The sequence below is a fragment of the Nocardia sp. NPDC004168 genome, assembly GCF_040610355.1.
Taxonomy (GTDB): Bacteria; Actinomycetota; Actinomycetes; order Mycobacteriales; family Mycobacteriaceae; genus Nocardia; species Nocardia sichangensis.
Map to the genome: position 1 here is coordinate 1 of NZ_JBEXME010000020.1, position 55,838 is coordinate 55,838.

Annotated in this window: 53 protein-coding genes and 1 tRNA gene (1 of these 54 running past the window's edge); 24 read left to right on the top strand and 30 right to left on the bottom strand. The window is 68.8% G+C overall.

The genetic code is table 11. The features are described 5' to 3' along the window. The 4 genes from ABZW96_RS27690 to ABZW96_RS27705 all read left to right on the top strand — a co-directional run. The coding region (locus tag ABZW96_RS27690) for an amino acid permease C-terminal domain-containing protein (RefSeq protein ID WP_355078555.1) at positions 1–303 on the top strand (303 nt) is incomplete at its 5' end. A gap of 48 nt (positions 304–351) precedes the next feature. Then, positions 352–1,269 carry a ribonuclease Z gene (locus ABZW96_RS27695; RefSeq protein ID WP_355078556.1) on the top strand — a complete coding sequence of 306 codons (918 nt, stop codon included), beginning with the start codon at positions 352–354 and terminating at the stop codon, positions 1,267–1,269. Positions 1,270–1,500: 231 nt separating this feature from the next. Continuing rightward, positions 1,501–1,574 (top strand) — tRNA-Leu (locus tag ABZW96_RS27700). A gap of 348 nt (positions 1,575–1,922) precedes the next feature. Beyond that, positions 1,923–2,948, top strand: coding sequence for a hypothetical protein (locus ABZW96_RS27705; RefSeq protein ID WP_355078557.1), 1,026 nt, complete (start codon positions 1,923–1,925; stop codon positions 2,946–2,948). A gap of 243 nt (positions 2,949–3,191) precedes the next feature. Here the strand turns inward: ABZW96_RS27705 and ABZW96_RS27710 are convergent, their stop codons facing one another. Beyond that, entirely contained in the window at positions 3,192–3,971 is a 780-nt protein-coding gene (locus ABZW96_RS27710) for a hypothetical protein (RefSeq protein ID WP_355078558.1), read from the bottom strand. Between the two features lie 104 nt (positions 3,972–4,075). Continuing rightward, positions 4,076–4,756 (bottom strand): hypothetical protein, encoded by a 681-nt coding sequence (locus tag ABZW96_RS27715; RefSeq protein WP_355078559.1) that lies wholly within the window; start codon positions 4,754–4,756, stop codon positions 4,076–4,078. 32 nt (positions 4,757–4,788) lie between these two features. On the opposite strand from ABZW96_RS27715, the gene ABZW96_RS27720 reads away from it, so the two are divergent. After that, positions 4,789–5,130, top strand: a complete 342-nt coding sequence (locus ABZW96_RS27720) for a hypothetical protein (RefSeq protein WP_355078560.1) — start codon at positions 4,789–4,791, stop codon at positions 5,128–5,130. A 159-nt stretch (positions 5,131–5,289) separates the two neighbouring features. Here ABZW96_RS27720 and ABZW96_RS27725 read toward each other — a convergent pair whose 3' ends face one another. Continuing rightward, complete coding sequence (locus tag ABZW96_RS27725) at positions 5,290–6,093, bottom strand: SDR family oxidoreductase (RefSeq protein WP_355078561.1); 804 nt, start codon at positions 6,091–6,093, stop codon at positions 5,290–5,292. A gap of 449 nt (positions 6,094–6,542) precedes the next feature. Here ABZW96_RS27725 and ABZW96_RS27730 point away from each other — a divergent pair, with 449 nt between their 5' ends. Together ABZW96_RS27730 and ABZW96_RS27735 are read left to right on the top strand one after the other, a co-directional pair. Further along, positions 6,543–7,946, top strand: a complete 1,404-nt coding sequence (locus tag ABZW96_RS27730; protein ID WP_355078562.1) for a three-helix bundle dimerization domain-containing protein — start codon at positions 6,543–6,545, stop codon at positions 7,944–7,946. Between the two features lie 104 nt (positions 7,947–8,050). Continuing rightward, positions 8,051–8,374, top strand: a complete 324-nt coding sequence (locus ABZW96_RS27735) for a hypothetical protein (RefSeq protein WP_355078563.1) — start codon at positions 8,051–8,053, stop codon at positions 8,372–8,374. Between the two features lie 6 nt (positions 8,375–8,380). Here ABZW96_RS27735 and ABZW96_RS27740 read toward each other — a convergent pair whose 3' ends face one another. The 5 genes from ABZW96_RS27740 to ABZW96_RS27760 form a co-directional block, all read right to left on the bottom strand. Next, complete coding sequence (locus ABZW96_RS27740; RefSeq protein ID WP_355078564.1) at positions 8,381–14,548, bottom strand: amino acid adenylation domain-containing protein; 6,168 nt, start codon at positions 14,546–14,548, stop codon at positions 8,381–8,383. A 223-nt stretch (positions 14,549–14,771) separates the two neighbouring features. After that, a complete protein-coding gene (locus tag ABZW96_RS27745; RefSeq protein WP_355078565.1) occupies positions 14,772–15,248 on the bottom strand; it encodes a hypothetical protein in 477 nt (158 codons plus the stop codon). A 140-nt stretch (positions 15,249–15,388) separates the two neighbouring features. Continuing rightward, complete coding sequence (locus ABZW96_RS27750; RefSeq protein ID WP_355078566.1) at positions 15,389–16,000, bottom strand: DUF305 domain-containing protein; 612 nt, start codon at positions 15,998–16,000, stop codon at positions 15,389–15,391. 87 nt (positions 16,001–16,087) lie between these two features. Further along, positions 16,088–16,318: a hypothetical protein gene (locus ABZW96_RS27755; RefSeq protein WP_355078567.1), complete on the bottom strand. Its 231-nt coding sequence runs from the start codon at positions 16,316–16,318 to the stop codon at positions 16,088–16,090. A 724-nt stretch (positions 16,319–17,042) separates the two neighbouring features. Then, positions 17,043–17,618, bottom strand: coding sequence for a hypothetical protein (locus tag ABZW96_RS27760; RefSeq protein WP_355078568.1), 576 nt, complete (start codon positions 17,616–17,618; stop codon positions 17,043–17,045). 398 nt (positions 17,619–18,016) lie between these two features. Between ABZW96_RS27760 and ABZW96_RS27765 the strand changes: the two genes are divergently transcribed. Both ABZW96_RS27765 and ABZW96_RS27770 read left to right on the top strand, forming a co-directional pair. Continuing rightward, entirely contained in the window at positions 18,017–19,168 is a 1,152-nt protein-coding gene (locus ABZW96_RS27765; RefSeq protein ID WP_355078569.1) for a methyltransferase, read from the top strand. Between the two features lie 134 nt (positions 19,169–19,302). Next, positions 19,303–20,154: a Bax inhibitor-1/YccA family protein gene (locus ABZW96_RS27770; RefSeq protein ID WP_355078570.1), complete on the top strand. Its 852-nt coding sequence runs from the start codon at positions 19,303–19,305 to the stop codon at positions 20,152–20,154. Positions 20,155–20,211: 57 nt separating this feature from the next. Here ABZW96_RS27770 and ABZW96_RS27775 read toward each other — a convergent pair whose 3' ends face one another. The 3 genes from ABZW96_RS27775 to ABZW96_RS27785 form a co-directional block, all read right to left on the bottom strand. Further along, positions 20,212–21,432 (bottom strand): acetyl-CoA C-acetyltransferase, encoded by a 1,221-nt coding sequence (locus ABZW96_RS27775; protein WP_355078571.1) that lies wholly within the window; start codon positions 21,430–21,432, stop codon positions 20,212–20,214. 41 nt (positions 21,433–21,473) lie between these two features. Then, positions 21,474–22,361, bottom strand: coding sequence for an SGNH/GDSL hydrolase family protein (locus tag ABZW96_RS27780; protein WP_355078572.1), 888 nt, complete (start codon positions 22,359–22,361; stop codon positions 21,474–21,476). Positions 22,362–22,765: 404 nt separating this feature from the next. Beyond that, the gene (locus tag ABZW96_RS27785; RefSeq protein ID WP_355078573.1) at positions 22,766–23,227 is read right to left on the bottom strand and encodes a hypothetical protein; all 462 of its coding nucleotides are present in this window, start codon (positions 23,225–23,227) and stop codon (positions 22,766–22,768) included. A gap of 103 nt (positions 23,228–23,330) precedes the next feature. On the opposite strand from ABZW96_RS27785, the gene ABZW96_RS27790 reads away from it, so the two are divergent. Continuing rightward, the gene (locus ABZW96_RS27790; protein WP_195082524.1) at positions 23,331–24,719 is read left to right on the top strand and encodes a cystathionine beta-synthase; all 1,389 of its coding nucleotides are present in this window, start codon (positions 23,331–23,333) and stop codon (positions 24,717–24,719) included. 60 nt (positions 24,720–24,779) lie between these two features. On the opposite strand, the gene ABZW96_RS27795 is transcribed toward ABZW96_RS27790, so the two are convergent. The 3 genes from ABZW96_RS27795 to ABZW96_RS27805 form a co-directional block, all read right to left on the bottom strand. Further along, positions 24,780–25,259 carry a DUF4254 domain-containing protein gene (locus ABZW96_RS27795; RefSeq protein ID WP_355078574.1) on the bottom strand — a complete coding sequence of 160 codons (480 nt, stop codon included), beginning with the start codon at positions 25,257–25,259 and terminating at the stop codon, positions 24,780–24,782. Positions 25,260–25,552: 293 nt separating this feature from the next. Beyond that, the gene (locus ABZW96_RS27800; protein WP_355078575.1) at positions 25,553–27,163 is read right to left on the bottom strand and encodes an HD domain-containing phosphohydrolase; all 1,611 of its coding nucleotides are present in this window, start codon (positions 27,161–27,163) and stop codon (positions 25,553–25,555) included. Between the two features lie 277 nt (positions 27,164–27,440). Beyond that, a complete protein-coding gene (locus tag ABZW96_RS27805; protein ID WP_355078576.1) occupies positions 27,441–28,616 on the bottom strand; it encodes an acyl-CoA dehydrogenase family protein in 1,176 nt (391 codons plus the stop codon). A gap of 229 nt (positions 28,617–28,845) precedes the next feature. Here ABZW96_RS27805 and ABZW96_RS27810 point away from each other — a divergent pair, with 229 nt between their 5' ends. Continuing rightward, positions 28,846–29,988: a cystathionine gamma-synthase gene (locus ABZW96_RS27810; RefSeq protein ID WP_355078577.1), complete on the top strand. Its 1,143-nt coding sequence runs from the start codon at positions 28,846–28,848 to the stop codon at positions 29,986–29,988. Between the two features lie 97 nt (positions 29,989–30,085). On the opposite strand, the gene greA is transcribed toward ABZW96_RS27810, so the two are convergent. Both greA and ABZW96_RS27820 read right to left on the bottom strand, forming a co-directional pair. Next, positions 30,086–30,580, bottom strand: coding sequence for a transcription elongation factor GreA (greA, locus tag ABZW96_RS27815; RefSeq protein WP_028477722.1), 495 nt, complete (start codon positions 30,578–30,580; stop codon positions 30,086–30,088). A 297-nt stretch (positions 30,581–30,877) separates the two neighbouring features. Next, entirely contained in the window at positions 30,878–31,342 is a 465-nt protein-coding gene (locus ABZW96_RS27820; RefSeq protein ID WP_355078578.1) for a DUF4307 domain-containing protein, read from the bottom strand. A 120-nt stretch (positions 31,343–31,462) separates the two neighbouring features. Between ABZW96_RS27820 and mca the strand changes: the two genes are divergently transcribed. From mca to ABZW96_RS27835, 3 genes are all read left to right on the top strand, one after another. Next, on the top strand, positions 31,463–32,329 hold the full coding sequence (mca, locus tag ABZW96_RS27825) for a mycothiol conjugate amidase Mca (RefSeq protein ID WP_355078660.1): 867 nt from the start codon (positions 31,463–31,465) through the stop codon (positions 32,327–32,329). Then, a complete protein-coding gene (locus tag ABZW96_RS27830; RefSeq protein WP_355078579.1) occupies positions 32,326–32,604 on the top strand; it encodes a hypothetical protein in 279 nt (92 codons plus the stop codon). The genes mca and ABZW96_RS27830 overlap by 4 nt, the downstream gene beginning before the upstream one ends. 154 nt (positions 32,605–32,758) lie before the next feature. Further along, on the top strand, positions 32,759–34,069 hold the full coding sequence (locus tag ABZW96_RS27835) for an FAD-binding oxidoreductase (RefSeq protein ID WP_355078580.1): 1,311 nt from the start codon (positions 32,759–32,761) through the stop codon (positions 34,067–34,069). Here the strand turns inward: ABZW96_RS27835 and ABZW96_RS27840 are convergent. After that, entirely contained in the window at positions 34,051–34,182 is a 132-nt protein-coding gene (locus ABZW96_RS27840; protein WP_355078581.1) for a hypothetical protein, read from the bottom strand. The two genes, ABZW96_RS27835 and ABZW96_RS27840, sit on opposite strands and share 19 nt — an antisense overlap. A gap of 38 nt (positions 34,183–34,220) precedes the next feature. Continuing rightward, entirely contained in the window at positions 34,221–34,397 is a 177-nt protein-coding gene (locus tag ABZW96_RS27845; RefSeq protein ID WP_355078582.1) for a hypothetical protein, read from the bottom strand. Positions 34,398–34,871: 474 nt separating this feature from the next. On the opposite strand from ABZW96_RS27845, the gene ABZW96_RS27850 reads away from it, so the two are divergent. Together ABZW96_RS27850 and ABZW96_RS27855 are read left to right on the top strand one after the other, a co-directional pair. Next, positions 34,872–35,447, top strand: coding sequence for a TIGR03086 family metal-binding protein (locus ABZW96_RS27850; protein WP_355078583.1), 576 nt, complete (start codon positions 34,872–34,874; stop codon positions 35,445–35,447). A 504-nt stretch (positions 35,448–35,951) separates the two neighbouring features. After that, positions 35,952–36,698, top strand: a complete 747-nt coding sequence (locus ABZW96_RS27855; RefSeq protein ID WP_355078584.1) for a hypothetical protein — start codon at positions 35,952–35,954, stop codon at positions 36,696–36,698. Here ABZW96_RS27855 and ABZW96_RS27860 read toward each other — a convergent pair. Continuing rightward, entirely contained in the window at positions 36,692–37,258 is a 567-nt protein-coding gene (locus ABZW96_RS27860; RefSeq protein ID WP_355078585.1) for a GyrI-like domain-containing protein, read from the bottom strand. The genes ABZW96_RS27855 and ABZW96_RS27860 overlap by 7 nt on opposite strands. Before the next feature lie 83 nt (positions 37,259–37,341). Here ABZW96_RS27860 and ABZW96_RS27865 point away from each other — a divergent pair, with 83 nt between their 5' ends. Beyond that, positions 37,342–39,393, top strand: a complete 2,052-nt coding sequence (locus ABZW96_RS27865) for a thioredoxin domain-containing protein (RefSeq protein ID WP_355078586.1) — start codon at positions 37,342–37,344, stop codon at positions 39,391–39,393. 360 nt (positions 39,394–39,753) lie between these two features. Here the strand turns inward: ABZW96_RS27865 and ABZW96_RS27870 are convergent, their stop codons facing one another. Beyond that, on the bottom strand, positions 39,754–41,391 hold the full coding sequence (locus tag ABZW96_RS27870; protein WP_355078587.1) for an adenylate/guanylate cyclase domain-containing protein: 1,638 nt from the start codon (positions 41,389–41,391) through the stop codon (positions 39,754–39,756). 75 nt (positions 41,392–41,466) lie between these two features. Further along, positions 41,467–42,105: a hemolysin III family protein gene (locus tag ABZW96_RS27875; RefSeq protein WP_355078661.1), complete on the bottom strand. Its 639-nt coding sequence runs from the start codon at positions 42,103–42,105 to the stop codon at positions 41,467–41,469. Positions 42,106–42,367: 262 nt separating this feature from the next. Here ABZW96_RS27875 and ABZW96_RS27880 point away from each other — a divergent pair, with 262 nt between their 5' ends. After that, positions 42,368–43,147 carry an isoprenyl transferase gene (locus tag ABZW96_RS27880; RefSeq protein ID WP_355078588.1) on the top strand — a complete coding sequence of 260 codons (780 nt, stop codon included), beginning with the start codon at positions 42,368–42,370 and terminating at the stop codon, positions 43,145–43,147. A 61-nt stretch (positions 43,148–43,208) separates the two neighbouring features. Continuing rightward, positions 43,209–43,799: a hypothetical protein gene (locus ABZW96_RS27885; RefSeq protein ID WP_355078589.1), complete on the top strand. Its 591-nt coding sequence runs from the start codon at positions 43,209–43,211 to the stop codon at positions 43,797–43,799. Positions 43,800–43,805: 6 nt separating this feature from the next. Here ABZW96_RS27885 and coaA read toward each other — a convergent pair whose 3' ends face one another. Next, complete coding sequence (gene coaA, locus ABZW96_RS27890; protein WP_355078590.1) at positions 43,806–44,738, bottom strand: type I pantothenate kinase; 933 nt, start codon at positions 44,736–44,738, stop codon at positions 43,806–43,808. Between the two features lie 181 nt (positions 44,739–44,919). On the opposite strand from coaA, the gene ABZW96_RS27895 reads away from it, so the two are divergent. Next, the gene (locus ABZW96_RS27895) at positions 44,920–46,119 is read left to right on the top strand and encodes a DUF885 domain-containing protein (protein WP_355078591.1); all 1,200 of its coding nucleotides are present in this window, start codon (positions 44,920–44,922) and stop codon (positions 46,117–46,119) included. A 161-nt stretch (positions 46,120–46,280) separates the two neighbouring features. On the opposite strand, the gene ABZW96_RS27900 is transcribed toward ABZW96_RS27895, so the two are convergent. Then, positions 46,281–46,730 carry a nitroreductase/quinone reductase family protein gene (locus tag ABZW96_RS27900; RefSeq protein ID WP_355078592.1) on the bottom strand — a complete coding sequence of 150 codons (450 nt, stop codon included), beginning with the start codon at positions 46,728–46,730 and terminating at the stop codon, positions 46,281–46,283. Between the two features lie 11 nt (positions 46,731–46,741). Next, on the bottom strand, positions 46,742–47,203 hold the full coding sequence (locus ABZW96_RS27905) for a PaaI family thioesterase (protein WP_355078593.1): 462 nt from the start codon (positions 47,201–47,203) through the stop codon (positions 46,742–46,744). Between the two features lie 93 nt (positions 47,204–47,296). Here ABZW96_RS27905 and ABZW96_RS27910 point away from each other — a divergent pair, with 93 nt between their 5' ends. Then, positions 47,297–47,875: a TetR/AcrR family transcriptional regulator gene (locus ABZW96_RS27910; protein WP_355078594.1), complete on the top strand. Its 579-nt coding sequence runs from the start codon at positions 47,297–47,299 to the stop codon at positions 47,873–47,875. A 115-nt stretch (positions 47,876–47,990) separates the two neighbouring features. Further along, on the top strand, positions 47,991–49,286 hold the full coding sequence (gene glyA, locus ABZW96_RS27915; protein ID WP_355078595.1) for a serine hydroxymethyltransferase: 1,296 nt from the start codon (positions 47,991–47,993) through the stop codon (positions 49,284–49,286). A gap of 12 nt (positions 49,287–49,298) precedes the next feature. On the opposite strand, the gene ABZW96_RS27920 is transcribed toward glyA, so the two are convergent. Next, positions 49,299–50,051, bottom strand: coding sequence for an MBL fold metallo-hydrolase (locus ABZW96_RS27920; RefSeq protein WP_355078596.1), 753 nt, complete (start codon positions 50,049–50,051; stop codon positions 49,299–49,301). 69 nt (positions 50,052–50,120) lie between these two features. Between ABZW96_RS27920 and ABZW96_RS27925 the strand changes: the two genes are divergently transcribed. Further along, complete coding sequence (locus tag ABZW96_RS27925; protein ID WP_355078597.1) at positions 50,121–50,705, top strand: TetR/AcrR family transcriptional regulator; 585 nt, start codon at positions 50,121–50,123, stop codon at positions 50,703–50,705. 7 nt (positions 50,706–50,712) lie between these two features. Here the strand turns inward: ABZW96_RS27925 and ABZW96_RS27930 are convergent, their stop codons facing one another. The 5 genes from ABZW96_RS27930 to ABZW96_RS27950 all read right to left on the bottom strand — a co-directional run bounded on the left by ABZW96_RS27930 (position 50,713) and on the right by ABZW96_RS27950 (position 55,025). After that, positions 50,713–51,453: an ESX secretion-associated protein EspG gene (locus tag ABZW96_RS27930; protein ID WP_355078598.1), complete on the bottom strand. Its 741-nt coding sequence runs from the start codon at positions 51,451–51,453 to the stop codon at positions 50,713–50,715. Continuing rightward, positions 51,450–52,649, bottom strand: a complete 1,200-nt coding sequence (locus ABZW96_RS27935) for a hypothetical protein (RefSeq protein WP_355078599.1) — start codon at positions 52,647–52,649, stop codon at positions 51,450–51,452. Before ABZW96_RS27935 ends, ABZW96_RS27930 begins: the two co-directional genes overlap by 4 nt. Before the next feature lie 18 nt (positions 52,650–52,667). Beyond that, positions 52,668–53,246: a DUF3558 domain-containing protein gene (locus tag ABZW96_RS27940; protein WP_355078600.1), complete on the bottom strand. Its 579-nt coding sequence runs from the start codon at positions 53,244–53,246 to the stop codon at positions 52,668–52,670. Next, positions 53,243–53,548 carry a hypothetical protein gene (locus ABZW96_RS27945; RefSeq protein WP_355078601.1) on the bottom strand — a complete coding sequence of 102 codons (306 nt, stop codon included), beginning with the start codon at positions 53,546–53,548 and terminating at the stop codon, positions 53,243–53,245. The genes ABZW96_RS27940 and ABZW96_RS27945 overlap by 4 nt, the downstream gene beginning before the upstream one ends. A gap of 280 nt (positions 53,549–53,828) precedes the next feature. Further along, positions 53,829–55,025 carry an FAD-dependent monooxygenase gene (locus ABZW96_RS27950; protein ID WP_355078602.1) on the bottom strand — a complete coding sequence of 399 codons (1,197 nt, stop codon included), beginning with the start codon at positions 55,023–55,025 and terminating at the stop codon, positions 53,829–53,831. 113 nt (positions 55,026–55,138) lie between these two features. On the opposite strand from ABZW96_RS27950, the gene ABZW96_RS27955 reads away from it, so the two are divergent. Next, positions 55,139–55,838, top strand: partial view of a TetR/AcrR family transcriptional regulator gene (locus ABZW96_RS27955; RefSeq protein WP_355078603.1) — the 5' portion only. It continues 17 nt past the right edge of the window; only the first 700 of its 717 coding nucleotides appear in the window; its start codon is at positions 55,139–55,141; its stop codon lies beyond the right edge, outside the window.

Consider the following 55,838-nt stretch of genomic DNA (forward strand, 5'->3'; position numbering starts at 1 on the left):
GCCGGGTTCGTGGATTTCGGCACGCTGGAGGAGATGGTCAACATCGGGACGCTGTTCGCGTTCGTGCTGGTGTCGGTCGGCGTGCTCATCCTGCGACGCACGCGTCCGGACCTGCCGCGTGGATTCCGGGTTCCGCTGGTACCGCTGATCCCCATCCTGGCGGTGCTGGCGTGCGTGTGGCTGATGCTGAATCTCTCGGTGGAGACCTGGCTGCGGTTCCTGGTGTGGATGGTGATCGGGTTCGTCGTCTACTTCGCCTACTCGCGGCACAACTCCGTGCTCCGGAAGGCTTCCGTCACCTAGTACGCGGCCGGAGTTCGGGTGTGGGGTGGCGGCGGATAGCCTGACGCCGTGTCGCAGCGTGAGTTGGTTGTTCTCGGGACCGCTAGTCAGGTGCCGACGAAACAGCGAAACCACAACGGGTACCTGCTCCGGTGGGACGACGAGGCGATCCTGTTCGATCCCGGTGAGGGCACGCAACGGCAGATGACCTATGCCGGTGTGAGCGTCACCGGGCTCACCCGGATCGCCATCACCCATTTCCACGGCGACCACAGTCTCGGGCTGGCCGGAGTGGTGCAGCGGATCAACCTCGACCGCGTGCCGCATCCGGTCGACGTCTGCTTCCCGGCGTCCGGCGCGGCGTACTACGAGCGCCTGGTCAACGCGACGTCGTACTATCACCGCGCCGAGCTGCGGCCTCGCCCGATCCTCGCCCCAGGTCCCGTCGACCTGCCCGAGGCGGCGTTCACGGTGACGGCGGTGCGGCTCTCCCATCCGGTGGACACCTTCGGCTATCGGCTCAGCGAGCCGCCCGGCCGGCGGATTCTGCCGGACCGCTTGCGCGCCCTGGGATTGCGCGGCCCGATCATCTCCGAACTGCAACAGCGCGGCAGTGTCGAATTCGAGGGGCGCACGATCACTTTGGCGGAGATCAGCGAACCGCGCTCCGGTCAGAGCTTCGCCTTCGTGATGGACACCCGGCTGTGCCCCGGAGTCCGGGAGCTGGCCGCCGACGTCGACATGCTCGTCATCGAAGCCACGTTCCTGGACGCCGACGAACACCTGGCCCTCGAATACGGCCATCTCACGGCGGGCCAAGCCGCCCGGGTGGCCGCCGACGCGGGCGTTCGCACCCTGGTGCTCACCCACTTCTCCCAGCGCTACCGCGACCTCGACGAGCACTTGGCCGAAGCGGCGAAGTACTTCTCCGGCGAGATCCACATAGCCACCGACCTCGCCAGGATCCCGCTGCCACCCCGGCGCTGACACTCCGCCGCGAACATCCGACACGCCGAGATGACGCGCGGACGCTAACACCAGCCCGCCGCCACCGATCTAGTTCTCTGGGACGCCTGCCAACCCGGGCTGCGAACAACCGCCACCGGCACCGGTCACCCGACCGCGCCGTCCGGCACCCGGCCACGGCCGACGCCCCGCCACCCCGACAAATTGTCGGAATTCCGGTACAGCCGTACGACTCGGTACGCTGTCCCGGACGCCCCTATAGCCCAATTGGCAGAGGCAGCGGACTTAAAATCCGCCAAGTGTCGGTTCGAGTCCGACTGGGGGCACTCACGACCGCAGGTAGATTCCCTCTCCCGCCATTCGCTTCGACCGCGTCCACGCCCTCGGTCCGCAGTGAGTCCGCAGTAGCTGCCGGAGCTCCCCGGTTCATCGCGTCCGCGACCGGGTGCCGACCCATGCCGTATGGCTCGAGGTGCCGTCAGGCGAACTCGTCCAGTAGGTCCATCAGCGCTTCCTCGCGGCCGATGGTGAAGTACTGATGATCTCGGAGGTTTCATATCCACGAGACCGCTACGACTCGTTCGTCTTCCGGATGGCGCTCGACACGCAGCCCTGGCTCAACGCAATGCGCTTCGTTCCAACCCAGGTGTGTTGATCGGACAGAATGAGACGTTATGCGCCGAACCACCCCGACCGTCATATTGATGATGGCGGCAGTCCTGTTGACAGGATGTTCTATACCGACACAAGGACCCGACCAGGCCGAGCGTGACAGCTGGTCACGCGTGATCGAAACTGCCATCCGGGCTCTTCCCGGGGTCGTCGATGCGTCACATCGGTTCGATTACGAGGGCAAGTCGCGCACGTACCATTCCCGGCTCGAAGTGCAGCTCGAAGATGGCGCCACACCGGACGAGGCCGCGTCCGTGGTGGGTGCCATGGGCACCCAGCAGCTTCCGCCGCACTACCAAGGCGACCAGACCGAGGTCTACATCGACCGGAGGACGGACTCTTATTATGCGAATTGGCGGTTCGGTCGGGACGTGAGCGGGGAAGCCAACTCGGCACACACCTGGGTGAGAGTCTCGGCCCCCGGCACACAGGTGGGCTGGAGGTCAAGCGGCATCGACGTAGACAAGATGAGGAACGATATTGGCGTTGCAGCGGGCTCCGAGGCCGAACCCCACCGTGCCACCGCGGCGATGCGCCGAATCATCGAGGACTTCCCCGAACTGGCATCCAGCTACTGGACGGTGTCCACCGTTCATGAGGAGAGCGGGTTCAAGAATCACTCGAGCCTGGAACCCGGGTGGCTCAACACGGACCGACCACTCCGCTTCCCGCACAACCGGCCCCGCTTCCCGTCCAATGGTGAACTCGAGATGTGGGAGTGGTTCCTGACCGATCAACCCACCCCGTTCCTCGTCGAGATTTCCGTATACGACCCGCCCGGCAAAGCAGGCCGCACCCTGGATGTCGCGATATACCCTCCTGTTGGAAAGCAATTCACCGCTGCGCAGGCAACACAACTCGCCGAACGGCATCTTCCCTACTTGGCCCAGCCCGGTGCCGTGGTCGACTACACGATCGGCGACACCTACCACCCCGTTTTCGCGGTCTTCGTCGGCGGTTGCCAGCCATCCTCGCGCGACGTTCCACCGGAGTCGCAACCCTATGCGCGTCAGTATGAACGCTGCTAGGCCGTGCCACGTCAGCGAGTTTCTGCCAGGTCGCACTACTGTGTCGGCAATTGCCGACGCTACCGTGACCTGCAACGATCTGGGAAAGCAACCTCGAAATCGGCCAAGTGCCGGTTCGAGTTCGTGAGCCGAAGGTAGATCGCTTTCCTCGCTGCCTTTCACACCCGTGCAGACGCCCTCGGTCCGCAGTCCTCGGGTCGCGCTGTTGTGCCGACCTGTACCAGGAAGCCGGCAGTGCGAGCGCTAGGACGTCGGCCCATTCCACGAGAATTCGGTCGACCAAATGAGTCCTGCCGTGTGGTCGGTAAGGGTCAGCTCGAAGTCCCAGGGCGTGTCTGCGATGTCGTCCGGGATCGGGGCCTGGAAGGTTCTGATCGTTCGCGTCGCCGAGGTCGATTCGCCGGCCACCACCTCCGAGGTTCCGAAGTTGGCGCGCAGGACGGCATCGACCTCGTAGTCCCAGATGGATGGTGCGCGTTCGTCGAGCGCGGTCGCGGTGTAGAGGAACTCGATTCCGTTGGGATCGAGCGTGATCGGTCCGATCCAGGCCTCGGTCGGACCATCCTCGTCGGTGACGAAAGCTGGATTCGTCAGCATGGCCAATCGGCCCCGTGGATCGCCCAGCGGCGCTGAGTAGACGATGTCGTTCGGCCGAGACAGTCGCCTCGCCCAGGGACCGTCGGTGGTGACGTCGTCGATGGTCAGCTCGATATCGACCGGTGTCGTATCCGGGCCGAGGTCGGGCAATGTGAAGGTCGTGCCGGCGTGGGTGTCGGACGAGCCGCTTCCCCAGCCCACGTCGGTGGCCACACCGTTGGCCAGTGCCGACACCCCGACCTGGTAACTCCGCAACGACGGCGCGGCATCGCCGACCACTTCCGCCGCGAGGGACAGCCGCAACCCGGTGGGCGTACGCAACGCTGGTCCGACCCAACTCAGAATTCCGTTGCTGCCGTCGGACACGAATTCCGGGGGCACCCACACGGCCAGTACACGATCGGTAGTGCGCTCGCTCGGTGACATCGTCGGCTGTGCTCCTTGATCGCGGACGCGGGAACAGCCGGTTCAGGCCCGGCGATCGGCCCGCTATCAACGTTTCATCGAATCCTTACCGAGCCAGGTCGTTATCAACCAACTGGGTCTTCCATTCGGACAGGTTCGCTGTATCCGCGTGTTTCGTCAAGGTCAGGTGTGATCGACCAATTCGGGGCGGCCCTGCGTATGCGGCGCAGCAGCTTCGACCCTCGTTCCGAACTGATGGAGGTCAGCGTGGGGAGCGCGGTGCGCCAGAGTTTGGCCGCGTCCTCGTGGTTGCCCATGCGCCAGCGGATGAGTCCGGTCTCGGCCAGGCTGATCGCGTGAATCCGGGTGTGCGTTCTGGGATGCCAGATCGTCGCGCTCATGTGCTGATAGCGCTCGGCTTCGGCCAAGTCGCCGATCGCGAGGAATGTTTTCGCGGTCTGCCGGGTCGCGCTTGCTTTGTTCGGACAGAACAGCGCGGCCCATCGAGGAATCTCCGTCGTTGCCTCGGGCATGATCCATGGCTCGGCTCGGCGAAGCGCCTTCACGGCCTGGACTTTGTCGCCCGTTTCGGCGTAGCACCGTGCCAAGGCAACTTCGAACAAAGCCATCGTGTCGGGGCTGACCGTGGACGCGATTCGCCAGCGCATCGAGGAAGAAGACGGGCCGCCTTCTGCACTGTAGGTGCAGTGAACGCAGGGTATTGCCGGACACTGCAACTCGACCTGTCGATCCCACGCATGGACCGTCATGCGGCTCGAGAAGACGTGAGTCACCGAATTCTGCACGGGGACAGCACTATTGCGGGGAAAGTGGGAGCATGGCGTCGAAACCACGGCCTAGTGGCTATCGGAACTACACCGCGGATGGCACTTACTGGACGGTTCGCAAACAAGGTCGAACGTACTGGGTGGTACGCATCGACCCGACGGACGGTGAATATCGCGTGGTCGAGTGGTGGGGCGGATATCACCGGGCGGGAGCCGCCGGTGGCGCGGCCGCGCAGCTCGCATATCAGCAGGCGCTTTCTGCCGCGAAGGATGTTCTGCGCGACCATCTGCACGAAGCGCTGGAAACCATCGGGCTAGGCGCGCCCGTCTCCGCTGCGCCGGTCTCGCCGAAGGACGCACCGTCGCGTTTGGGGTCCGACGAGGAAGAGTGAGGGTCGACAACCTCCAACGATCGGGGCATCGAACAATAGGGCTGCTCTTGCATGCCGGATGACGATCCCACACGTGCGTGATCGGCTGGGTCAGCTCGTTCGGCTGACGGGCACAGGAAGACGGTATGCGAGCCGTCGTATCCGGCGACCGTCGCCTCTTCAGCGGGAAAGTCCGTGGGCGCGGGCGATTATGCGCTCCATGGCGGTGCGGGGGAGGAGGCGGCGGAGGGTGAAGAGGGCGGGGGCGTTGCTGCCTACGGCGTAGAGGGGTTGGGGGCGCGGGGCTTCGATCGCTTTGACGATCGTGGTGGCGACCTTTTCGGGGGTGATGCCCTTGGACTGGTTTTCGTCGAGTTTCGCCATGAAGGTCGTGAAATCGGCGGTGTGGGGGGAGTCGTCGGTGAGGTACTTGGTGCGGCGTTCGCGCAGGCCGGTGTCGATCTGGCCGGGCTCGACGGCGGTGATCCAGACGCCGAAGGGGGATTCCTCGAAGCGGGCGGCGACCGCGAAGCCGCGCAACGCCGCCTTGGTGGCGACATAGGAGGAGCGGTAGGGCATGGGGAAGCTGGCGAGCATCGACCCGACCATGACGACGCGCCCGTAGCGGCGATCCCGCATGCCGGGCAGCACCGCCTTGGTCAGGGCGATCGGGCCGAGCACATTCAGCTGGAACAGTCGCTCGACGGCGTCGGTGGGCAACTCGGCCAGCGGTCCCGCCTGGCTCTCGCCCGCGTTGTTCACGAGCACGTCGACGTGGTCCAGACCGGCGGCGAAGGCCTCGATCGAAGCCGGATCGGTGAGGTCGAGCGCGCGGTACTCGACCTCGGGCAGCACGGCGTCCGAACCGATGGCGTCGGGATTGCGGCTGGTGCCGATCACCCGATACCCCCGCCCGGCCAGCGCGGCGGCCGTAGCCTTCCCGATTCCGGACGACGCACCGGTGACCACAGCGACGCGAGACATAACGCTCCTTTTCGACGGCAACATGCTGACGATATCGTCAGCTCTCGCCCTGTGCTACCAGAAAGTAACTTCGGTGCCGTCGATGTGCTGCGGAGCCGACCGCACGACGAACGCGGCGTCGATGCCCGCCCGGCCCAATGGCGGTGGGAAACGGGAGTACAACACGTGGTGGCGGCTCGGATATTGCCCATTGAATTCTGCATGGCGGGTTCGAGCCCGGACGTGGCGTCGGCGGGCTGTCGTGTGTGCCGCGCTCGCGTGGTTCGCGGGCCTGTGAGCTGGGCGGACGGGTGTGCATGGCGACGTGGGATGCGCACCGGCGCAGTCGAAATCGTTCACCGGAGGGAAGCCGTTCCGGATGTCGGCGGTGGAGGGATGGGGCTAGTGTTGGCCGGCGCGGTGCAGGCCGGAGACGCTGCCGCGTTACCCCCGACGCCGAGGAGATTGTGGTGGTTGTCGATACCGTCCGCGAGGAACAGGCGATCCGTCAGATGACGGAGCGGCTGGTCGAAAACTACACCGAGACTTATTCTCCGGACCATATCGAGAGCGCCGTCGGTGCGGCGCGGCGGAAATTCGAGGGCCGCCCGGTGCGGCAGTTCGTTCCGATTCTGATCGAGCGGTTGGTGCGGCGGGAATTGGAGAAGTCTCCCGAGGCGGAAGTGCAACCCACCACGGTCCCGATGGACAAGTCGCCGCAGGCCCCCGCCGCCGCTCCCGGGAAACTGTCGGAGATCCGTGAGCTTTTGTCGTCCAAGAAGCGTTTCGCACCGTACGCCGTGGGCGCCGTCGTCGTTCTGACGGTGATCGCCGTGGTTCTCGCCGTGCGGCAACCCGCTCCGGAGGCGCCCGCCGCCGCTCCCGCGCCCGCCGCGGCGCTCACGGTCGTCCACGGTGTGGTCGGCTCGGAGAAGATGCCGTTCTTCTCCGACCCCAAGGTGATCGACGCGCTGGCGCGCAACGGCGTGCGCGTCGAGGTCGAGCCCGCCGGTTCGCGGCAGATCGCCACGTCCATCGATCTCACGAAATTCGATTTCGCCTTCCCGTCCAGCGAACCGGCCGCCGAGCGAATCCAGCGGCAGCGCAACGTGACCGCGAAATACACGCCGTTCTCCTCGCCGATGGCCGTCGCGACGTTCGCGCCGATCACCGAGCTGCTCACCCGGGCGGGAGCGGTGCGCCCCGGCCAGGTGCCGACGCTCGACCTGCGCCGCTACCTCGAGCTGGTGCGCAACGGCACCCGCTGGGACGAACTGCCCGACAACACCACCTACCCGGTGCGCAAGAACATCCTGATCTCCACCACCGACCCGCGCAGCTCCAACTCCGCGGCCATGTATCTGGCCGCGGCGAGCTATGTCGCGAACAACAACACGATCGTGCAGGGGCAGAACGCCGAGCAGGCCGTCCTCCCCGCGGTGTCGCGGCTTTTCGTGGGCCAGGGTTACACCGAGAACACCACCGAGGGCCCGTTCAACAACTACCTCGCCACGGGTATGGGCCCGACGCCGATGGCCTGGATCTACGAGGCGCAGTACGTCGAGGCGACCGTGCGCGGCCAGATCAAACCCGAGATGACGCTGCTGTACCCGTCACCGACGGTGTTGTCCCGGCACACGCTGGTGCCGTTCGGCGCGACGGGTGACCGGCTCGGGCGCCTGCTGTCCACCGACCCGGAATTGCAGCGCCTGGCCGCCGAGCACGGCTTCCGCACCAACGACGGCGCCCAGTTCGCGAAGGTCGTCGCCGAACGCAACGTCCCGGTGGCCCCGGACCTGTTGGACGTCGTCGCCACCCCGACCTACGACACCCTGGAGCACCTGCTCGACGGAGTAACCAAGTCCTACAACTGAACCCGGGGCGGATCGCCGCTAGCGTTTCGGTGGAGAGGATCCGGGCACCCTCTTCGCATCAGATACCGGAACAACGGCCGGTATCGCGGCGGGAGGAACGACCAGTGACAGCGGACGACGGCCCATGGGAGATCCCTCCGATCGATGACGCCCCGGATATCGCGCGCGACTCCGCGCCGCCGCCGGGAGCGACGATGGCCGACACCAGGAACTGGCCGGGGTACGGGTTGCTGCTGGTCGCCGCGGCGGGTGCGATAACCGCGGCGGTGCTCGCCGGCTGGGGGTTCGGCAGGCTCTCGGTCGTGGCCGCGATCATCACGGTCGTCTTCCTGCTGATCGGGGTGGGCCTGATCGTGCTGGAGCAGGTGCGGGCCCGCAGGCACGCCGCACCGCCCGCCGAACGGGCCACCGTGCCGCCGGGGTACTGAGGAGCGTCAATCCCGGGGCAGGAAACCCGACTCGATGAACTCCCGGACGAAGGTGTCCACCACCGCACGGTCGATCTCCGGGCAGGCCATGCCGGTGTCCGCGAGCGCGGCGCGGGTGTGTTCGTCGGCCCAGTCGAGGTGACCGGCGAGTCCGGCGAAGTCGTGGCTCAGCAGGGCCGCGCGCACCAGCGAATCGTCGCCGAGCGCGTCGCGCCGCCGCGCTTCCCTGGCCAGGCCCGCGCGCACCGTGTCCTCCGGCATCGTCGCCACCGGCAAACCGTGCGCGCGCAGACTGGCGAGGATCTCCCCGACCGCTACCGGGGCCCGATTGACCAGGTGATAGACGGTTTCCGAGCGCGGACGAGCCGAGATCTCCACGATCGCGCCCGCCACATAGCTCACCGGAACCAAGGAAACGGTCGCCTCGCCCACGTCGGGCGCCATGCCGAGCATCGCGGCGGCTCGCACCATGTTCCACAGCGAATCCTGCGGGCTGTTCACGCCGATGTCCGGGCAACCGCAGATGGTGCTCGGACGGTAGATGGCGATGGGCACACCACGTTCGCCTGCTTGGCGGACCAGTTCCTCGGCGGCCCATTTGGAGGCGAGGTAGCCGTTGCCGGACACCTGCCCCGCGGGTAGGCGGATGTCCTCGGTGACCACCGGCGAATCCGGCGTCGCGGCGACGGCCGCGCCCATGGTGGAGACCAGGTGGAACGGCTTGACCCGCCGCGCCGTCGCCAGCCGCAACAACTCGCGGGTGCCCTCGACGTTGGCCTGCCGTAGCCGGGCATAAGGATCGACGTGATTGACGCGCGCGCCGTTGTGATAGATCACGTCGATGCTGTCGGCCAATCGGTCGTAATCGGCCGGGTCGAGGCCGAGGCGCGGTGCGGTGAGGTCGCCCGCGACGACGACGATCCGCTCCGCGGCGGTGGTTCCGGAGAGCCGGTAGTGGCTCAGCGCACCGAGGATTCGGTCGATGCCTTCCTCGGCGTCGGCGGCGCGCACCACGCACCACACCCTCGCCTCGGTGCGATCCAGCAGGGCTTGCAGCAGGTGTACGCCGAGAAAGCCGGTCGCGCCGGTCAGCAGGATCTCCTGTGGCGGACCGGTGTGCGCGGGCTCGCATCCGCCGATGCCGATCTCCGGCTCCAGCACGGCGTCGCGTTCCGGCGTCGCCGCGGTGGGGGCGGACCCGCCCGCTAGTCGCGCCGCGAGGCCGCCGACGGTCGGGGTCGCGAGGATCGCCGACATCGGCACGTCGCGGCGGAGCCGCTCCGACAGCCGCTGGTGCAATGTGAACGCGAGTAGTGACGACCCGCCGAGTTCGAAGAAGTCGTCGGCCACCCCGATCGGGGACACGCCGAGCACGTCGGCGAAGACGTCCGCGACCGCGCGCTCCAGTGCGGTGCCGGGCTGCGCACCGGTGCGTGCGGCGAATACCGGCTGGGGTAGCGCGGCGCGGTCGAGCTTCCCGCTGGTGTTCACCGGGAACGCGTCGAGCGCCAGCACCGCCGACGGCACCATGTAACCGGGCAGCACGCGAGCGACCGACTGACGCACGACATCCGGGTCGACCGTGGCCCCCGGCGCCGCGACGACGTAGCCGACCAGCCGGTCCCCGGCATCGGAGCCCTTGACCGCCACCGCGGCCCGGCCCACCGCAGGGTCGGCCAGCAAAGCCGCTTCGATCTCACCGAGTTCGATGCGGTGGCCGCGGACCTTGACCTGGAAATCCGTGCGGCCCAGATAGTCCAGGGTACCGATGCGGTTCCAGCGCACCAGGTCACCGGTCCGGTACATCCGTTCGCCCGGGTGCAGCGGATCGGCGACGAACCGGGCCGCGGTCAGACCCGGCGCGCCATGGTAACCGCGGGCCAGCTGAATGCCACCGAGGTAGAGCTCGCCCGCCACTCCCACCGGAACCGGCCGCAACCGGTCGTCCAGCACGTGGCAGCGCGAATTCCATTCCGGCACACCGATGGGAACGCCGGCCGCGGTGCGATCGGCGGCCGAGACCGCGTGTCGCGTGATACTCACCGCGGCCTCGGTAGGTCCGTACAGGTTGTGCAACTCGGCCGTGGTCACGTTCGCGAAGGCACGCGCGGTTTCCGGCGGCAGCGCCTCTCCGATGACGAAAACAGCTCGTAGCGAGGACAGTTCGTCCGCCGTTGCCTGCTGGGCGAATACCGTGAGCATCGCGGGAACGAAATCGGTGAGCGTCACCCGGTGCTCGGCGATCAGCCGGGACAGCGCCGCCGGGTCGCGATGCTCGTCCGGTCCGGCCAGCACCATCCGCGCGCCCGCGCGCAGCGGCAGGAAGTAGCCCCACAGGGACACGTCGAAGGTCGCGGGAGTTTTGTGCAGATAGACGTCGGTGGCGTCGACAACGTATTCCGCCTGCATCCAAGCGAGCTGGTGCACGATCGCCCGATGGCTGATCGCCACGCCCTTGGGGCGGCCGGTCGACCCGGAGGTGTAGATGAGATAGGCGGGGTGGTCGGCGTGCCACGGTGTCCGGCGCTCGGCGTCGAGCACGGGTTCCGCGCCGAAGCGGTCGAGGTCCAGGGTGTCGACGTCGTAAGCCTCGGCCGCGGTGAAACCGTCCGCCGCGGTGGTCAGCACGCACCGGGGCGCCGCCGATTCGAGCACGTACCGGATGCGCTCGGCCGGGTGTCCCGGGTCGATCGGCACCCAGGCCGCGCCCGCCGCCACGATCGCGTGCAGCGCGACGACCTGCTGGATCGACCGCCGCATCGCCACCGCGACGACGGTCTCCGCACCCACGCCTCGTTCGATCAGCCAGCGAGCCAGCCGCGCGGATCGTTCGAGCAGTCGCGCGTAAGTGAGCGTCTCGGATCCGCAGACCACCGCGATCGCGTCCGGCGTCGCCGCGGCCTGCCGCGCCGTCGCGGCGGTGAGCGGCTCGGCCCGCACGTCGTGCTCGGCTCCGGCGCCCCAGGAGCGGATGCGTTTGTGCTCGACCGGGTCCATGATGTCGATGTCGCCGACCACGGCGTCGGGCTCGGCCGCGACCCGCAGCAGGGTGCGGATGTAGCCGTCGAGGAAGCGCTGCACCGTGTGCTCGTCGAACAGGTCTGTGCTGTAACCGAATCGGATGATGATCTCGCCGGGCTCGCCGTCGTCGTCGCGGATGTCGACCACGCCGATGTGCAGATCGGTTTTCGCCGTGTCGGCGTCCACGTCGAGGAACGACACGCTGGGCCCGGACAGGTCCAAGGTGGCCTGCGTGAAATTCTGGAAGGCGAAGCCGACCTGGTAGAGCGGGTGGCGTCCGGGTGATCGGGTCGGATCGACGGCGTCGACCACGTGCTCGAACGGCACCTCGGAGTGCGCGAAGTTGACCAGATCCCGTTCCCTGGTGCGGTGCAGCAGAGCGGTGAAACTCTCCGCGGGCTCGATCCTGGTCCGGGAGACGGTGGTGTTGACGAACATGCCGACGACATCCGCGAGCGCGGGCTCGGCCCGGTTGGTCATCGGCACGCCGATCGCGATGTCGTAGCTTCCGGACAGGCGGGCCAGCAGCACGGCGAGCGCCGAGCGCATCACCATGAACAGCGTCGATCGGTGGGCGCGCGCGACGGTGAGCAGGTCGCGGTGCAAGGTCGCCGGCACCGTCCGCTGAGTGGCCGAGCCGCGCAGTGTGGCCACCGGCGGGCGCGGCCGGTCGGCGGGCAGATCGAGTTCGTCGGGCAGACCGGCCAGCTCGCCGGTCCAGTACGCCAGTTGCCGCGACAGCGGGGAATCGGGGTCGTCGCGGGAACCGAGCAGATCCTGCTGCCACAGGGCGTAGTCGGCGTACTGCACATCCGGTGGCAGCCAGGCCGGGGCGGCTCCCGCGCTGCGGGCGGCGTAGGCCAAAGCGACGTCGCGGGCCAGCGGCGCCAGCGAGGATCCGTCGGCGCAGATGTGGTGAAGGGCGCAGACCAGGACGTACTCGGTGGGGGTGCGCAGCAGCCGGACGCGCAGCGGCACCTCGGCCGACACGTCGAACCCGTGCCGCAGGATGGCGCGGACGCGGTCGGGTACCGCGTCGTCGGACAGTTCCTCCACCGCGAAATCGTCTACCACCTGCTCGGTGCCGAGGATGAGTTGCCGCGGTCCGTTCGCGTCGGCGGGATAACTCGTACGCAGCGACTCGTGCCGCTCGACCGTGTCGGCGAATGCCGCGCGCAAGGCGGGAATATCCAGCTCCGACAGCCGCAGCGCGAAGCCGATGTTGTCCACCGAGGACGTCGTGTCGAACTGGTTGCGCAGCCAGAACCGCAGCTGGGCCGGCGACAGCGGGATGCGCTCCGGCCTGGTCCGTGCGCGCAACACCGGGCGTGCGGTGTCGAATTGCTGCGAGCGGATCGCCTTGGACAAGGTGGTGACTGTCGGATGGTCGAACACCAGCCGGGGTGGGATGCGCAGCCGCCATGTTTCGCTCAGGCGCGCGGCGACCTGCGTCGCCAGCAGCGAGTTGCCGCCCGCCGCGAAGAAATCGGCGTCCGCGCTGAACCGCTCTCGGCGCAGCACGCGTGCGAAGACCTCGGCGACCGTTTCCTCGCCGAGGTCGACGGCGGGCCGGTAGTCCGGCTCGTCCAGGGCGCGCACGCGCAGCGCGGGCCGATCGGCCTTGCCCGTCGGGGTGCGTGGGATCCGATCCACGACCGTGATCGTGTTGGGCACCATGTACTTCGGCAGCAGCGCGGCCAGCGCGTCGGCCAGCGTGGCGGGGTCAGGGGCATGGCCCGGTTCCGGTTGGACGAAGGCGGCCAGCGTGGTCTCGCCCGCGGCGGTCTTGCGGTCGACGGTCACGGCCAGCCGGACGCCGGGCTGTGTCGACAGGATGGCGTCGATCTCGCCGAGTTCGATCCGGAAACCCCTGACCTTGACCTGGTCGTCGGCCCGGCCGAAATAGTCCAGATGGCCCGAGGTGGTGCGCCGGACGAGGTCGCCGGTGCGGTACATCCGCGAGCCGGGCGGTCCGAACGGATCGGCGAGGAACCGCTGTCCGGTCAGATCCGGGCGTCCGTGGTACCCCCGCGCCACCCCGGGCCCGGACACGTACAGCTCGCCGACGACGCCGACGCCGACCGGGCGCAACCGGTGATCGAGTACCTGGCAGCGCATACCCGGCACAGCCGACCCGATGGTGACCGGTGCGTCCGGTGACAACGGCGGGCTCAGCGTCGCCATGATGGTGGATTCCGTGGGGCCGTAGGCATTCTGGAACAGACGGCCGTCGGCCGCCCAGTGCCGGGGCAACATCGGCGGGCACGGCTCGCCGCCGACCATGACCGAACGCAGGGCGGGCAGTCCGGTCGGCTCGATGGTGGCCAGCGCGGACGGAGTGAGGAAAGCGTGGGTGATCGCCTGCCGTGCGAGCAGTTCCACCAGTGCGGTGCCGCCGTACAGGGTCGGTGGGGCGATCACCAGCGTGGCGGCGGAGCAGATCGCGAGCAGCAACTCCAGCACCGAGGCGTCGAAGCTCGGTGACGCGAAGTGCAGCACCCGCGCGTCTTTGTCCAGCGCCTGCCGCGCGGCCAGTTCGGCGCACAGCGGGGCGAGCCCGGCATGGGTCACGGCGACGCCTTTCGGGCGTCCGGTCGATCCCGATGTGTAGATCACGTAGGCCGCGTGGGTGGCGCGAAGTCGAACGGGGCGTTCGAAATACGCGATCGGGCTCGCGGGATTCGCCGCCACCTGTGCGATCACTTCGGCATCGTCCAGCGCGAGCCAGCGCACCTCGGTGGGTAGTGTCGCCGCGTGGGCGGCCTGGGTCAGGCCCAGCGCGGCACCGCTGTCGATGACCTGGAACTTGATGCGGGACAGGGGAAGTGCCGGATCCACAGGGACGAACGCCGCACCGGACTTCGCGATCGCCCACACCGCGAGCACCGAATCGAGCGAACGCGGCAGCGCCACCGCCACCGCTGTTTCGGGGCCCGCGCCCGCGGCGATCAGCGTGCGGGCCAGCCGCGAGGAGCGCGCGTCGAGGTCGCGGTAGGTGATCTCGCTGTCGTCGCAGACCACGGCGACGCCGTCGGGATTGTGCTCCGCGGCGGCGGCCAGCAGCGCGGCGAACGTCGGCGTGGCCGATTCGGCGGATCTGCGGCGGCGGCCTTTCCGGGCGGGTGGACGAGTATCCCGGATACCGCTGGTCATGTAATCGTCCCGTTCCGCGTGGCAGTAAACGGCCAGATGCTACAGCCGCACGGCGGGATTCCTCAACGATGAGAAGGCGATACCGCTCCGGTCGAACGGCGGCGCGTGCCGCGAGCCGTTGGCACGCGCGTGAGCCCGACCGGCACGGTTCAGCGGGTGCCGTGCCCCTGACAGGCGGTCAGCGCGGTGTTCTTCGTGGCGTTGAACCGGTCGATCGCGGCGTTCAAGTGTCGGTGTCGGCGCGGCGGGCCAGCGTGTCGGCCAAGGCGTTGGTGTCGTCGCGGTAGGCGCGCAGCGGGGTGGCGATCCCGGACGGCACTTCTCTGGTCACGCTCTGGTCCACCGAGCGCCCGTTGTTCCGCAGCGTCGTGACAGCCGCGTCGGCTTTGCCGTTCGTATCGGGATCGCCGCGGCCTTTCGTGTTGCTTGCATCGATGTAGTCGTTGAACGCGCGTACCGAGCTGCCGTTCGCGGCCAGGAAGGCGTCACAGGCCGACTTGGTGGCGCGTTCGGCGGCGGCGGCCCGTGCCGACGAGGCGGCGGCCGAGGAGGAGGTGACCTCGGAGGCGTACGCGGCCAGGTCGGTCCGGTTGACCTCCGCCGTGCCGGAGATCTGCTGTGCGCAGGCGCCGATGGTCAGCGCGCCCGCCGCGGTGGCCGTGGCGGCCACCAGCAGGCCCGCGCGTTCGAGTCGTCGCATGGTCGGTCCCTCGCTCCCCTCGGAAGTCCGGCCGGGACGGATGAACGGAGCCGGACAATCCGAAGGTACGTCGCGGGGACCCGCCACGCCGAGCCCGCGCCGATAACGATGGCCAACCGATATCGGCGCCGGGGAGCGGTTCAGCTCTGGCCGAGCATGGCTCGCATCTGCGCTATTTCGGCCTGCTGGGCGGCGATGATCCGCTGAGCGAGCGCCTTCGCGTCGGCGTTCTCGCCCTCGGCCAGCTCGGTCTGGGCCATGGCGATCGCGCCCGCGTGATGCTCGATCATCATGGTCAGCCATTGACGGTCGAAGTCCGGACCCGATGCCGCGTCCAGCGCCGCCATCTGTTCGGCGGACATCATGCCGGGCATCTCGTGGCCGCCGTGCCCCTCGCTCGGGGTGGGCGCCGGTTTGCCGAAGCTCTGCAAGAGGGTGGTGATCTGCTGCATCTCCGGCGCCTGTGCTTGCTCCACCTGCGTGGCGAGCGCACGCAGCTGCTGGTTGTCGGTGTGCGTCGGCACCAGCCGCGCCATTTCGACGGCTTGGGCGTGATGCGGATACATCATCTGGAGGAACATCACGTCCGCGTCGTTGTGCGCCGCACGGGCGGGTGCGGTCGTGACGGCCGCGGTGGTGGTCGAGGTGCCGTGCTCGGTGGTGTGCCCGGTGTCGGCGTCGCCGCATCCGGCGAGGCTCACCGCGGCCGCCGCGGCGAGAACGAGGGCCGATCGGGTGCGAGTGATGAACATGGGGTCGCTCCTTGCGAAGTGCGAAGTCTGAGGATGGAGTGGACTGCGCCGCCACCGTGGTTCGGACACACGGCGGCGACGGAGTTGTCAGATCCGCAGAATCGCCAGTTCGGCCAAGGTGAGCACGGTCCACGGCGGCGGTCGCGCACGCCGCGCCCGCCAGTGCCGCGGTCGTGCCGCACCGCCGCCGGGGCGATCGAACGCCAATCGGCGGAGCAGCACCAACGCGGCCAACGCGATGGAGGCGGCCAAGATGAACACACAGCCGTGCAGTGCGCTGTGCTCGCCGTCGCACCCGCCGCCCGCGCAGTGGGACATCTTCGCCGCGACGGTCGCGTGCCATGACGCGCCTGAGCTCGCCTCGACGGCTCGAGGCGCAGACGAGTCGCGGGAAGCGACGGCCGGTGCGGATGCGCCCGGGGTTGCCCGGACGGCTGGCGGGGTAGTCGAGTCGCGGGAAGCGGCCACCGGTGCGGATGCGCCCGGGGTTGCCCGGACAGCTGGCGGGGTAGTCGAGTCGCGGGAAGCGACGGCCGGTGCGGATGCGCCCGGGGTTGCCCGGACGGCTGGCGGGGTAGTCGAGTCGCGGGAAGCGACGGCCGGTGCGGATGCGCCCGGGGTTGCCCGGACAGCTGGCGGGGTAGTCGAGTCGCGGGAAGCGGCCACCGGTGCGGATACGCCCGGTGTGCCCGATAACTCCTGGCCGCGTTGCCGGTCGTCGCGGTGCGCCCTGTCCTGAGGTCGATCGTGGCCGGTCGGAGCGCCGCCCGAGGATTGCGGTGTCGCGTGTCGATGAGGAAACCCGGGCGCGGCGGCAGCTCGTTCGAGTCCGTCGGCTACCGCGTCGGAGGCGGCCGCGAGGGTGTGCACGCCGGCCGCGTGGGCGTGGCCGAAGACCGCCGAATGCATCGCGACGACCCCGGCGACCAACGCCAGCACCCCTAGGAGCTGGGCGAGCCCGGCGGCGGGAAGTGCGCGGCGGTCGACCACGAGTACCGAGTCTAGCCCCCGCTCTCGATATACCCGTTGGCGGTACCGGTATCTAGGAGCTCGCGACGTCGACGACCAATCGGGTCGGGTTGGACAGCGTGGTGACGGTGAAGGAGGGCCGGTCGGCCCGTACGCCGATGAACGACTGCGTCACGCCCTCGAACACCGTCGTCCGGTAGACGCCCGCGATGCCGGAGACCGCCGCGTCGACGGCCGGGTCCGGGCCCTCGTACGGTGTCACGCCGCTGTCGAACGGGTAAGCCGAGCCCAGGATTCGTACTTCCAGAATCGACCGGCCCGCCACGTCCACCGGATTGCCACTGGCGTCCTGCACCGCCCGGTCGGTGTACCGGACGATCCAACCGGGCGTGCCCGCCCCGCCGAGTTCGTAGACCACGCGATCGAAACCGGGCTGACTTCCCAGCCGCACATCGGTCACCGTGAGCGCGGCGTCGCCGGAAGGCTTGCCCTGCTTCGGTGCGGTGTCCCCGGGGGCTGGGGCCTGCGCTACCTCGACCGACGTGGCGGTGTTCGACGCGGCCGGTGGGCCCGGTGCCGACTCGCCGTCCCCGCAGCCCGCGAGCAGTGCCGTCGCGACCGCGACCATGAGCACCATCCTGTTGCGCATGGCCCGATGCTACTCAGCGAAAGGCCTCGGACGGCGTAACCGGAGAGCGTTGCGGCGCATTCGCGATCGGTCCGCCGCAAGCTACGCGGAGGTGCGAACACTCGTGCACCTCGAATGGTCGGCCTGCCGAGCCCGATTAATTGCTATTTGATTGCCATGGTTCATGTCCTGTGTGCGAGAGTCCTGCCGTCGCCGGCGGAGTGAGCGCCGGCGCCGGATCGCCCCTCCGTCGAGCCCGAGAGGATCGGCGGTTGATCGAATGCCGTATTCGCCGATGCGTCCGCGAAACCGCTTGTCCTGACCGGATTCAGCGTGCGGAGCGCCGTGCCGGGAATCCGGCGGGATCGATAGGGCGGGGTGGGCGCGACCATGCGGCAACGATCTAGCACACTTGAGGCGTGGGAAATGTCGAGGACGTACTTGGCCGGTTGCGGCGGTATCCGGACGTGGAGGCGCTGAACCTCTACGCCGTCGACGCCGCCGATCGGCTGATCCTCGACGTCGCGGCCGACGCCCTCGCGACTGTGGATAGCGGGAAAGTAGCCATCATCGGTGACGCCTATGGTGCACTGACCCTCGGCGCTATCGCGGGACACGATCTGCGCGACGTCCGGGTACATCAGGACTTGCTCACCGGCGAACTCGCCCTCGCGAACAACGCCCGCGCGGTGGGCTTGTCGGATCGCTACACCGCGCACCCGCTCGGCCCCGAGTTGCTGCGTGATGCCCAGGTGGTCCTGCTTCGCCTGCCCCGGATGCTGGCCGGTCTGGCCGAGGTCGCCGACACGATCGCGCGCTACGCGGATCCGGCGGTCGAGGTGTTCGCGGGCGGGCGGGACAAATATCTGACCAAGTCGATGAACGACGTTCTGGCGCAGTCGTTCTCCGAGGTGCGCGCAAGCCGCGGCAGGCAGAAGTCGCGGACCCTGCTGGTGGCCGGACCCAAACCCGTAGCCGGTCGACCGTTCCCGGTGCGCGACCGGCTGGACGAACTCGGTCTCGACGTGGTCGCGCACGGCGCGGCGTTCTCCGGGGCCCGCCTGGACATCGGCACCAGGTTCCTGCTCGAGCACCTGAGACTGATGAAGCCGGACGCGCGCGACGCCATCGATCTCGGCTGCGGCACCGGCATCCTTGCCGTCGCGCTGGCCAAGGCGCGGCCGGGTATCAAGGTGATCGCCACCGACCAATCCGCCGCCGCGGTCGCCTCGGCGCGGGCCACCACCGAGGCGAACGGGGTCGCCGACCGAGTGTGCGTCGTGCGCGACGACGCCATGTCCTCGGCGGCGGACAACAGCGCCGACCTGGTGCTGTGCAATCCGCCGTTCCATATCGGCGCGGCCGTGCACACCGGATCGGCCATCAAAATGTTCGCCGAGACCGGGCGGGTGTTGCGCCCGGGCGGAGAGCTGTGGACGGTGTACAACTCGCATTTGAACTATCGGGCCGTAGTCGAACGGATGGTGGGCCGGACCGAAGTGATGGGCCGCAACCGGAAATTCACCGTGACTCGGTCGGTGCGTGGTCTGCACGACCCACGACAAAGGTAGAGTCCGAATTGTCCGGCTCTGTGCGACTCCCCGGGAACTCGCGACGGATGACAAACGTTGGACAGGGCAGTTGGATATCGAGCGAACCAACTCGATGAACAGCGGCAACGACTCCAGAAAGGGACGCCGTTCACATGCGTACCACGAGCAATCCGGTTTTCAGGAACCTGCCAAGGCAGGAGGGCGGTGGATACGCCAGCTTCGGTTCCGGCGTGACCTCCGCCGGCCAGTTCGGCAACCAGTACGGCCAATACCCGCAGCAGTACGGCCAGTACCAGCAGGCTCCCCCCACCACGCGCTCGATGACCATCGACGACGTGGTGACGAAGACGGGCATCACCCTCGCGGTGCTCGCGCTGTCCGCGATCGTCTCCTACGGCCTCACCAACGCCAACACCTCGCTCGCGCCGCTGTTCGTGATCGGCGGCGGCCTGGTCGGCCTGGTGCTCGTGCTGATCGCGACCTTCGCGAACAAGATGGACAACCCGGCGATCGTGTTGTCCTACGCCGTCGCGGAGGGCCTTTTCCTCGGCGCCCTGTCGTTCATGTTCACCAATATCGAGTTCGGCGGGGTCGGCGGTAGCGCGCTGATCGGTCAGGCGGTGCTGGGCACCTTCGGTGTCTTCGCGGGCATGCTCGTGGTCTACAAGACCGGCGCCATCCGCGTGACGCCGCGATTCACCAGGATCATCGTCGGCGCCATGATCGGCATCCTGGTCCTGATGCTGGGTAACCTCGTCGCCAGCTTCTTCATCGACGGCGGCCTCGGCCTGCGCGATGGCGGTCCGCTCGCGATCGTGTTCAGCCTGGTGGTCATCGCCATCGCCGCGTTCAGCTTCCTGCTCGACTTCGACGCCGCCGATCAGCTGATCCGCGCGCAGGCTCCGGAGCGGGCGGCCTGGGGCGTCGCACTCGGCCTCACCGTCACCCTGGTGTGGCTGTACGTGGAGATCCTGCGGCTGCTGAGCTACTTCCAGAACGACTAGCCGATACGACGAAAGGGCGGTCGCCGGATATCCGGCGACCGCCCTTTCGTCCGCGGGTCAGCTCAAACGCTCGATGACCATCGCCATGCCCTGGCCGCCGCCGACGCACATGGTCTCCAGACCGAACTGCTTGTCGTAGGTCTGCAGGTTGTTGAGCAGCGTGGTGGTGATCCTGGCGCCGGTCATGCCGAACGGGTGGCCCAGCGCGATCGCGCCGCCGGAGACGTTCAGCTTGTCCTCATCGATCTTCAGCTCCCGCGCCGAGCCGAGCACCTGCACCGCGAACGCCTCGTTGATCTCGACGAGGTCGATGTCGTCGATGGTCTTGCCCGCCAGCGCCAGCGCGCGCTTGCACGCCTCGATCGGGCCGAGACCCATGATCTCCGGCGACAGACCGGACACGCCGGTGGAAACGATCCGCGCCAGCGGCGTCAGGCCCAGCTCCTTGGCCTTGGTGTCGCTCATGATGACCAGCGCCGCGGCGCCGTCGTTGAGCGGACAGCAGTTGCCCGCGGTGACGGTGCCGTCCGGGCGGAACACCGGCTTCAGCGCGGACACCGCCTCGTAGGTGACCCCGGCGCGGGGGCCGTCGTCCTTGCTGACCACGGTGCCGTCGGGCAGCGTCACCGGGGTGATCTCGCGCTCGAAGAAACCGTTCTTGATCGCCTCCTCGGCGCGGTTCTGCGACCGTACGCCCCAGCGGTCCTGGTCCTCGCGGGTGATGCCGGTGGAGGTCGCCACGTTCTCGGCGGTCTGGCCCATCGCGATGTAGACGTCCGGGATCAGGCCGTCCTCGCGCGGGTCGTGCCAGATGCCCGCACCGCCCTCGGCGGTCTTCGCGGTGCGCTGCTGCGCTTCGGCGAACAGCGGGTTCTGCGTGTTGGGCCAGCTGTCGGCGGAACCGTTCACATAGCGCGACACGGTCTCCACACCCGCGGAGATGAACACATCGCCTTCGCCCGCCTTGATCGCGTGGAAGGCCATGCGGGTGGTCTGCAGCGACGACGCGCAGTAGCGGTGCACCGTGGTGCCCGGCACGAAGTCGTAGCCCAGCTGGACGGCGACGACACGGGCGATGTTGAAGCCCTGCTCACCGCCAGGCGAGCCGCAGCCCAGGATCAGGTCGTCGATCTGGGCGGGGTCCAGGGCAGGCACCTTGTCGAGCGCTGCCCGCACAATCTGCGTGGTCAGATCGTCGGGCCGCAGGTCGACCAGCGAACCCTTGCGGGCCCGGCCGATCGGGGAGCGTGCGGTCGAAACGATGACGGCCTCAGGCATGAGGACTCCTTGGGTCGGACGGTTCTGGCGAACCGGAGTTGTTACTCACGGGTTCGTACCGAATCTACGTCCCGTCGCCGAGGACCGAAAGCGCCTGTCCCGCCCAGTGCCTCCAGCAGCGCCGGGAGCAATTGCGCTGCGGCCAGTTCGTAGCCGGCCGCCGACGGGTGGAAGCCGTCGGCGGCGAACAGCAGCTCCGGCGCGGCGCGGAACTCGGGGGCGAGCAGGTAACCCATGCGGACGGGTTGCCCGCCCGCGACCGTCGTCGCCACGTGCTGCGCCTTGGCCAACCGCACGCTCCAGTTCTGCACGACGGTGCGCAGCGGCTGGGGAATGGCCGCAACCGTGCCGAGATTCGGGCAGGTGCCGACCACCACCACGGCGTCGGCGCGGCGCAACCGGGCGACCGCGGCGGCGAGCCTGCGCGCGGAGGCGCGGATCGAGTGCTTCTTGGTGACATCGTTGGCGCCGACGAGGATGACCGCGGCATCCGGCGGCGGGCCCGCGACGAACATCGCGTCCACCTGCCCGGCCAGACCCTTGGATGTGGCGCCGGAGATCGCCTTGGTGCTCAGGCGGATCCGCTGCCCGGTCGCCTCGGCGAGTCCTCGGGCCAGGCGCACGCCCGGCACCTCGTCGGCCACCGCGCAGCCGAGGCCCGCCGCGGTGGAGTCGCCGAAGATCATCAGATGGAGGTCGGCGTGCTTGCCCGCACGCCACGGCTCGGGCTCCGCGCAGCCCGCGGTGTAGATGCCGTCGGCTTCCGGCGGCTTCGAGGTGTCCCGGCCGATCATTCCGCGCGCGACGCCCGCCTGCGCCATGAGCAGACGGTAGGTCGCCCACCACGCGGTCCCCGCGCCGGAACCGGCGAGCACGGCCGCGGCACCGCCCAGCGCGGCCGCGCGCCAGCGAAACTGAGGTGCGCTCACGCCAGGAATTTTACGAAAATCCGCCCAGTCGACCAGCGGCGAACATAGGCGCACCGGCAGCCGCTGCGGGCTTCCAGGCGTCGCGGGTGCGTCGACGGATGGTCGGGCGATAGGCCACCGACGATCAGCAGCCGGACGGTCGCCGAGTCGGCCATCGAGAATCCGGTGCGCGTGGAGCGTTCTGTGATCGCGGACCGTCGCGTGTGCGCAGCGCGTCGCAGCAGGATCGAGGACCTGGCTTCGGCTGCTGCTGAGTAGGGGGCGCAGCTGCCCTGCGATCCTCTGACCCCGCACTGTCGTCGGCAAACGTGTGTGGATAACACCCGCTCGGGTCAGCTCGGGACCCGCGACGGCGGGGTCGCCGCAAGGCAGGCCCGAAATGTGCGCGTCGCGATCCGCCGAGGTCAGCCCGGTACGACGAAGCTGCCGCGGGCCGGGATGCTCGCCGCGTCGGTGGAGATGGTGACCTCGACCAGGCCGGGGCCCGTGTCCTGGAACAGCGCGTATTGGATGCTGCCGTAGATGCCGGTGACCACGATGTTGTCGTAGCTGCCCGTCGCGCCGGTGGTGACGTTGCGCCACGCCACGGTGGTGCGGACCTCGCACAGCGGCGCCAGCGGGTAGGAGCCCGGCCCGATGCCGTTCACGGGCAGCGCGCGCACGTTGAGGATGGCGCGCCCGGGCCATTCCGGGCCGGTGTCGGCCCAGGTGCGGATGCTTGTCCAGCACAGGCCGCCGCGCGCGAGCGTCGGCACCTGCGGGAATTCGACGGTGGACGCCTCCGCTGGAGCGCCGGATCCGACCACTAGGGCCACTGCCGATCCGGCCAGAAGCATTGCGGCGCGGGCGATGTTCGGCTGCCTCATGGCAGCGATCCTAAGGCCGCGGGCCCCGGTTCGCCGGTAGTCCGCGGCCGCTGCACACGGCGTGCGCGAACTCACAGTTAGTGCGTCTGCAACTATGGGGGCCATGCGCATCGCGGATCATGTCGTGGATCTCATCGGCAACACGCCGCTGGTCCGGTTGAACTCGGTCGTGGGACCGAACGCGGGGCTGGTCGCTGCCAAGATCGAATACTTGAACCCGGGCGGCAGCTCCAAGGACCGGATCGCGGTGAAGATGATCGACGCCGCCGAGCGGTCCGGGAAGCTGCGGCCCGGCGGCACCATCGTCGAGCCCACGTCCGGCAACACCGGTGTCGGCCTCGCCCTGGTCGCGCAGCAGCGCGGCTACAAGTGCGTGTTCGTCTGCCCGGACAAGGTCAGCGAGGACAAGCGCAACGTGCTGCGGGCTTACGGCGCCGATGTCGTGGTCTGCCCGACCGCCGTGCCGCCGGACCACCCGAACAGCTACTACAGCGTCTCCGACCGCCTGGTTCGTGAGATCGACGGCGCGTGGAAGCCCGACCAGTACTCCAACCCGGGCGGCCCGGAAAGCCACTACGAGACGACCGGCCCGGAGATCTGGCGCGACACCGACGGCAAGGTCACCCACTTCGTGGCGGGTGTCGGCACCGGCGGCACCATCACCGGCACCGGCCGTTACCTCAAGGAGGTCTCCGGCGGGAAGGTGCGGATCATCGGCGCCGACCCGGAGGGTTCGGTGTACTCGGGCGGCACCGGGCGGCCGTACCTGGTCGAGGGCGTCGGCGAGGACTTCTGGCCGTCGGCCTACGACCCCGCCGTGCCGGACGAGATCATCGCGGTCTCCGACGCGGATTCCTTCGAGATGACCCGTAGGCTCGCCCGCGAGGAAGGCTTGCTGGTCGGCGGTTCCTGCGGCATGGCGGTCGTCGCGGCCGTCGAGGTGGCGCGGCGCGACCCGGACGCGGTGGTCGTGGTGCTGCTGCCCGACGGTGGACGCGGCTACCTGTCGAAGATCTTCAACGACGAGTGGATGAGTTCCTACGGGTTCCTGCGTGAACGGCTGGACGGCACGGCCGAACCGCTCGTGGGCGACGTCTTGCGCGGCAAGTCCGGCGAGCTGCCGGACCTGGTGCACACCCACCCGTCGGAGACGCTGCGCGACGCGATCGAGATCCTGCGCGAGTACGGCGTCTCCCAGATGCCCGTGGTCGGCGCCGAGCCGCCGGTCATGGCGGGCGAGGTCGCGGGCAGCGTGTCCGAGCGCGACCTGCTGTCGGCGGTCTTCGAGGGCCGGGCCAACCTGACCGATTCGGTGGCCCAGCACATGAGCCCCTCGTTCCCGCTGATCGGTTCGGGCGAGCCCATCTCCGCCGCGACGAAGGCGCTCTCCGACACCGACGCGCTGATGGTCGTCGAGGACGGCAAGCCCGTCGGCGTGATCACCCGCCACGACCTGCTCGGTTTCCTCAGCACGGGCAACATCGGGAAGTAGACGAGACCACGGCGAGCGGCGAACCCGGAAGCCGAGTCACGGCGGCTTCCGGCCGAACGCCTATGCCGGTCTCCTGCCGCGGACCGTTTCGCGGACGCCGCCGGTGATCAGGTCGGTCCATTCGTCGGCCAGCAGCGCCAGTCGGTACCAGGCTGCGTGCACCCGGGTGTCGGACACTTTCTCGGCGGTGTGCAGCAGATGGCTGGCGTGGACGTGGGCGGCGGCCATGCGGTCGACCGTGGCGCCGATGGATTCGCTGCGCAAATGGTCGGTCGCACGCCTTCGGGGCAGTCGGTCGACCACCCACGCATCGATCGTGGCCACCAGTTCGGCGCGGCGGCAATCTATTCCAGCGGCGGCCAGCGGATCGGAGTGGCGCTGCCGGTGCAGCGCTGCCAGCGTCCTGGCCCAGCCGACCAGGGGGTGGTCTTCGCCCGACTCGCTCGGGTGCCCGCCGAAGGCGGCGACCAGTTCGCGCTGATCCGGCAGCGGCCGTACGACGCCGTGCGAGCGTCGTGGCAGATGGTCACGCACGAACATGGCAGGCTCCCAGTGCATTCGGAACGGACCGCCGTACGCCGCGGTCGATCGACAAGCTGTGCATCGTGCACCTCCGATGGTGTGGTGGTGGAGGCATCGCCCCAATGCCGGGTCCCTCTAAAGGATGCGCGCTTTCGCTGGCCTACCGGTGACACCCACATGGCACTTGAATGACAAGACGTAACAATGCGCTAGCTTCCGCCCGCACACGCCTGTGAGGTGCGGTTTCGCGGGCCCGGCGCAGCTCAGCACAGGTCGTCGCGGGTGCGCGGACGTATCCGTGCGCGAGCGATTCAGCCGGGGAGGATCTGGTGGGTCATCGCGAAGACGGCCGCGCCCGCCCGGGTGTGGCGGCCGGTCTTGGAGCGGATTTCGGCCAGATGGTGGGTGACGGCGCGCTCGGGCAACAGCAGTTCCGCGGCGATCTCCCGGCCGCAGCGGCCGCGGGCCCTCAGCCGGAGGATGTCGGTCTCGGCCTCGGACAGGCCGTGGACAGCGGGGATGGTGGAGTCGTCCGCGGCGGCACGGACGACGGCGGCACAGGCATCGCCGTCCAGTCGGCCCGCCGCGACCTCGGCCGCCAGTTGGGCAGCGGCTTCCTCGGGCCGGGCGGCGGGGCGATAGGGCCGCGCTTCGGTGCAGGCCGCGAAAACATCGGCGGCCGCGAGCAATCGAGCACCGGGTGGAAGGTCGCGCTTGCCCCGCGGGTAGCCGCTGCCGTCGAGTCGTTCGTGGTGACCCGCCGCGAGATCGGCCAGCGCCGCCAGCCCGGGGCAGCGGCGCAGGATGCGCTCGGTCCGAAGACTCTGCAGCCGAACGCGTTTCCAGTCCCAGGGTCCCAGCGGGCCGCGACGGTCCCAGACCGCGCTCGACACCGCGACCCGGCCGAGATCGTGCAGCAGGGCGGCGGCGCGTAGTGCCGCTCTTTCGTCGGCGGGCACGCCCATCCGGACGGCCGCGGCATCGGCGAGCCCGGCCACGTGCGCCGAATGCCCCAGCAGATAACGGCCTTTCAAGTCGACGATCATGGCCAGCGCCAGACCGGGCCGGTCGAGTTCGGCGGACGGAATCGAAGACCGCGTCCCCGGTTCCGCGGCGAGGACGGCGGCCAGCAGGTCGGGAACGTCGAGCACCGCGCGGATGGCATCGGCATCGCAGACGGCCACCAGGTCGGGGTCGAGATGGCCGCCGGCCCGGCGCCGCAACTCGTCGAGAACGACGCCCTGCCGTCTCGCCACAGTGCCCAGAGCGGAGCGTGTTCTGTCGTGCGGGGCGGCCGGATGCGCGTTACCGTGGCCCGAGACGGTCGCGAGTTCATCGCCGACCGCGTCGAGCGCGAGCACCGCCTGTTCGGCCACGTGCAGAACGCGGCCCGCGATCGAAATGGATTCCCCGCGCAGCCGGTTCGGCGCACCCAGTCCGTCCCAGCGTTCCTCCACCTCGGTCAGGGCGCGGACCGAGGCATCCGGCAGACCCAGGTGCGATCCGAGCGCCTCGACGACCTCGCTCGACGAGCGCAGCGCCTGCGTGGCGCCGGACCGCAACCGGGCGACGAACCGATTGCGCAGCGCCGATTGGGCGGCGGGCGCCCAGCCGCCGAATCGGCGCAGTTGCTCGGTGAAGACGGCGGAATCGCCCGGATCCAGCACGTGGCAGGCGCGCTGGAAGGCGATGTCGTCGGCATACGCCTGCGCGTTCTCCGAGGCGCGGCCGGTACATCCGAGATCGACGAGCAGGGCGGCATGGAAGACCGCGCGGCAATCGGCTTCCGGCAGCCCGATCCGCGCGGCCAGGTCGGTGGCGACCAGGCAGGTGGCCAGCCCCTTCTCGAACGGCATACCGGCGGCGAGATCGGTGGTCAGCGACAGTGCCGCGAAAATCTCGGCGGCGCGGATCGACGACATGCACCGACAGTAGTGTCCATACGCGGCTCGCGCAGACCCGAATCCGTTCTCGGAGATCGTGATCCGCGTCGTGACCGAGTCGGCGTCCGATCGGCTACAGAACGGTGGTCCGGCGCGGAAAGGGCGGATTCGCCCGGATGCCGTCGGCGAACGGCATCCGGCAATCCATCCGCACCCTTTTCGCCGCGTTCCGCACCACGCCCGGCGGCATCACGCCGGGACGGGGCGGATCAGCGGAGCGCGCGGTCGCTACGCGGCTCCGCCGCCGAACGGCTCGTCAGCGGAAAGCGTTCGCGTCGGTCAACGCCCGGCCCAGCACGAGCTGGTGTACCTCCGCGGTGCCCTCGTAGGTGAGCACCGACTCCAGATTGTTCGCATGGCGCAAGACCGGGTAGTCGAGCGTGATGCCGTTGGCGCCCAAGATGGTTCGGCACTCGCGGGCGATCGCGATGGCCTCGCGCGTGCTGTTCAGCTTGCCCGCGCTCACCTGCTCCGGCGTGACCGCGCCGCGGTCCTTCAGCCGTCCGATGTGCAGCGCGAGCAGCTGGCCCTTGCCGAACTCCAGCGCCATGTCGGCCAGCTTGGCCTGGGTGAGCTGGTAGGCGGCCAGCGGCTTGTCGAACACCTCGCGGGTCCTGGCGTACTCGATGGTGGCCGCCAGGCACTCGCGCGCCGCGCCGAGCGCGCCGAAGACGATGCCGAAGCGCGCCTCGCTCAGGCAGGCCAGCGGCGCGGCCAGTCCCCTCGACCCCGGCAGCACCGCGTCCGCGGGCAGGCGAACCTCGTCCAGGTCCAGTTCCGCGGTGACCGACGCGCGCAGCGACAGCTTGCGGTGCATCTCCCGCGTCGTGAACCCGGGCGTCCCGGCCGGGACCAGGAATCCGCGGATCACCTGCCTGCCTTCGTCCTCGGTCTGCGCCCAGACCACCGCGACATCGCTCACCGAGCCGTTGGTGATCCACATCTTCGAGCCGCTCAGCACCCAATCGGAGCCGTCGCGCTTCGCCCGGGTGCGCATGCCGCCCGGATTCGAACCGAAGTCCGGCTCGGTCAACCCGAAACAGCCGAGCGCGCGGCCGGCGGCCAGCTCCGGCAGCCACTGCTGTTTCTGTTCCTCGGAGCCGAATTCGTGGATGGCGGTCATCGCCAGCGACCCCTGGACCGAGACCATGCTGCGGATGCCGGAGTCCACCGCCTCCAGCTCCTGGCAGGCCAGACCGTAGGTGGTGGCCGACATGCCCGCGCAGCCGTACCCCTCCAGATGCATGCCGAGCAGTCCCAGCGCGCCCAGCTCAGGGGCGAGCTCGCGGGCCGGGAAGGTGCCCGCCTCGAACCACTCCGCGACGTGCGGGCGCAGTCGCTGCGTCGCGAAGCTCGCGACGGTGTCCCGGATCTCGCGCTCGTCGTCGGACAGCAGCGTGTCGGTGGCGAACAGTTCTTCCACAGTGACCATGGACTCAGCCTAAAGGGGCGGCGAAATAGTGAGACCGAACTCACGCCCCTTGCTTCGGTGCAAGATTTCCGTGCTGGTGGTGACGTCGGTGTAATTCGATCGGATCGAGGGGCGCTGTCCCGCTATGCCAACGCCGTTGTGCGGATTCGTCCGTTTCGCCTGCGTACGCAGCGGCGATATGCCTACACCGGGAAGTTGCCCGGGAATCGCCCCGATTAGGCTGAGCCCCATGAGCGAGCTGGGATTCTCCACACGGGCCGTGCACGCCGGGTATGAACCCGATCCGCAGACCGGCGCGGTGAATGTGCCCATCTACGCGAGTTCGACGTTCGCCCAGGACGGCGTGGGCGGGTTGCGCGGCGGTTTCGAATACGCCCGCACCGGCAACCCGACGCGGTCGGTACTGGAAGCGAACCTCGCCGCGCTGGAATCGGGCCGCTACGGCCGGGCGTTCGCGTCCGGCATGGCCGCGACCGACTGTGCGCTGCGGGCCACGTTGCGTCCGGGTGATCACATCGTGATCCCCGACGACGCCTACGGCGGCACCTTCCGGCTGATCGACAAGGTCTTCAGCCAGTGGGGGATCGAGCACTCGCCCGCGCACGTGTTCAACGTGGACGAGATGCGCGCCGCGATCCGGCCGAACACCAAGCTGGTGTGGATCGAAACCCCGACCAACCCCCTGCTGAGCATCGGCGACATCCCCGCGCTGGCCGACGTCGCGCACGCGGCGGGCGCGAAACTGGTCGTCGACAACACCTTCGCGACGCCCTACCTGCAGCAGCCGCTGCTGCTCGGCGCCGACATCGTGGTGCACTCCACCACCAAGTACCTCGGCGGCCACTCCGACGTCATCGGCGGCGCGCTGATCACCGACGATCCGGAACTCGACGCGGCGTTCGCGTTCCTGCAGAACGGCGCGGGCGCGGTGCCCGGCCCGTTCGACGCGTTCCTCACGCTGCGCGGCACCAAGACCCTCGCCCTGCGGATGGATCGGCACTGCGACAACGCCGAGACCATCGCGGAGTTCCTGTCCGGGCACCCGTCGATCTCGCATGTGATCTACCCCGGCCTGCCGGAGCACCCGGGCCATGCCGTCGCGGCGAAGCAGATGCGGCGCTTCGGCGGGATGATCTCGGTGCGCCTCAATGGTGACGTCGAAGCCGCGCGGAAATTCTGCGCGCGGACCGAGGTCTTCACCCTCGCCGAGTCCCTGGGCGGTGTCGAGTCGCTGATCGAGCATCCGGCCGCGATGACGCACGCCTCCACCGAAGGTTCCGAGCTGGAGGTGCCCGCGGACTTGGTGCGGCTTTCGGTCGGCATCGAGGATGTCAGCGACCTGCTTGCGGACATCGAGCAGGCATTGAGCTAGGTTCACGGACATGAGGAAGCGGCCGCACCCGATGATCGGGCGCGGCCGCTCGTGTCCGCGGGGGTATCGGCCTGCCGTGGCGGCGCGACCGAGAGCGTCAGCTGTGGTAGGGCTCGGCGCTGAGCAGGGTGACCTTCATCGTGTTCCCATTGGGCAGCGTGTATTCCCTGGTCTCGCCCACCTTGGCGTCGATGAGCGCGCCGCCGAGGGGCGAGTTCGGCGAGTACGTCTCCAGCTTGGAATCGCGGAGACCCTCCTCGCGGGTGGCGATCAGGAAGGTTTCGGTGTCCGTCTCGTCGCCGTCGTAGTAGACCTTGACGACCGACCCGGGAAGCGCCACGCCGGACTTGGTCGGTGCGACGCCGACCTTGGCGTTGTTCAGCAGCTCTTGCAGCTGGCGAATGCGCGCCTCCTGCTGACCCTGCTCCTCGCGCGCGGCGTGGTACCCGCCGTTCTCCTTGAGGTCGCCCTCTTCCCGGCGTTCGTTGATCTCGGCGGCGATGACCGGACGATTGGCGATGAGCGCGTCGAGTTCGCTCTTGAGCCTGTCGTGCGACTCCGGGGTCAGCCAGGTCACTTGCGTCTCAGTCATCTCGATCACTCCCTAGTAGTTGTTCCCGGCAGGCCGGGATTCCCTGAGCACCGGCGTGTGCCCACCCGGAAGCGGGCACGCGCCAGTCGACGGCTAGAGCGATCCTGGGAAGTTCATCGAACCCCGACAGGCCCCGGTCACGGGCGAAATCGCAAACCCGAACCCTCAGCGCTGGCCGCCAATGCAGCAAACACGGCTCCGAGCTCCGGAACCGTGTATCACGCCATTTTAGCATGATTCACAAATGTGCAGGTCGGAGTTAATTTCGCGGGCAAATCGCCGGTTTATGCGCGGAAATCAGCCAACTCGCAGATAGCTGGGTACCCGATCGCTGCACGCGTACACGCTGCCCGACACGGGACGCGCGGACGAGCGCACGACGGTGGTCAACTCGACCGTCCCGCTGCTCGACGGCTCGATCAGCACTTCCCTGCGGCCGAGTTCGGAGCCGTCGCGAGCCATCGCGCGGACGAAACACACCACCGGCTGCTGCGGGTCGGCCCGGGTGACCTTGAGGTGGATGGTCATGGTCGAGTCGTCGACGACGACGTAGCCGAGCTGCTCGGCCTCGATGTCCTCCGGCCCGTACTTCTGATAGCCCAGGTAGGCCACGCCGAGTCCCGCGAGCACCACCAGCACGCCGAGCACCGGCACGATCCAGCGGCGCGGCTTGCGTGGCCCGGTGCCGTAGCGGTCGGGCGGGGGTCCGCCAGGAGACGCCGCCTTCGCGTCGCCGCCGCTCTCCGGCGCGGGCTGGCTCATCGTGGTCGCTCCCGGGGGGTACGTCGGAACAAATGTGGGTCGAATGGAACTATAGGTAACGAAGCCCCGACACCCGCGACCGAGAGCGACGGAGAACGAGACGTGAGTGGCCTTCGCCTCATGGCGGTGCACGCCCACCCAGACGACGAATCCAGCAAGGGTGCCGCGACGACCGCCCGTTACGCCGACGAAGGACACGACGTCCTCGTCGTGACGCTGACCGGCGGAGAGCGTGGAAGCATCCTGAACCCGGCCATGGACACGCCCGGCGTCCTGGAGCGGATCCACGAGATCCGCCGTGAGGAGATGGCCGCCGCGGCCCGTGCGCTCGGCGTGCGCCAGCACTGGCTCGGTTTCGTCGACTCGGGCCTGCCCGAGGGCGACCCCCTGCCGCCGCTGCCCGAGGGCAGCTTCGCGCTGGTTCCGCTGGAGGAGGCCACCGAGGCCTTGGTGCGCGTGGTGCGCGAGTTCAAGCCGCACGTGATGACCACCTACGACGAGACCGGCGGCTACCCGCACCCCGACCACATCCGCTGCCACGAGGTGTCGATGGCGGCGTTCGAGGCGGCGGGCGACCCCGAGCGCTTTCCCGGCGCGGGCGAGCCGTGGACGCCGCTCAAGCTGTACTACGACCACGGCTTCAGCATGAAGCGGATGGAGATCTTCGCCGCGGAGTACGAGCGCCTCGGCGAACCGTTCCCGCTGCAGGAGTGGCTGGAACGGATGCGCAAGTACGCCGCCGAGCGCGGTGACATGTTCGCCAGGATCACCACCCAGATCGACTGCGCCAAGTACTTCCCGCAGCGCGACGACGCCTTGCGCGCGCACGCGACGCAGATCGATCCGAACGGCGCGTTCTTCGCCATTCCGATGGAGATGCAGCAGCGGTTGTGGCCCACCGAGGAGTTCGAGCTGGCCAAGACTCGCGTGCGCACCGAGCTGCCGGAGACCGACCTGTTCGCGGGCATCGAGGACGAGCGGTCGTGACGTTCGTCCTGCTCGCCCAGACACCCGGAACGCCGACCGGCCCCGAGTTCGGCAAGGCGTCGCCGCTCGGCCTGGTCATCATCCTGATTCTGCTCGCGGGCACCTTCCTGCTGGTCCGGTCGATGAACCGGCACATCAAGGGCCTGCCTGCGACCTTCGAGCCCGAGCACCCGGAACCGGACCAGGAGGCCGACGAGGGCACCGAGCACGGCATCACCCGCCGTGCCGAGGAATCGAAGGGCGCCGACCCCGAAGGACGAGCCGGATCCGGCTGAGCGGCGAAACCCTCGCTGACCTGCTCGTTGTTACCTTTCCGCGCTCTCTTTCGTCAATGAGGTAGTCGCGGCGCGAACCACGGCCTTTCGTCGAAAGCCGACACCCCGGTTCCCGCGCGCGTCTGCTTCCGAACGCTGAGAGTCAGGACGAGCAATGACATTCGACGAACTGCGGGCCACGCTGCCCGGCCGCGTGCTGGTGGCCGGTGACGAGGGCTTCGAAACCGCGGCGCGGCCCTGGACGACGACCGTCGACCAACCGGTGGCCGCCGTGGTGCGGGCCGGAGACGCCGGTGACGTCGCGGCCGTGGTCCGGTACGCGGGCCGCGCGGGCGTGCCGGTGGTCACCCAACCGACCGGACACGGCGCGTCCGGTGGCGTGCCCGAGGCGATCCTGCTGCGCACCGGGTATTTGGACGGCATCGAGATCGATCCCCGGCGTCGGGTGGCGCGCGTGGGCGCCGGAGTGTCGTGGGGTCGGGTGCAGGCGGCCGCGGCCAGGCACGGGCTGACCGGGCTCGCGGGCAGCAATCCGGTCGTGGGCGTGACCGGCTACACCCTCGGCGGCGGCATGAGCTGGTTCGGCCGCAAGCACGGCTGGGCCGCCGACGCGGTGCGCGCGTTCGAGATCGTCGACGCGGAGGGCGCTGCGCGCCGGGTCACGGCCGAGGACGATCCGGACCTGTTCTGGGCGTTGCGCGGCGGTGGTGGCGACTTCGCCGTCGTGACGGCGCTCGAGTTCGATCTGTTTCCCGCGCCGGAGCTGTTCGGCGGCCGCATGCTGTGGCCGCAAACGCGGATTCGCGAGGTGTTCGACGCATTCCAGGAGATCACCGCGGCGGCTCCGCACGAACTGTCGGTGTGGTTCCAGCGTTTGCAGATCCCGGACGCACCGCCGATGGTCGGCGTGGACGCGGTGTATCTGGGTGATCCTGATCGTGGACGGACGCTGCTGACCGCGCTGGACGCCATCGGAGATCTCATTCTCGACAAGCGCGGCGTGTTCGGGGCCGCCGACATCGGCGCGGTCACCGCCGAACCCACGGACCCGAGCCCGTCGCTGTCCCGTGCGGAGCAGCTCACCGATCTCGGCGACGCCGTGGTCAAGACCCTGATCGAGGAACCGGTCGCCCCGCTGGCCAATGTGCAGATCCGGCACCTGGGCGGCGCCCTGGCCGAAGCCCGGCCCGATGGTGGCGCGCGCGGCCCGATCGCGGAGCCGTACCTGCTCTACTGCCTTGGTCTCGGGCTGCCGCACCTGCGCGATGCGGTCGAGGCGCGGCGCACCGCCATCGTCGGCGCGGTGAGCGGGCAGATCAGCGGCCACAAGCCGTATACCTTCCTCACGCCCGGCGAGACGACCGACGCCGCTTTCGACGCCGCGACGCTGAACCGGCTGCGCGAGATCAAGCGCGCCCGCGACCCGCACGGCGTCATCCGGGCCAACTATCCGGTGTTCGGGTAGGCCGCGGAGCAGAACGGCCAGTCGGGGTCGCGTCCCGCTGCCAGCAGCGCGATGGTCCGGAGCTCCGCGTCGGTCAGGCCGCCGAAGGCGTGCCGGTGGTCCGGTGGACCCACGGGCCGAGGTCGGGAGGCGATCTCGGCCCCGCCGCCGTTCAGAACGGCCAGTCGGCGTCGCGTCCCGCCTCCAACAGCCGGATCATCCGGAACGCCACGTCGGTCAGGCCGCCGAAGGCGTGCCGGTGCGGGGTGCCGCTGAGGGCGTGCCCGTAGCGGTATCCGGCCAGGTTCCACGTGTAGAGCGGTACCCGAGACGAAAGGAATTGCCGCACCCCATTTTTTCGGAGCGGAATGGCCGAGGAAAAGCGGCGACGGGCTGCTCGCCGTATCGAGCGACCGAAATGGTTTCGGCAGGAATTGAACCCGAAGTAACCGTTGCCTGCGCACCGGAGACGCGCCGAATCTTCGCCCGAGCGAGACGGTCCGCTTCGCGGGTGCGCGAATTCGGTGGTAGTGCGCCCGAGATGAAATTCGGCCACGGAACGTACCGCTCTGCCATTGAGCTACCGGACCATGGGGTCCGGGCGGGACTCGAACCCGCAACCTGTCCATTAGCATTGGAAGTGCCTGCGCACCGGGCGCACCACCGAGGGGAGCGGGGCCGTCCGGCCCGCGCATTTTCCTTCGCGGTCACGAGAAGCACACTGTCGGCAACTATCTCGACGCAAGGTGGAGTTCGCATTGCCGCGCGCTTGTCGGTGTCCTGTGTTACCAATTCAGCCAAACCGCTCGACCGAAGGAAGCTCATGGACAACGTGATCGGACAGATCGACCGTGCACTGGATGCGACCGGAGCGATCGTCGCCGCCGTGGGAGGAGCGGATCTGACGACGCCGACGCCGTGCCGGGACTGGGATGTCCGCACTGTTCTCAACCACACGGTCGGCGGTATGCACATCTTCGCGGCGGCCCTGAGCGGCATGGATACCGGCGCCGACCACGAATCCGACTGGCTCGGCGGTGATCCGCAGGGCGCGTACGCCGCGGCGGCCGAGGTGGACCGCGCGGCCTGGCACCGGCCCGATGCGCTGGACGGCACGGTGGGCATCTCGCTCGGTGAACTGCCCGGCCCCGCGGCCGCGCTGGTGCATCTCACCGAGATTCTCGTGCACGGGGTGGATATCGCGGTGGCCATCGATCGGCCGGATCTGGCCGACGACGGGTTGTGTGGCGAATTGCTCGCCACCATGCATGCCGCGGGTGGCATCGATTCCTTCCGCGCACCCGGCATTTTCGGTCCCGAGGTGCTGGTCGCCGACGACGAACCGGCACACCGAAGACTGTTGGCGTACGTCGGACGCGAGGTACTGGCGCGCACGTAGTCCGTCGTTTTCGGCGGGTGTGTCGAAACCTTCAACTGTGCCGAAGATTTTCGGCGAGTTATTCCGGCAGGCAGTTCCGCGGAAAGCAGACGATATGCCCAGCCGCTTCCCGCGCGAAGTTCGGGCGCCCGAGTTCTGGGCGGCGACGGGTATACCGGCTCGAGCGAACCGAGCCCTGTGGATCCGGAAACCCTGCCGTGGACTGCTCTACCAATTGAGCCACCGGATCGAAACGATCCGGACGTGACTCGAACCCGCAACCGATCGCGTGTATCGGAAGTATCCGTTGCCTGCGCACCCGGTTCGGGTAGAACCGCAATCGGTCCTATGCAACCGGCGCAGCTCAATTTGCTATGGAACCGGAAAGCCGGGCGGCGTATGGCCGATGGTGGCGGTGACCTTCTGGGCCGATGACGGCGGACGCAGATGTATGGACGCCGAAGAGCACCGGCTCGGCCGGTAGCTGTTCCGGGCGGCGTCTCTGTTGCCGATAGCATCGTCGGCATGACGAACGTGGGGGCGGCGGTCTCGCCTGGGGATGTTATGGAAACGACGATGCTCGGGCCGATGATCGGCGAGCACATGCCGTTGTGGCGGGACGGCGAAGGGGTTTCGTACTGGCGCGTGCACCAGCCGGAGATCGTGCGCGGGTGTGCCGGTATCGGCCGGATAGCGCGAACACCGGTGGGAGAGAGACGTTTCCGGGAGGCGGGTATGTTGCACCTGCATCCGACCGGCAGGTTCGGCACCTTGTTCTTGGCGGCCCGCTTCAGCGATCCGCAAGGTGGCGTATCCGGTGACGCGGTCGAGCTGACCCGAGTGGACGAGTCCACCGCGAAAGCAGCGGTGAGCGAGGACGCGCGAAGCGCCTTCGCCCGCTGGTTCGGGGAGATGGCGCTCGCGGCAGCCGAGCGCGGCGAAGTCATGGTGCTAGAGACCGGCGGCTGGCAGGTGCCTTTCGCGCCGTACGCGCTCACGGCGGTGACGCGCGCGCCCGACGGGACGTGGATGTCGTTGCTGGAGACGAGTCCGGTCCCGTTCGGCGTACCCGTCTGGAGCGAGCAGCCCCAGCACGGCGACAACCAGACGCTTGCCGCGCCGGCCAGGCGCGACACCATCACGGTTTCCGGCGTTCTGGCCGACCTCGCGGTCCGCTCGTGGGACCGGCATCTGCTCGACCTGGCTCTGACGTTCGGCCCCGGCCCGTCGGGGCCGTGGCGTGCCGAGCCGAGCGCGCCGGCTCCTTACTGAGACGCGAGCGTGCGGCGAACCGGTTGACGCAGAATGGTTTTCGTCCTCTCGTTCGGTGTCCGGCGCGGGTCGGACAAGTAGATCTCGTGGTGGCGGCCGTGGTGCGCCCATCCCTCGGCCGCCATGAGGGCGTCCATGCGAGCCAGGGTCTCGGGCTCGGTCGCGTACGGGCCCAGGTGCAGGACCTGGATCGCCTCGCCCTCGGTGAGTCGTTCGAAGGACGCGCCGGTCACCATGTCGGCGGTCACCACTTCCGGCATGCGAATCAGCAGTTTCCAGTGCCATCGGTCGCGTGGCACCGTCAGTGGCGGAGCGTCGGAATCGACCCACCACAGGCCCTCGAGTTTGGGCACGACGAAGTCCTGCCCTGCGGCTTTCGCCGCCTTCTTCGCGCCGTACGCGGCCCGGTAGAGCGTTTGCACCGCCGCCGCGTAGACCGGGCCGTCAGGGTCCCCGATTCCTTCGACCGTCACGTAGTCGTATGCGCTGAATGTCCGGACCACAGGTCGCGTGCTCGCTCCGTAGTAGTGGCCATCGGTTCGGGCCAGATCGATTTTCATTCCTCGACCGTGTCGTCTCCCGCCGCGGGAGAGTCAAGGACGACGTACCCACACGGCGGCGGGAAGGGTCGTACGGTGGAGCCATGAACCGGCTCGGAGAGGCGACGTCCCCGTACCTGCGGCAGCATGCGGACAACCCGGTGCACTGGCGGGAGTGGGATGCGGAGGCACTGGCCGAAGCGCGGGAGCGGGACGTGCCCGTTCTGCTGTCGGTGGGGTACGCGTCCTGTCACTGGTGCCACGTGATGGCGCACGAGTCGTTCGAGGACCAGGCCACCGCCGATCAGATGAACGAGAACTTCGTCTGCGTGAAGGTGGACCGGGAGGAGCGACCAGACCTGGACGCGGTCTACATGAATGCGACGGTCGCGATGACGGGGCAAGGCGGCTGGCCGATGACCTGTTTCCTGACGCCGGACGGCGAACCGTTCTACTGCGGCACTTACTACCCGAAGCTCCCGCGCGGCGGCATGCCGTCCTTCACCCAGCTGCTCACGGCGGTGACGGAGACCTGGCGCACCAGGCGCGACGAAGTGAATCAGGCCTCCGCGCAGGTGGCTGCTGCGCTGCGCGACCAAGCGGCGGGACTGCCCGACGCGGACCTGACGATCACCCCGGAGCTGCTCGCCCATGCCGTCGCCGCCGTGCTGCGCGACGAGGACGCCGAGCACGGCGGATTCGGCGGCGCTCCCAAATTCCCGCCCTCGGCGCTGCTCGAGGGACTGTTGCGGCACTGGGAGCGGACCGGTGACCCGGCGGTGTTCCAGGTGGTCGCCCGCACCGCCGAGGCCATGGCGCGCGGCGGCATCTACGACCAGCTGCGTGGCGGGTTCGCGCGGTATTCGGTCGACGCGGCATGGGTGGTGCCGCACTTCGAGAAAATGCTCTACGACAACGCGCAGCTGTTACGCGCCTACGCGCACCTCGCCCGCCGCAGCGGGTCCGAGCTTCCGGAATCGTTGTCGCACCGGGTCACCCGGGAAATCGTGCGGTTTCTCCTCGATGACCTCGGGACCCCGCAGGGCGGTTTCGCCTCGGCGCTGGACGCCGACACGCACTTGGAGCCCGGTAAGCCCGGTGTCGAAGGCGCGACGTACGTGTGGACGCCCGCCGAGCTGGCCGGCGTGCTCGGTCCGATCGACGGGGCTTGGGCGGCCGAGTTCTTCGGCGTCACCACCGCCGGAAACTTCGAACAGTGCACCTCGGTGCCGACCAGGTACGCCGAACCCGCCACGGCGGAGGACCACGCGCGGCTGGAACACGTCCGTGCCGCGTTGATCGCCGCCCGCGATCGACGCCCACAACCCGAACGCGACGACAAAGTGGTCACCGCATGGAACGGTATGGCGATCACCGCGCTCGCCGAGGCCGCGGGCGCGCTGGACGAACCGGAGTGGACCGCCGCCGCCGTCCGATGCGCGCGATTCCTGCTGGCCGAGCACGTGGTGGACGGTCGGCTGCGACGTGCATCGCTCGGCGGCGTCGTCGGCGCGGCGCCCGCCATCCTGGAGGACCACGCCTGGCTGGTCACCGGCCTGCTAGCGCTGCACCAGGCCACCGGCGACCTCGGCTGGCTGGACGACGCCCAACGCCTGCTGGATACCGCGATCGAACACTTCGCCGACCCCGATCAGCCGGGCGGCTGGTTCGACACCGCCGACGACGCCGAAACCCTCGTCGCCCGCCCCCGCGACCCGATCGACGGAGCCACCCCCGCAGGCGCCTCCGCGCTGGCCGAAGCGCTGCTCACCGCCGCGGCCGCGAGCGACCCGGAAGGCGCCGCCCGCTACCGGGAACTGGCCGACCGCACCCTCGAGCGCGGCGCGATTGTGCTGGCACGCGCGCCGCGCTCGGCGGGCCAGTGGCTCACCGTCGCCGAGGCGGCCTTGCGCGGCCCGCTGCAGGTCGCCATCGCCGCCGAATCGGCGGCCCAGCCCACCGAGTTGCTCGCCGCGGCCCGTGCGGCCGCACCCGGCGGCTCCGTCGTCCTGGCCGGGGCCCCGAACGCCGTCCCGCTGCTGGCCGATCGGCCCTTGGTCCGCAACGCCGCGGCCGCGTACGTCTGCCGCGGCTCCGTCTGCGACCTCCCGGTCTCCACGCCCGACGAGCTCCTGATGGCGCTTCGGCGAAACTGACGACAGCACCTCCGGCCACCATCGGCCGGTTGGCGATAGACGGTTCGAGTCGGACGCCCCGTCGACGGAGGGCGTAGCCGGAAATGTGGTCGGCCCCTGGCGGCCCGGGCGGTGCACCGGCGGCCCGGTGGGTGCGGGAAGGAGACAACGATCGGAGCTGAGGCGCTCGATCACGCGGCTGTGAGACGGCCGAGACCATCGCGACACGATGTCAGGTGGGCGCACGACGACGTTCGTGCCGCCGAACGCAACCGAGCGGGCCCGATGCGGTCGGTGCACGCGCGTTCGGTCATGTCGCCATCGAGACGGCCGCTGAACCGCCGTGCCGAGGGTGCTTCGCTGTTCACCCAGCTGAGTGGACTAGCGCCGAGGCGGGGCGTCGAACTCGGCGTCCGGCAACTCGGTGCCACGGGGCGGCTCTGCGGCGGTGTGGATTTCGATGACAGGGTTGGTGTCGGCGGGCAGGTCGTGGCCGTCCAGCTGATCGGTGCGGGTTTCGATGTGTTCGGGCCGGGCGCCGGAGGTGTCGATGTCGGTCCAGCAGAACGTGGGGTTCTTCATGCCGCGTAGCACGATGGTGTCGTAGAACGTCCACTTGGCGCGCTCGTGTTCCGTAGCGGCTTCGATCACCGCTTGGCTCACCAGGATTCGCCGCGGCACCTCCTTGGCCGCCGTGGTGAGGCGGGCGGCCTCGTTGACGGCGTCGCCGATCACCGTGAATTCCAGGCGGGTGTCGGAGCCGACGTCGCCCGCGAAGACCCCGCCGCGCGCGACGCCGATCCCGATGTCGAGTTCTCCGGTGGCGAGCACCTCGTCCCGGATGCGGCGCGCCGCCCGCAGTGCCGGAGTCGCGTTGTCGCCCAACGCGATCGGCGCTCCGAAGACGCACAGCGCCGCGTCGCCCTCGAACTTGTTGACCAGTCCGTTGTTCTCCTCGGTCGCCGCGACGACGATCGCGAGCAACCGATTGAGCTTGGCCACGAACTCCTGCGGCGGCAACCCGGTGGACAGCTCCACCGACCCGGTCACGTCGACGAACAGCGCCGACACCTCACGCACGTCGCCGGTGAGATCCGCCCCGCGAGCCAGCGCGCGCTCGGCCACCTCGGCCCCGACGTGCCTGCCGAACACCTCACGCATCCGCTCGCGCTCGCGCAGGTTCGCCGCCAGTTCGTTGACCGAATGCTCCAACCGGCCGATCTCACTGGTGCTGCCGATCGGCACCCGGACGCCGAGATCGCCTTGCGCGATGCGGTCCAGCGCGCGACGCAGGACGCGCATCGGCGCGGCGACCGCGCGGGCGAGGAACGCCGTGGCCAGCGCACCCACTCCGATGCCGACCGCGGACAGGTAGATGGCGGTGCGGACCCGGTCGGGCGCGGCCGCTACCGGGTCGGCCAGCACGACGATCAGCATGAGCAGCGGAAGCGCGGCCGCCACCGCCCAGGTCAGCACGACCCGCACCAGCACAGAGGAACTCCAGTGCATGGTCCAGCCGAGCACCCGGGCGACCACCGGGATCGTCGGCCGGATCAACCGGTCCACGATCAGGAAGGTGACCGCCGCCGACTCGAAGGCGCCGATCGTGAACAGCGACGCCGTCACGCCGGGGTCGTTGTCCGGGCTCAGCCGCGCGAAGACCGCGGTCGCCACGATCACCCCCGGAATCCACAGCGCGATCGCGCGCATGCTGATCGCGACGGGTAGGTGCAGCAAGCGCCGCGCCTCCACCTCCGTGGGCTTGCGCCCGGCGTCGAGCCAGCCGAAGTACACCTTGCGGTCGCGCACCGCCAGGACGATGCCCGCCAGGAATCCCGCCGCCGGATAGATGCCGACGAAGGCCAGTGCCCGTAGCCAATCCGTGCCCAGCCTGCCGAGGAACCCGTTCAGCCACAGCTGGGTGACGATCACCGCGAGGCCGCTGAGATTCGCCGTGGTGACCAGAGCGGCCAGACCACCCCGCGCTTTGAGCGCCCAGACGACGAGCTTCGCGATCATAGGGCTCGCGATCTCGATGACCGTTCCATCGCCTGCGCCGCCCTCTCGTCCGCCCTCCGGGTCGACTCTATGCGCTCAGCGCAGGACGACGAGCCAGACCGCCGCGTAGTGGGTCAACGCCGCGAGCACCGTGGCCGCGTGGAAGAACTCGTGGTGCCCGAAAACCCCCGGCCACGGGTTCGGCCATTTCGTGGCGTAGAGGATCGCGCCGCCGCTGTAGAACAGGCCGCCGATCAGCAACAAAATCAGCGGTGCGATGCCGATCTGGCCGTTCAGTTGTCCGGCCACCGGCACGATGGCCCAGCCCAGCAACAGATAGAGCGGAACGCCGACCCAGCGGGGAGCGCCGGGCCACAGCAGTTTGAGCGCCACTCCGGCCAGCGCGCCCGCCCAGACCACGACCAGCAGCGTCTGCCCGGTTCGTCCGGGCAGGCCGAGCAGGGCGAAGGGGGTGTAGCTGCCCGCGATGAACAGGAAGATCATCGAGTGGTCCGCTCGCTTCATCCGGATGCGAGCGCGGGCGGTCGGCCAGGTCACCCGGTGGTAGACCGCGCTGACGCCGAACAGCCCGCACACGGTGAGCCCGTAGATCAGCGTCGACCATCCCGCGGTCGCCGAGACCGTGCCCGCGGTGGCGATCAGCACGACGGCCGCGATCGCCGCGACGCCGACGGCCCAGGTGTGGATCCAGCCCCGCATGCGCGGTTTGACCAGGGCCTCGGCGAGCGCTTCGCCCGCCGTGGCGGGGACCGGTGTGACCGTTGTCGCATCGGCGGCGCCGACCGATTCGGACACGAGTACCTCCTAAGGGAACAGCCGGAGCAGTCTTTCCGCGGCCCAACGCCGGACCGAGTGCAGACGAGGTAGTTGAACCCGTCAGTAACCTACGCAACCGTAACTTGCGTGCTCCTGGCCACTGTACCGGCGTATCGCGGTCGATGCCGCGTTCGTGTCGCCGAGGCGTAGGGTTGCCCGCGTGGAACTTCCGAGTCAGGTGCGGGGTCTGCCGTATCGCATCTACGAGGCCCGGCTGTCCAGGCAGCTGGCCGGCAAGCAGCATCCCCGGCACGTCGCGGTGATGTGTGACGGCAATCGCCGGTGGGCGCGGGAGAACGGTTTCACCGACGTCAGTCACGGCCATCGGGTCGGCGCGCTGAAGATCGCCGAGCTGGTCGGCTGGTGTGCGGCCGAGGGCATCGAGATGGTGACCGTCTACCTGCTGTCCACCGAGAATCTCCAGCGTGATCCCGATGAGTTGGAGACGCTGTTCGAGGTCATCACCGACGTGGTCGAGGAGCTGTCGGCGCCGGAGCAGAACTGGAGCGTGCGCATCGTCGGCTCGCTCGACGGCTTCCCCGAACTGATCGCCAAGCGGATGCGCACCGCGGCCGAGCGCACCGACGGCCGCAACGGAGTGCACGTCAATGTCGCGGTCGGCTACGGCGGCAGGCAGGAGATCACCGACGCGGTGCGCTCGCTGGTCCGCCAGGAGATCGCCGCGGGCGAGACCGGCGAGGACCTGGTCCAGTCGATCACCGTGAACGCCATCGGCCAGCACCTCTACACCTCCGGCCAACCGGACCCGGACCTGGTGATTCGCACCTCCGGCGAGCAGCGGCTGTCCGGGTTCCTGCTGTGGCAGAGCGCATACTCGGAGATATGGTTCACCGAGGCGTACTGGCCGGAGTTCCGCCGGGTGGATTTCCTGCGGGCGCTGCGCGACTTCGCCGCGCGTCATCGCCGTTTCGGCGTCTGACTCGATGTCGGTGCGCTGAATCCCGCTCCGGTATCGTTCTTCTCGCGTACCGTCCGGTCTCATGAGCTCGTTCGACCGCCGGCCCGCGCAGGGCGAACCGGACGACTCGATCAGCTATGCGGACTTCGGTAGACGCTTCCTGGAGTACGCCGCCTCCGAAGCGCGCATCGCGGGCGCGTTCGACCAGCTGACCGGCAGCGCATTCGATTTCGGCCCCATCGGGTTCGGTCCTGGCCGACTCGCCAAGGTGACCGCCCAGGTCAGGCTCGGGTCGTCCAGGCTGAGCCGTCGCGACGACGAGACCATCGCGTTCGAATTGATAATCCCGCTGGAGGTCGACCTGCTGCTGCACCTTGCGGTCGACCGGCACCGGTTCCACGTACAGGGCACCGTGCACCTGCACCTGACGGTACGCACGGCGGCGCCCCTGCGGGTGGTGATCGATATCGCGGAGCCGCGGCCTGCCGACGTGCACATCGATGTCGCCGCCGCCACGCGGCGCGGGCAACTGCTGCGCGTCCTCGCCGGCGTCGATCACGAGATCAGGCGTTTCGTCGCCCGCTATATCTCCGCGGAGATCCGTAAGCCGCACATCGCCGCGGTCCGCGATATCGATGTCGCGCAGCGACTCGACGATGCGTGGAAATTGTAATCGGAATCACAATTTCCGTAGCCGCAGCCGATTGATGCTGTGGTCGGCGTCCTTGCGCAGCACCAGGGTCGCGCGCGGGCGGGTGGGCAGAATGTTCTCCACCAGATTCGGCCGGTTGGTGTTGTTCCAGATCTCCTGCGCGGCGGCGGTCGCCTGCTCGTCGGTGAATCCGGAGTAGTGGTGGAAATGCGCGTTCGGGTCGGCGAATGCGGTCTTGCGCAAGGTGAGAAACCGTCGCACGTACCACTTCTCGATGTCTTCGATACGCGCGTCGACGTAGATCGAGAAGTCGAACAAGTCCGACACCATCAGGCGCGGACCGGTCTGCAGCACGTTCAACCCCTCCACGATCAGAATGTCGGGTTGGCGCACGCAGTGCAGCTTGCTCGGCACGATGTCGTAGGAGATGTGCGAATACACCGGGGCGCAGACTTCGGCCGCACCGGATTTCACCTCGGTGACGAATCGCAGCAGGCTGCGGCGGTCGTAACTCTCCGGGAAACCCTTGCGGTGCATGAGGCCGCGCCGGGTGAGTTCCGCGGTGGGATAGAGAAATCCGTCGGTGGTGACCAAGTCGACCCGCGGGTGGTGATCCCAGCGCGCCAGCAGCGCTTGCAGTACGCGCGCGGTGGTGGACTTGCCGACCGCGACGCTGCCCGCGACGCCGATCACGAACGGTACCTGCTGGTCGGGATGGGTTTCGCCGAGAAATGTCGCGGTCGCGGCGAACAGTCGCTGACGAGCGGCCACCTGCAGGTGGATGAGACGAGCGAGCGGGAGATACACCTCCGCGACTTCTTCGAGATCGATCTGTTCCCCGAGACCGCGCAGGCCGATCAGTTCTTCCTCGGTGAGCACCAGGGGAGTCGATTTACGCAGGGTCCGCCACTGTTTCCGGTCGAATTCCACGTAGGGACTCGGCTCGCTCATTCGTGCCATTTACCCGACACTCCGTTTCAGCAAACACGCACGGTTACCGTGCGGATCCGGTGAGATTCGGTCTAGCTGTCGCCGCATAGGCGAATTCTGCTCTGCGTCAGCATCGTGGGCCGAGCGGGGTACCACTACCGGCTGGTAACCGACTCGATGACACAGGTGTGAGCCGCTAATGTCGGCTGGCATGGAAGCGCATCCGCTCGTGACCGAATACCTGCGGCTCGGCCTCGCCTTCGACCGGCTGGAGGAAGGATTCGTCGACGCCTACACCGGTGATCCGGCGCTGCGCCGCGAGGTGCGGAACGCGCCCGCACCGCAGCCGCGCGAGCTGGCTCGCCGTGCCGCCGAGTTGCGCGCCGCGGTGCCGGAGGCCGGATTCGCGCCCGAGCGCGCCGAGTTCCTCGACGTGCACCTGCGCGCGCTGGAGTGCTCCGGACGGAAATTCGCGGGCGATGACATCGGCTTCATCGAGGAGGTGCGCGCCTACTTCGACGTCGACATCGCGCCCGGTGACGTGGACGACTACCGCGACGCGCACCGGCGGATGGACGAGGTGCTCGCCGGCGACGGTCCGCTGGCCGAGCGGGTGGCCGCCCATCGCAAGACCGACGAGATCCCGCCGGAGCGGTTGGCGGTGTGCGTCGAGGCGTTCTCCAGCGCGTTGCGCGAGCTGGTTCGCGCCCGCTACCCGCTACCCGACCACGAGCACGTCACCTACGAGGTGGTCGGCGACAAGCCCTGGTCCGGGTTCAACTACTACTTGGGCAACTACCACTCCCGGGTCGCGATCAACTCCGACCTGAAGCAGCACATGGCGCACCTGCCGCAGCTGATCGCGCACGAGTCCTACCCGGGGCACCACACCGAGCACTGCCGCAAGGAAGCCGGGCTGGTCGCCGCCGGTCAGGCCGAGCAGACGCTGTTCCTGGTGAACACGCCGCAGTGCCTGATGGCCGAGGGGCTCGCCGATCTGGCGTTGCGTTCGATCGTCGGCCCTGGCTGGGGCAAGTGGGCGCAGGAGATCTACGCGGATCTCGGGCTGCGCTTCGATGGCGAACGTGCCGAACGCCTTTCGAACGCCTCGGCAGACCTGCTGAGCGTGCGCCAGGACGCCGCGCTGCTGCTGCACGACCGGGGCCGGTCGCACGACGAAGTGGCGGAGTTCTTGCAGACCTGGAGCCTGACGACGCCGGAGCGGGCGCGCCAGTCGCTGCGCTTCCTGTCCTCGCCGCTGTGGCGGGCCTACATCTCCACCTACGTCGAGGGATACCGGTTGCTGGGCGGCTGGCTCGATCGCGCGGCCGACGCCGAGGACCGGGCCGACCGTTTCCGCAGGCTGCTCGACGAACCACTCACTCCCGGGGCGGTACGCGCGGCGGCATGAGGGCTACCGGATCGCCGCGCAGCCCTGTCCGCCCGTGGAGATACTGCGAACTCTCACCACGGAAATCGAACCGGTGGCCCGGCCGTACGTCGCGGCCTCGGCGCGATCGTCCGCGCACGGCCGCCGCGTCTGTCGAGCGGTCGCGGATTCCCGGTGCGCGGTCAAGCTCCGGCGAAGGTGATGCGCACCGAGATCGGATCGCTCTCCAGCGCTTTCATCGTTCGTTCGGCGACGGCGGCCGAGACGCGGCCCTTGGCGAAGGTGCGCGAGCGAGCCACCACATCGTCCTCGGGCACGAAGGAGGCCGTTCCGGTGCGCCACTCTGTGCCCAGCCGCAGCCTGATGTGCGGGTCGGCGGCGATGTTGCGGGCCCAGCCGGACCGATAACCGTGCTGCGAGATCAGCCACGCGCCGGTCTCGTCGATCGACGCGGTGACCGGCACCCGCCGGGGCTGACCGGATCTCGCGCCGACCGTCTCCAGTTCGGCGATCAGCGACGACCGGATGCCGAGCCGGTCGAGCAGGCCGACGGCCGGGTTCACCAGGTAGCGGCCGATGAGGCGTTCGCGCCGGAATTTGCGTACCGCGGCGCTCGGTGTTCGTCCCGCCATGACAGTTCTCCTCAGGATCGATGTGGGCGGAAAATGGCGCAGGTGGTGGTGGCGTGCGCGACCAGGCGGCCCTGCTCATCGACCACCCGTCCCTCGGCGGTCGCGGTGGTGCGCCCGAGGTGGATCGTGGTGCCGGTGGCGGTGAGCCGCTGTCCGTCGGTGGGCACGGCCCGGATGTAGTTGATCTTCAGTTCCAGCGTCGTGTAGCCGACGCCTGGCTCCAGGGTGGTGTGCACCGCGCAGCCCATCACCGAGTCGAGCAGGGTGGCGCAGATGCCGCCGTGTGTGGTGCCGAGCGGGTTGGCGAAATCGGGCCGGGTGCGCAGCGCGAAGACCACCTTGCCGTGCTCGAGTTCATCGACCTCCATGCCGAGCAGGTCACCGATGAACGGCGGGCGATCCGTTCTGGTCATCGCGACACGCAGGAGTTCCAGACCGGACAGCTGAGTCGGGTCGACGGTGGTTTCGGACATGAATCGCATCCTTTCGATGAACCGATCGGTCCACATCTGACATGATTGCAACATGGACCGATCGGTTCACGCAACAGTGAGCAAGGAATTCGCATGACCGCAGGGCCGCGCACCAGGCTGATCGAAAGCGCCATCGAACTCGTTCGCGAGCAGGGCGTGCACGCCGCCGGACTGGCCGCCTTACTCGAACGCGGCAAGGCCTCGCGCAACTCGCTCTACCAGCACTTTCCCGCAGGCAAAGGTGAGTTGGTCGAGGCCGCCACCCGGGTCGCGGGAGCCCGGATCGCCGGAGTGGTCGAGAAGATCACCGCCGCGCCGCCTCCGGGCTGGTTCGATTTGTTGCTCGGCTGGTGGGTCACCACACTGGAGCAGACCGGATACCGCGCCGGGTGCCCGATCCTCGGGGCGGCGCTGGCCGAGTCCGAGCCGCGAGTGCAGGCCGCGGCGGGCGAAGTGTTCGCCGACTGGCACGAGCGGCTCGGCTCGGCGCTCGCCGATGCGGGTATGTCCGCCGAAGAGGCGCGCTCCTTCGGCAGTTTCGTGTTCAGCGCGCTGGAGGGAGCCATCGTCCAGTCGCGGGCGATGAAGTCCACCCGGCCGCTGGAAGACGCCCAGCGGCATCTCGCGGTGCTGTTGGAGAACTACTTGCCGGAGGGCGGCGCGTCCCGCTGAGCGCCTGTCCACCGGATCGAGTGTGGTCCGGCGGACCGCGTGCCGAGCCTGTGCCGACCGAGAGGGGTGAACCCCCTGCTCGAGGACAACGCCGACGGCCCATAGACTGAGGCACGTGACGCAGACGACCGCCTCTGTCAATTCCCAGTCTCTCGGTGAGCTCGATCCGGAGCTCGCTGCCGCGATGGCAGGCGAGCTCGCCCGCGAACGCGACACGCTCGAGATGATCGCCTCGGAGAACTTCGTGCCGCGCGCGGTGCTGCAGGCACAGGGCAGCGTGCTGACCAACAAGTACGCCGAGGGCTACCCGGGGCGGCGCTACTACGGCGGCTGCGAGCACGTCGACGTGGTGGAGACCTTGGCGCGCGACCGCGCCAAGGCGCTGTTCGGCGCCGAATTCGCAAACGTGCAGCCGCATTCCGGTGCGCAGGCGAACGCCGCGGTGCTGATGTCGCTGATGGACCCGGGCGACAAGCTGCTCGGTCTCGACCTCGCGCACGGCGGTCACCTCACCCACGGCATGCGCTTGAACTTCTCCGGCAAGCTCTACGAGGTGCACTCGTACGGAGTGAGCAAGGAAGACCACCGCGTCGACATGGACGAGGTGCGCGACATCGCCTTGCAGGCGCGTCCGAAGGTGATCGTGGCGGGCTGGTCGGCCTACCCGCGCCACCAGGACTTCGCGGCGTTCCGCTCGATCGCGGACGAGGTCGGCGCCTACCTCTGGGTGGACATGGCGCACTTCGCGGGTCTGGTCGCCGCCGGTCTGCACCCCTCACCGGTGCCCTACGCCGACGTGGTGTCCTCGACCGTGCACAAGACCCTCGGCGGTCCCCGCTCCGGCCTGATCCTGGCCAAGCAGGAGTACGCCAAGAAGCTGAACAGCTCGGTGTTCCCGGGCCAGCAGGGCGGCCCGCTCATGCACGCCATCGCCGCCAAGGCCGTCGCGTTCAAGATCGCCGCGGGCGCGGAGTTCAAGGATCGCCAGGAGCGCACCCTGTCCGGCGCGAAGCTCCTGGCCGAGCGGCTCACCGCCGCCGACGTCAAGGGCAAGGGCATCAGCGTGCTCACCGGCGGCACCGACGTGCACTTGGTGCTGGTCGACCTGCGCAATTCCGAACTCGACGGCCAGCAGGGCGAGGACCTGCTGCACGAGATCGGTATCACGGTGAACCGCAACGCCGTTCCGTTCGACCCGCGTCCCCCGATGGTCACCTCCGGCCTGCGCATCGGCACCGCCGCGCTGGCCACCCGCGGCTTCGGCGACACCGAGTTCGCCGAGGTCGCCGACATCATCGCGAGCGCGCTGGCCGGTGGCGCCGACCTGGACGCGTTGCGCGCCCGGGTGAGCAAGCTGGCCAAGGACGTCCCGCTGTACGACGGCCTGGAGGACTGGCGCCTGCTGGGCTGAATCGCCGAGCGCTCAGGACGACACGATCAACGGTTGTCCAGGGGCGAGGACGTGGACGGACGTGTCCGGCGCGATAGCGGCGGATGCGTCGACGTAGAGCCCGGGGTCTCGCTGGGCCTTCGTCATCACGCGGTCGCCGATCGGGCCGCTGGTGAACGCGTAGTGGATGGGAACGGCAAGGCGCGGGCGCAGGGCTCGGGTGAGTTCGGCGGCCTGCGCGGCGTCCATGACGACCTGCCGGTTGAACGCGGGGCGGATGCGCAAACCGTTGACCGGTAGCAGCGCCAGGTCGAGTTCCGGATAGCGCACGGCCACCTCGTCCAATTCGGCGATGCGCAAAGTGTCGCCGCCGAAGAAGACGCTCGTGCCGTCGGCGCGCAGGACGAAGGTGATCTCCGGTACGCCGTGACGTGCGGGCGCCGCGGTGACCTCGATCGGGCCGAGGTGGGTCTGCTCCCACGGATCCAACTCGACGACAGTGCGGAATCCGGCGGCACGGACCCGGGATGCGAGGCCGCGGACGACCGCGAACGGGACGGACTTGTCGGGGTAGGCCGCCAGTGCGCCGAGATCGCAGTGATCGTAGTGGCCGTGGCTGATCACGATGCCCGACAGTTCGGGCAGGTCCGCGGCGGTGGCAATGCTGCGCGGCTCACCCTGCCGATAGAAGGGCCGCTCGGACAGCCACGGGTCGGTGAGAATTCTCGCTCCCCCGAAGTCGAGCAGAACGCTGGCATGCACTACGCGAGTCACAGTGACCGACATCGAATTTCCTGACTAGACGGGTGTCTGCTGACAGTTGTTAGTGGACACCCGTCTTGTTAATCTGTCAAGGTGCCGCCACCGAAGAGGAATCGAAACCCCCGCGGTGCGGGAAGCAAACTGCGCGAGGACTTGATCGAGGCCGCGAGTGGCCTACTGGAGACGCTGGACGGTCAGGAGTCGCTGTCGATGCGCGCCGTCGCGCGCGCGGTGGGCATCGCGCCGCAGAGCATTTACCTGCACTTCGCGGATCGACGGGAACTGCTGACCGCGGTTTATGAGGCTCGCTTCGCCGAGTTCGGCGCCGTGCTGACGGCCCTGCCGGTCGGCGATGCTGCCACTCGGCTGCGCGAGATCTGCCGGGCCTACTGCGCATACGGCTTGCGCCATCCCGGCCATTACCGCGTGTTGTTCGCGACCGCGGGCACCCCGGGCTGGGAACCGACCGATGCTCAATTGCCCGGCCTGCCGGTTTTTCGTCACCTGGTGGATGCGGTGGCGGCCACCGGCAGCGCCGATCCCACCGCTACCGCGGCTTGCCTGTGGGCGGCCCTGCACGGTCTGGTGATGCTGCGCCAGGATCGCCCGAGCTTTCCGTGGCCGGATCTCGACGTGCTGCTCGACACCCTCGTCACCGCCCACCTCGCGGCGCGGTGATCCGGTACTACCTGTCCATGCGCGCCTTCGCCCGCACGATCGCCTCGTCCAGGTAACGGGCGATATCGGCGCTGGTACCCGGCCGGATCATCAGGGCGCGGTTCGCGGGCACTTCGCAGTAGCGGCCGTCGGGCGTGTCGATCCAGCGGAGGCGGCCGGTGCGCAGCGGTTCGGCGTTGCGCGGCCCGAGCAGCACGACGGCGGTGCCGCGGGTGGCGCACGACTGCCGCCAGAAGCGCCGGTAACGCTCTTTCGCCTGGCTGGCGGGCGCGTTGCCGAACACATCGGGGCGCTCGTCGTTGAGATCGTCGAGCAGGAAGCTCTTCTCACCCACCGTTCCCGCCGTGGCGTCCGGGAGCAAGCGCACCACTTCGGTGGCGAGCTGATCGACCCGGCAGCGGCGCAACCGGACTCGGCCGCCGTCCGGCGCGGGCGACTGCACGGCGAGCACGCCGGAGCCGGAACGGGTGCCGCAGGCGACGGCGCGCAGTTCGACGCCCGCACGCGTGTTGTCGTAGCCGAACAGCTCGATACGCCAGTCCGGAACGGCCAGCGTGCTGATCGCGCTGCGCAGTGGCAGCCGTTCGTCTCGCCCGAGCTCAGCGCGGAACTGCTGCTGATACGCCTGGTACTCGTTGAGTCCGGGGAAGCGGCTGGTGAACCGGAACGGAAACGGCATGCGGTCCAGACCCGTTGCGAACCACGCCGCTGCGAACTGCTCGGCCGACAGTGACCACTGCGCCGTCATTGCTCACCGAGTACCGGCGGCACCGTCGGTTTCACCTCGCCGAGCAACTCTTTCGCGTGCTCCTCGGTGCGCAGGTACTTCGGCGACTTGTGCTCGTCGTCGTCCGTGCGCCTGCCGCGCATCCCCGGCGGCATCATGCCCGGGTACCCCGAAGCGCCCGTCGCTCCCGGGCGCCCCGGTGCGGCGGGTTGCCCGTTGGCCGCGGCGGGGACGGTGGGCTGGGCGGGCCGAGAGGTGCCCGGGCGCGCTTGGTTGTCCGAGGCGTTCGGGGTTCCGGTCGTGCCCGGGGTGGCCGGCTTGCTCGGCGTGCCGTTCGGTCTGCCGTTGAACGAGGTCGGGACGACGGTGGTGGGCGTCGTTTGCGGCGGCGGCGAGGAGAAGGGCGCGACCGATGTGGCCGAAGTGGACGTCGGCGTCCTCGCGGCGGTGGATGCCGGAGTGGTCGGCGTGGCGTCCTGGCTCTGGGAAACCGCCTGAGACGTGACGGTTTGCGGTGTGTTCTCGGCTTCCGGCTGCGCTTGGTCCGCCTGCTCGCCGTCGTCCGCCGAACCGGCGGGGGAGGCGGTGTCCGCGGCCGAAGGCGAGCTGCCGGATGGGGAGTTGTCCGTGGACCGGGCGCCCGCCACGGCCTGCGAGCCGACGTCCGCGCTCGTCTCCACGCCCGTGCCGGTTTCGGCACCGATCGGCGCCGCGGCGGCCGGAGCGACCGGGGGCGGGAGCGTCGGGATAGCCGGAGCGGTGGCCCCGTACGGCTGGATGTACTGGGTGTTCATCTCGTCGCGGGCCTGCTCCTCCCGCGAATTGCGCTGTGCCGGATCGGCCGTGCCATTCGAGGTGTCCAGCACATCCGGCACCGACAGCTTGAACTTCGCCGCGGCGTCCGCCGCCGCCGACAGCGGCAGACTCTGCGCGCCGAGTGCGTCACCGAGTTCGCCCACCCGCGCCGCGTAATCTCGCACGCCGCGAACCGCGCTGTCGGCCGCCGCCCCCTCCCAGTGCTGTTCCACCGCGTTCTTGATCGCGTCCTCGAAGCGCTGGCCCGCGTTCGTCACCGCAGCGGCGATGGCCGACCACGCGGCGAACGCACCGTCGAGCGCGGCCGGATTCATCGCCTCGGCAGCCTGTTTGATCTCCGCGTGCGAGAAACTCTGCGCGTTCTCCGGATCGGTGATCGCGCGTCCGTCGGTCTGTCTCATGATCGCTTCCCCCGGTGTTCAGCTGCCCGCGGGCAGCAGCGGTGCGACTGCTCTGGCGATATCGGTGGCGATATCGCAGGCGACGAGGTGCTTGTTCGCCGACGTCTGCGGCACATTCGTCAGGATGTAGAGCGAGCCGGATCTCATTTCGACGTTGATCGTGCAGCCGCCCGGTACGTCCGGACGGGCTTCGTAGCGGACGGCTTTCCGATCGCCCGCCGAGATATCCACGGCAGCAGGGTATTTGCTGCGTACCTGTTCGATGGTGCCGTTGGTGGTCTCGACGACGAATCCGTACCCGGCCCGTGCGACATACCGGCACCCCCTCCAAGTGACGCCGCCCTGGCTGTCCTGTTTGGGTTCCGGGGGTCTCGAGTCCCACTGGCGCTCCGCGAGCAAATGGGGTGTCAGTGCGGTGCAGGGATCGAACGCGGGCTGTGCGTTCGTCTGTGGTGATGCGCTCGAACGGGACTCGGTCGCGCCGGTGGCCGATGTGGCCGGATCGTTCGATGTCGTCCCGCCGCATCCGGAGAGCAGGACCGAGCTCGCCGCTCCCGCGACGAATCCGATTGCCCGAAAGGCTGTTCCGGCCTTCATACGCTGAGCTCCCGCAGTGCCGCCGCGAATTCCGTATCGGTCCGAACGTAGCCGTCGCGGATGGCTTCGAACATGGATTTGATCTCTTGCGCCACGGAGATGTACTCGGTGAGGGTGTCGAAGGCGTTGTTCGGGCCACCGAAGGCCTTTTCGCGGAACAGCCGCACCAGTTCGAGGGCGGAGGTCAGCTTCGGATTGTCTTCGCCCAGCCCCCAGTGCTGCCGCTCACCGAGCTCGCGCGCGTCGGTTTGTGCCGCGACGAGCGTGTCGATCAACTCCTGGCAGGCCCGGTCGATGTCCACGAACGCTTGCGGGTGCATCCGCACCCGCAACGCCCCGGTTTTCGCAGCTTCGATGTACCCGGGAAACGGGCTGTCCGCCATTGCCGCCCCTTCCGTCAGTGCCGTCTGACCTTATAGACGCAACCCGTCTCGCTCCGGTTCCATCGAAACACAGCCGAATCCTCTGGTCGCCCCGTCGCGCCGCTCGTCGTCGGCCGCGCGACGGTTCCCAACTGGGATGTTGTGCCGGGCCGCGGCGGGTGCGGCGGGGCCGATCGCTGTCAAGGCCGCTGACGAGCGGTCAGCGCGCGTTCGCCGCGGCGACCAGCGCGGGGTAGTCCCGCAGATCGATGTCGTTGGCGGCGTTGTCGCCGAATTTCGCCATCAGCGCGAACATCCGGGAACCGAGGAACCAGTTGCGCATCTTGATGCCCCGCGCGGTCTTCGGGGCCAGGAAGCGACCCGCGTTGCTGTTGCCCGCGATCTTCGCGTAGCGCTTCATGTGCTCGTCGTAGCGAGCGAAGGCGACAGTATGGTCGCCGCCCGCCAAGGCCAGTTCCCCCGCGATGACGTACGCGCCGACCACGGCGAGCCCGGTGCCGAAGCCGCCGAGGGTGTTCCCGTACCCGGAGTCGCCGACCAGCGCGACACGTCCTTTGGTGTAACCGTCGGGCATCTGGACCTGGCTGATCGAGTCCATGTAGAAGTCGCCGAATTCGGTGAGCTCGGCGAGCATTCGCGGCACCTCCCACCCGACTCCGGCGAAGGTCTCGGCGAGGATGCGCTGCTGAGCGGCGATGTCGTCGCGGGCGTAGTCGAGCTCGGGCGCGGCGAACATGTACATCTGCTGCGCCTTCGGTCCGCCGCTGACCGCGAGTCGGCCGGGAGCGTTGTGGCCGCGGGCGACCACCCGCTCGCGCGGTCCGGTGGTCTTGCCGCTCCACGGGCTGGCGCCCGCGACGGCGTAGTAGTAGCCCAGGTGCTTCACGAAGTCCCGCTCGGGACCGAACGCCAACCTGCGAACCCGGGAGTGGATGCCGTCGGCGCCGAAGACCAGATCGAAGGTGCGGGCGGCCGCGTGCTCGAACTCGACGTGCACGCCGGCCGAGGTCTCGGTGAGCGCGGTGATCGAATCGCCGAACAGGTATTCGCAACGGTCGGCGGTGCGCCGGTAGAAGATCTCGGCAAGGTCGCCGCGCAGGATCTCCACATCGCCGCCGGTGAAATCACCCGACATCAGCGCCAGCTCGGCGCCCCGCTCGTCCACGAAGACGGTGTCGGTCGTGCCCGTCTTGCGCTGCTCGATGTCGTCCAGCACGCCCATCCGTTCCAGCACGGTGCGGTGGGTGCTGCCCTTGAAGTCGATCGCCTGACCGCCGGGGCGCAACGCCGGAGCGCGCTCGACGACGGTGACCGCGAAGCCGTAGCGGTGCAGCCAGTAGGCCAGCGCGGGTCCGGCGACGCTCGCGCCGGAGATGAGCACGGTGGTGTTGCGCATGGAGTTCTCCTCGTCTCAAATCTGTGTCCAGTGGAAACTGTATCCGATGGACGCTGATTAGCGTATGGTAGACACAGTTTCACGTCAAGACGTTCTCCGGAAGGATTTCGGGCATGCCGACACCGACCACACTGGAACTGCTCTGGGGTACCGGTCAGCGGCCCAAGCGCGGACCGAAGCCCGCGCTGTCGCTGGAGCGGATCGTCGCGGAGGCCGTCGCGCTGGCCGACGCCGAAGGGCTGGCGAACCTGTCCATGCAGCGGCTGGCCGAGCGCCTCGGCTTCACCAAGATGTCGCTGTACCGCTACGTGCCGGGCAAGGCCGAACTCGTCGCACTGATGCTGGACACGGCGCTGGGCGCGCCGCCGGAACTGAGCGCGGGCGAGGAGGCGTCGGAGAACGACTGGCGCGACCTGCTGCGCGTGTGGTGCGAGACGATCTACGCGCGCTTCAGCGCCCACCCCTGGTCGATGGAGGTGTCGGTCGGTTTGCGGCCGGTCGGCCCGAATGAAGTCGCATGGATGGAGTCCGCGCTCGGCGCGCTCGCCGGGACCGGGCTCACCGCCGCCGAACGGCTGGACACGATCGTCCTGCTGACCGGGCATGCCCGCAGCCTGGCGCAGCAGGTGCGACTGGCGGACGCCGACGAATTCGAGAAGCAGATAGCGGCTCAGTTCGCCGAAATGGTGGCCGCCGCGGCCGATCGATATCCGGCCGCGGTCGCCGCGTTCGCGGAGGGCGGCGCGGCCGCGGGCGGGGACGGCGCGCTGAAGTTCGGCATCGAGCGCATCCTCGACGGACTGGCCGTGCTCA

Coding starts and splice junctions, on each gene's coding strand:
- ABZW96_RS27810 (WP_355078577.1), top strand. CDS start 28,846: ATGAGCGAGCTGGGATTCTCCACACGGGCCGTGCACGCCGGGTATGAA.
- ABZW96_RS27910 (WP_355078594.1), top strand. CDS start 47,297: ATGACCGCAGGGCCGCGCACCAGGCTGATCGAAAGCGCCATCGAACTC.
- ABZW96_RS27785 (WP_355078573.1), bottom strand. CDS start 23,227: ATGAGGCAGCCGAACATCGCCCGCGCCGCAATGCTTCTGGCCGGATCG.
- ABZW96_RS27820 (WP_355078578.1), bottom strand. CDS start 31,342: ATGAGCCAGCCCGCGCCGGAGAGCGGCGGCGACGCGAAGGCGGCGTCT.
- greA (WP_028477722.1), bottom strand. CDS start 30,580: ATGACTGAGACGCAAGTGACCTGGCTGACCCCGGAGTCGCACGACAGG.
- ABZW96_RS27805 (WP_355078576.1), bottom strand. CDS start 28,616: ATGGTCACTGTGGAAGAACTGTTCGCCACCGACACGCTGCTGTCCGAC.
- ABZW96_RS27850 (WP_355078583.1), top strand. CDS start 34,872: ATGGACAACGTGATCGGACAGATCGACCGTGCACTGGATGCGACCGGA.
- ABZW96_RS27905 (WP_355078593.1), bottom strand. CDS start 47,203: ATGTCCGAAACCACCGTCGACCCGACTCAGCTGTCCGGTCTGGAACTC.
- ABZW96_RS27790 (WP_195082524.1), top strand. CDS start 23,331: ATGCGCATCGCGGATCATGTCGTGGATCTCATCGGCAACACGCCGCTG.
- ABZW96_RS27705 (WP_355078557.1), top strand. CDS start 1,923: ATGCGCCGAACCACCCCGACCGTCATATTGATGATGGCGGCAGTCCTG.
- ABZW96_RS27860 (WP_355078585.1), bottom strand. CDS start 37,258: ATGAAAATCGATCTGGCCCGAACCGATGGCCACTACTACGGAGCGAGC.
- ABZW96_RS27885 (WP_355078589.1), top strand. CDS start 43,209: ATGAGCTCGTTCGACCGCCGGCCCGCGCAGGGCGAACCGGACGACTCG.
- ABZW96_RS27920 (WP_355078596.1), bottom strand. CDS start 50,051: ATGTCGGTCACTGTGACTCGCGTAGTGCATGCCAGCGTTCTGCTCGAC.
- ABZW96_RS27750 (WP_355078566.1), bottom strand. CDS start 16,000: ATGTTCATCACTCGCACCCGATCGGCCCTCGTTCTCGCCGCGGCGGCC.
- ABZW96_RS27740 (WP_355078564.1), bottom strand. CDS start 14,548: ATGACCAGCGGTATCCGGGATACTCGTCCACCCGCCCGGAAAGGCCGC.
- ABZW96_RS27745 (WP_355078565.1), bottom strand. CDS start 15,248: ATGCGACGACTCGAACGCGCGGGCCTGCTGGTGGCCGCCACGGCCACC.
- mca (WP_355078660.1), top strand. CDS start 31,463: ATGGCGGTGCACGCCCACCCAGACGACGAATCCAGCAAGGGTGCCGCG.
- ABZW96_RS27865 (WP_355078586.1), top strand. CDS start 37,342: ATGAACCGGCTCGGAGAGGCGACGTCCCCGTACCTGCGGCAGCATGCG.
- coaA (WP_355078590.1), bottom strand. CDS start 44,738: ATGGCACGAATGAGCGAGCCGAGTCCCTACGTGGAATTCGACCGGAAA.
- ABZW96_RS27895 (WP_355078591.1), top strand. CDS start 44,920: ATGGAAGCGCATCCGCTCGTGACCGAATACCTGCGGCTCGGCCTCGCC.
- ABZW96_RS27710 (WP_355078558.1), bottom strand. CDS start 3,971: ATGTCACCGAGCGAGCGCACTACCGATCGTGTACTGGCCGTGTGGGTG.
- ABZW96_RS27795 (WP_355078574.1), bottom strand. CDS start 25,259: ATGTTCGTGCGTGACCATCTGCCACGACGCTCGCACGGCGTCGTACGG.
- ABZW96_RS27855 (WP_355078584.1), top strand. CDS start 35,952: ATGACGAACGTGGGGGCGGCGGTCTCGCCTGGGGATGTTATGGAAACG.
- ABZW96_RS27935 (WP_355078599.1), bottom strand. CDS start 52,649: ATGAGACAGACCGACGGACGCGCGATCACCGATCCGGAGAACGCGCAG.
- ABZW96_RS27720 (WP_355078560.1), top strand. CDS start 4,789: ATGGCGTCGAAACCACGGCCTAGTGGCTATCGGAACTACACCGCGGAT.
- ABZW96_RS27800 (WP_355078575.1), bottom strand. CDS start 27,163: ATGTCGTCGATCCGCGCCGCCGAGATTTTCGCGGCACTGTCGCTGACC.
- ABZW96_RS27755 (WP_355078567.1), bottom strand. CDS start 16,318: ATGTCCCACTGCGCGGGCGGCGGGTGCGACGGCGAGCACAGCGCACTG.
- ABZW96_RS27950 (WP_355078602.1), bottom strand. CDS start 55,025: ATGCGCAACACCACCGTGCTCATCTCCGGCGCGAGCGTCGCCGGACCC.
- ABZW96_RS27930 (WP_355078598.1), bottom strand. CDS start 51,453: ATGACGGCGCAGTGGTCACTGTCGGCCGAGCAGTTCGCAGCGGCGTGG.
- ABZW96_RS27725 (WP_355078561.1), bottom strand. CDS start 6,093: ATGTCTCGCGTCGCTGTGGTCACCGGTGCGTCGTCCGGAATCGGGAAG.
- ABZW96_RS27770 (WP_355078570.1), top strand. CDS start 19,303: ATGCGTACCACGAGCAATCCGGTTTTCAGGAACCTGCCAAGGCAGGAG.
- ABZW96_RS27870 (WP_355078587.1), bottom strand. CDS start 41,391: ATGATCGCGAAGCTCGTCGTCTGGGCGCTCAAAGCGCGGGGTGGTCTG.
- ABZW96_RS27775 (WP_355078571.1), bottom strand. CDS start 21,432: ATGCCTGAGGCCGTCATCGTTTCGACCGCACGCTCCCCGATCGGCCGG.
- ABZW96_RS27900 (WP_355078592.1), bottom strand. CDS start 46,730: ATGGCGGGACGAACACCGAGCGCCGCGGTACGCAAATTCCGGCGCGAA.
- ABZW96_RS27940 (WP_355078600.1), bottom strand. CDS start 53,246: ATGAAGGCCGGAACAGCCTTTCGGGCAATCGGATTCGTCGCGGGAGCG.
- ABZW96_RS27760 (WP_355078568.1), bottom strand. CDS start 17,618: ATGCGCAACAGGATGGTGCTCATGGTCGCGGTCGCGACGGCACTGCTC.
- ABZW96_RS27835 (WP_355078580.1), top strand. CDS start 32,759: ATGACATTCGACGAACTGCGGGCCACGCTGCCCGGCCGCGTGCTGGTG.